Raw genomic sequence first — 57,671 nt, forward strand, 5'->3', positions numbered from 1 at the left:
GGTCGTGTAGCTCGATGGGCTCTGGCCATTGTTCTCGGGGGAAAAACTTATACGTTTCGACGGGAGGTGGCGGGGCTGCCGCTTGTGTTGTGCGCTGAGCCTTCTCATCAGGCGTGTTGAGGTGTTGAGCATGGACAAAGCGCAATAAGCGCTCGGGGTCAGGTTGTAATACGGGTTGGGTGAGTCGATATACCGGGATGCGCTTGACCGCATCGCTTATTGCAACCTGGCCGTTGCGCGCCACGGCCTGCGCCTGGTTTGACAGGTCGTTCCGTTCTTGCAGCAGTGCCTGTATGCCTTGTTCGGGGGTTTTATGGCCGAGCTCGACATCATCGACAATGCGCTTTGCGTAATAGGCCACTTCCCGATTGAAGTGCACACGCGGGATGCCGTGGCTAAGGTGGCGAGCGCTGAGGCTATGGGCTTGCGCCAGCACTTGGCCCGCAGCTTGATGGACCTCCCAGAGGTCATAACGGTTGGGGTTCATCCCTCTTCACCTCAAAAGCTATAACCGCTGGTCCCGGCCAAGTGGTGCCTCCAGGTGATTTCACGGTAGCGAATAGCGACGTGTTCTTGAGGTTCTGCGTCCGATTGTAAAATGACATGCGGCATATCAAGCGTCAGGTCAGCGATAATCCCGCCACTGATCGACACTGAATAGAATTTTTCCTGGGTGCCAGCGGGAGATACGCGGTAGAAACTGATCGTACCGTTTATTTCTTCTCTGTTTGAGAGCGCTTGAGCGAGTAACGGTGACGATTTATCAACGTTTTTGGTGATGATGATTGGGTGGTGGGTTGGCCTGTCGATATTTCCAATATTGGCCATGGTGTGGTTGTAAGACAGCACCATTATTTCGTCGGTATGGTCTGGCTGATATTTGTTGCCCATGGAATCCTGAGTTGAGCAGCTCGCTGAAATCAGTCCTTGAGTCTTACCTGTCAGGGGCATGTAACCGTGATTAGCCATACGTGCCAGTCCTTTTTTTCGTCGACTGGACAGTCTATTGCCAAGGGGGATAGGCCGGCTGTAGGACGCTTCCGAATATAGCGAAGGGGGCTGCGGAAACGCCCCTTGACCACACGCGTCGGGGCTTAGCCCTTTCCCGGAATCCCGTACTTGCGCAACCGATGGGCGATGGCGGTGTGGGAGGTTTGCAGGCGGGCGGCGAGTTGGCGGGTGGAGGGGTAGCTGATGTAGAGCTTTTCCAGCAAGGTTTTCTCGAAGTCCTCGACCGCCTGTTCGAGGCTGTCGATTTCGCCGTCGCTTTGTCGGGCGACGGACGTGCCGGCAATGTCCAGATCGCCGATATCCACCAGCGTGCTTTCGCAAATAGCTGCTGCGCGGAAGATCACGTTCTGCAACTGGCGCACGTTACCCGGCCAGCGGTTACCCAGCAGTGCGGGGTAAGTGCCCGGCGTCAGGCGGCAAATCGGTCGTTGGATCTGAGCGCAGGCCTGCTCCATGAAATAGCGCGCCAGCAGCAGGATATCCTGCCCGCGATCGCGCAGCGGCGGCACTTCCAGGTTGAGTACGTTCAGGCGATAGAACAGGTCTTCGCGGAAGGTGCCTTCGTTGACCATTTTTTCCAGGTCGCGATGGGTCGCGCTGAGAATCCGCACGTTGACCTTCACTTCACGATCCCCTCCGACGCGGCGGAAACTGCCGTCATTCAGGAAGCGCAGCAGCTTGGCCTGCAGGTACGGTGACATTTCGCCGATTTCGTCGAGAAACACCGTGCCGTGGTTGGCCAGTTCCATCAGCCCTGGTTTGCCGCCACGTTGTGCACCGGTGAAGGCACCTGGGGCGTAACCGAAGAGTTCGCTTTCGGCGAGGTTTTCCGGCAGCGCCGCGCAGTTGAGCGCAAGGAAAGGGGCGCTATTGCGGGTACTGATGGCATGGCAGGCACGCGCGACCAACTCCTTGCCGGTTCCTGTTTCGCCTTGAATCAGCAGCGGCGCATCGAGGGCTGCCACGCGCAGGGCGCGGGCCTTGAGGGTACGAATCGGTGGTGACTCGCCCAGTAATGCATCGAAACCTTCGGCATGGTCATGGTGCAGCGCCGCCAAGCGTTCGCCAATCCGGCTCGGTTGGTACAGCGTCAACAGCGCGCCTGCGTCGGTGATCGGGGTGGCGTCGAGCAGTAAAACTTCGCCGTTGAGCGTGACTTCGCGCAACGGTAAACGAAAGCCGTTTTCCAGTAATGCGGTTTGCAGGCCGGGGTCGGCGAACAGCTCGGCGACGGATTCACCTTCAGGTTCGCGTCCGCACAGCGCAATCAGCGCCGGATTGGCCAGCAGCACATGACCAGCGCTGTCCAGGGCCAGGACCGGGTCGGTCATGGCGGCGAGCAAGGCATCAAGTTGCAGGTGGCGACGCTGGCCGGGAAGGATGTCCACCACGGTGATCGCTTCGACACCGCGCACCCGGAACAACGCATCCTTCAGCTCTTCGAGCACTTGCGGGCTGAGTGTCGGGGCATCGATGTAAACGTTCGGCGGCACCATCTCCACGGCGTCCAGGTTCAGATTTCGCCCGCCCAGAATAGCCAGCACTTCCTGGGTGATACCAACGCGGTCGATAAAACAGACGTGAATACGCATGGGCTACTAAAGGTTCTGGACCGCGGGGGCCGCAATTATGCCAGCAAATGGGTCAGCGGCGTGTCAGGTCGTCCGTGTCACTGGCATTGCCAGGCATATTCGCGAGAGGCGTTCCTGGCCATGGAGGTCATTCCAGATGTTCTGGCGTCACCGGATCACCAGGCTTGGCGTCGAGCAGTTGCCGAATGTGTTCGAACATGGCGTCGTATTGTCCATGCATCGAGCGCAGGTCCGCAGCCTTGGGCATGCCGTGTTTGACCGCGATATGAAAGGCTTCGCTGGCAAAGTTGTAGGCCATGTCCTTTGGCAGTTCGAATTCGTCCTTGAACGCAGCGCCATTGATCTCGCCCTCCATGAAGAAATGCATGGCCGTGCCTTGCGTGGGGGCCTGTCGCACTTCGTAGCGGATGTGGATGTCATAGCTGAAATCGGTGGGTTGCAGTGCAACGCGAGTGATGTGCAGATGACCGGGTTCGAACATGTGCATTGCTCCTTCGCTGGACGAAACGATAAGTGTCGGGATAGACCTCGCGGCCTATCCCAAGGTTCATTTATAGATAATGCCAGGTGTGGCACTGCTGATTCGCGTGCCGGCGTTACCGTTGACGATGTCTTCGATATCTTCCAGTGATCCAATCACCGCGACCTTGCCGGTATTGCGGGCGAAGGTGCAGGCTGCCTGCACTTTAGGGCCCATCGAGCCTGCGGCAAAGCCCAGTTTTTCCATCTCGTCAGGGTGGGCCTGGGCGATAGCCTTCTGGGTGGGCTTGCCCCAGTCGATAAACGCGGCGTTCACGTCGGTGGCAATCACCAACAGATCACTCTCCAGTTGTTCCGCGAGCAAGGCCGAGCACAGGTCTTTGTCGATCACGGCTTCGACACCTTGTAGCTGACCGTCCTTGTCATACATCGTCGGGATGCCGCCGCCACCGGCACAGATCACGATGCTGCCTTTTTCCAGCAGCCACTTGATCGGGCGGATCTCGAAGATACGTTTGGGTTTCGGGCTTGCGACCACTCGGCGAAACTTATCGCCATCCGGGGCGATGCTCCAGCCCTTTTCCTTGGCCAGGCGTTCTGCTTCTTCTTTCGAATAGACCGGGCCGATGGGCTTGGTCGGATGCTGGAAGGCGGGGTCGTTGCCGTCTACCTCGACTTGGGTCAGCAGGGTGGCGAAAGGGACCTCGATGGGCAGAAGATTGCCCAACTCCTGTTCGATGATATAGCCGATCATGCCTTCGGTTTCAGCGCCGAGGACGTCCAGCGGATAAGGCGCCACGGCGGTGTAGGCCGATGCCTGCAAGGACAGCAGGCCCACTTGCGGGCCATTGCCGTGGGCCACCACCAGCTCATTGCCGGGGACGATTTTGGCGATCTGTTGGGTGGCGACGCGGATATTCATCCGCTGATTCTCCGCGGTCAACGGTTCGCCACGGCGGAGCAGGGCGTTACCACCCAATGCAACGACGATACGCATGGTGTTTTTCCCCAAAGTCAGATGTCAGCCAGCGCCGATACCAGGATTGCCTTGATGGTGTGCATGCGGTTTTCTGCCTGCTCAAAAGCGATGTTGGCCGGCGACTCGAAGACCTCTTCGGTGACTTCCACGCCATTGGCCAGATTCGGGTAACGGCTGGCGATGTCTTTGCCGACCTTGGTCTCACTGTTGTGAAACGCTGGCAGGCAATGCATGAACTTCACCCGTGGGTTGCCCGACGCTTTCATCATTGTGGCGTTGACCTGATACGGCAGCAGTTGTTCGATGCGCTCGTCCCACGCTTCAACCGGTTCGCCCATGGAGACCCAGATATCGGTATGGATGAAGTCCACGCCCTTGACTGCTTCCAGCGGGTCTTCAGTGATGGTGATGCGGCCACCACTTTCCTCGGCGAACGTTTTGCACTGGGCAATGAAGTCAGCGTGCGGCCACAGGGCCTTGGGTGCGCCGATGCGTACGTCCATGCCCAGTTTGGCGCCGATCATCAGCAGTGAATTACCCATGTTGTAGCGCGCGTCACCCAAGTAGGCGTAGCTGATGTCATGCAGCGGCTTGTCGCTGTGTTCGCGCATGGTCAGGGTGTCGGCAATCATTTGCGTTGGGTGGAACTCGGCGGTCAGGCCGTTGAAGACCGGCACACCGGCGAATTTGGCCAGCTCCTCGACGATTTCCTGTTCAAAGCCACGGTATTCGATGGCGTCGAACATCCGGCCGAGTACGCGGGCGGTGTCCTTCATGCTTTCTTTGTGGCCGATTTGCGACGATACCGGGTCAATGTAGGTGACGTGGGCACCTTGATCGTGGGCTGCAACTTCGAAGGCGCAGCGGGTGCGGGTCGAGGTTTTTTCGAAGATCAACGCGATGTTTTTGCCTTTGAGATGCTGCTGTTCGGTGCCTGTGTACTTGGCGCGCTTGAGGTCGCGGGACAGGTCGAGCAGGAAATGCAACTCGCGATTTGTGTGGTGCATCAAGCTCAGCAGGCTGCGGTTACGCATGTTAAAGGCCATGTTTCAGATCTCCTTGGGTTTCGGTTATCTCCCTGGCTGGCACGGGATAGGGCCAAGCCAGGGCACATGTGGGTGATCGATGTATCAGTAATCGATCGGGTCGCGCAGGATCGGGCAGGTCATGCAGTGACCACCGCCGCGACCCCGGCCGAGTTCGCTGGCGCTGATGGTAATGACTTCGACCCCGGCCTTGCGCAGCAGAGTATTGGTGTACGTATTACGGTCGTAGCCGATGACCACGCCCGGTTCCAGCGCGACCACGTTGTTGCCGTCATCCCATTGCTCGCGTTCGGCGGCGAAGCTGTTACCACCGGTTTCGACCACGCGCAGGGTTTTGAGATTGAGCGCAGCGGCCACGGTATCAAGGAAGTTGGTTTTTTCGCGACGCACGTCAATGCCGCCCGGCTTGCTGTCATCGGGGCGCAGGCTGAACGCGACGATCTGGCTGACCACTTCCGGGAAAATCGTCACCAGATCGCGGTCGCAGAAACTGAACACGGTATCCAGGTGCATCGCAGAGCGGGACTTTGGCAGACCCGCGACAATGACCCGTTCGACCGCATTGTTTTTGAACAAGTTCTGCGCCAGTTGACCAATGGCCTGATGCGAGGTGCGCTCGCCCATGCCGATCAGTACCACACCGTTGCCGATAGGCATGACATCGCCGCCTTCAAGGGTGGCGTTGCCATGATCCAGATCGGGGTCGCCGTACCAGACTTGGAAGTCGGCGTTGGTGAACTCCGGGTGGAATTTATAGATGGCGCTGGCCAGCAGGGTTTCCTGACGACGGGCAGGCCAATACATCGGATTCAGGGTCACACCGCCATAAATCCAGCAGGTGGTGTCGCGGGTGAATATAGCGTTGGGCAGTGGAGGCAGGATGAAGCTGGAGTGACCGAGGAAATCGCGGAACATTTCGATGGTCTTGCCGCCGAAGCTGGTCGGCAGATCATCGGCCGATACCCCGCCAATCAGGAATTCGGCGATCTGGCGTGGCTCCAGGCTGCGCACCCAGGCGTCGACTTCATCGACCAGGGCAACACCCACCAGGTTGGGGGAAATCTTGCGTTCGAGAATCCAGTCCAGTGCGTCTGGAAACGCGACGATGTCGGTCAGCAGGTTGTGCATTTCCAGCACTTCAGTGCCGCGCTCACGCATTTTAGTGACGAAGTCGAAGTGATCGCGCTTGGCCTGACCGACCCACAGCACGTCATCGAACAGCAACTCGTCGCAGTTAGTCGGAGTCAGGCGTTGATGCGCCAAGCCTGGTGAGCACACCATGACTTTTCGAAGTTTGCCAACTTCAGAGTGAACGCCAAGTTTGACTTTATCGGTGGACATATCTGTATTCCTCCAATGATGTACGCATGGGTGTTACAGGGTCAGGAAGCCGTCATAGAGACCATAGGCGGCAACCAGCGCGCCGATGACCACTGCGACAAAGATCAGCTTCTCAACGTTGGTGAAAACGGGTTGGCCTGCTTCATGTTTCGCCTTGGCAAACAGGATCACCCCCGGGGCATAAAGCAGCGCCGACAGCAGCAGGTACTTCATGCCGCCGGCGTAGATCAACCAGATCGCGTAGGTCAGCGCGACGGCGCTGATAGCGAGGTCCTTCTTGCGTTCGGTCAAGGCTTGCTCATAGGTCTCGCCGCGCACCGCCAGCAACAGGGCATACGCCGCCGACCACAGGTATGGAATCAAAATCATCGAGGTGGCGAGGTAGATCAGTGACAGGTAGGTGCTGGCCGAGAACAGGGTGATGATCAGGAAAACCTGAACCAGACCGTTGGTCAGCCACAAGGCATTGGCCGGCACGTGGTTGGCATTTTCCTTTTTGAGGAACGCTGGCATGGTGCTGTCTTTGGCTGCGGCGAACATGATCTCTGCGCACAGCAGCACCCACGACAACAGCGCACCGAGCAGGGAAATAACCAGACCAACGCTGATCAGCACTGCACCCCAATGCCCTACGACGTGTTCAAGCACGGCGGCCATGGAAGGGTTTTGCAGTTTGGCCAACTCGGGCTGGGTCATGATGCCCAGCGACAATACGTTCACCAGTACCAGAAACAGCAGCACGGTGATGAAACCGATGATGGTGGCCTTGCCCACGTCCGAACGTTTCTCGGCGCGGGCGGAGAAGATGCTTGCGCCTTCGATGCCGATGAACACCCAAACGGTGACCAACATCATGTTGCGGACCTGATTCAGCACACTGCCCAGATCCGGGTTTTTAAAGCCCCAAATGTCAGCAGTGAAGATGTCCAGCTTGAACGCGAAGAGGGCGATCAACACGAACAGCAGCAACGGTACGACTTTGGCGACGGTGGTCACCAGATTGATGAACGCCGCCTCCTTGATCCCGCGCAACACCAGAAAGTGCACCGCCCACAGCAGCACTGAAGCGCCGATGATCGACGCTAGCGTGTTGCCCTGGCCAAAAATCGGGAAGAAGTAACCGAGGGTGCTGAACAGCAGAACGAAGTAGCCAATGTTGCCCAACCACGCACTGATCCAGTAACCCCACGCGGACGAGAACCCCATGTAGTCGCCGAAACCTGCCTTGGCGTAGGCGTAGACCCCACCATCAAGATCGGGCTTGCGGTTGGCCAGGGTCTGGAACACGAAACCCAAGGTCAACATACCCACCGCTGAAATGGCCCAACCGATTAAAATCGCGCCTACGTCGGCACTGACTGCCATGTTCTGCGGGAGCGAAAAGATGCCTCCCCCGATCATTGATCCTACGACAAGCGCGACAAGTGCGCCGAGCCTAAGTTTGCCGGTAGCTTGAGACATTGCGCAGCTCCATCCAGGAGAAGTAGTGCCTCAGGGTAGGTGCCATGACTGCCGCTAAATATGACGTAGGTCAACAGAGCCTCTTATGCAACGTGATTGCTAATGATGCCGTAGGCATTCCGATTGAAAATGTCGCATTGCAGCAACAGCCCATGGCAGGCGTTTAGGAGGGTTATGCATTCACGGGCTCGGGTCGCGACCAGATCCACAGGTTTCCCAGGCTCATGCCCGCGATGGCGAGGTACACCGGCCAGTGGTGTTCAAGCAGGATTAGCATGATGCTGGCACACAGCACCATGCTCAGGGTGGCGCTGATTTTCGCGCGACGGGTGATCAAACGCCCGTTGCGCCAGTTATTCAGGATGGGTCCAAACAGGCGATGGTTTTCCAGCCACGCGCTCAGGCGTGGCGAACTTTTGGTCGCAGCCCACGCGGCCAGCAGGACAAATTCGGTGGTGGGCAAGCCGGGCACGACGATGCCGATCAGCCCGATCCCTACACTGACGTAAGCAAGGATGGCAAACAAACGGCGTGAAAGGATTGACCGGTGCGGTGTTCCGGTCTTGGTCTCGAGGGGCATGAGGCGTCTGTCCATTTGACAACCCGGCCAGCTTAACAGGGCTGGCCGTGCTTGAAGCCCTCATGCAAGATGGTTTTACTGGGCGTTATGTAGCGCCAGGCAGTTGTCCAGCATGCGGTTGGAGAATGCCCATTCGTTGTCATACCAGGCCAGCACTTTCATCAGCTTGCCGTTAGCCTTGGTGTGGTTGGCATCGAAGATCGACGACAGCGGGTTGTGGTTGAAGTCGTGGGACACCAGCGGCAGGGTATTGTAGCCGAGGATTTTCGAGTGCTGACTGGCTTCTTTGAAGATCGCGTTGACTTCTTCAGCCGTGGCTTCGCGCTTGAGCTGCACGGTCAGGTCCACTAGCGATACGTTGATCACCGGGACGCGAACCGCCATGCCGTTGAGTTTGCCTGCCAGTTCCGGTAGCACCAGGCCGACGGCTTCTGCTGCACCCGTCTTGGTCGGGATCATCGACTGGGTGGCCGAACGCGCACGGTACAGGTCGGTGTGGTACACGTCGGTCAGATTCTGGTCATTGGTGTAGGCGTGGATGGTGGTCATCAAACCGCTTTCAATCCCCCATTCACGGTGCAGAATCTGTGCGATGGGCGCCAGGCAGTTGGTGGTGCAGGATGCGTTGGAAATAATCTGATGCGATTGACGCAGGATGTCGTGGTTGACGCCGTAAACCACGGTGGCGTCCGCGCCTTTGGACGGGGCCGAGACGATTACTTTGCGCGCGCCGGCAGTAATATGCGCAGCGGCTTTGTTGCGGTCGGTGAACAGGCCGGTGCATTCGAACACCACATCAATGTTTTCTGCCTTCCACGGCAGCTCTGCCGGATTGCGGATGGCGCTGACCGCGATTCGGTCACCGTTGACGGTCAGGCTTTCATGGTCGAATTTTACTGTGCCGCCAAAATGGCCATGGGTGGTGTCGAATTGCAGCAGGTGCGCGTTGATCGCGCTGTCACCCAGGTCGTTAATGGCGACGACCTGCAGGTCCTCTCGATAGCCTTGGGTATAGAGTGCGCGTAGGACATTGCGGCCAATGCGGCCAAAGCCATTGATAGCGATACGAAGCGTCATGCAGCCGTCCTCTTTTAAATTTGTTGTTGGAATTACAAGATTATTCGCATAAAAATAGAAAACAAGCCTTTTTAATGGCAATATTTTGTTTTATCTACAACGAGTAGCCCGTAAGTCCGGTTCAGATGTTCGACATCAAGCCTTTGCTCAGCCTAGGCCGCACAGTCGATAATTGGAATCACCTGAACGGGTCACCTATCCGTAAGCCTGGAGTTCATCACATGCATCCCCGCGTTCTTGAGGTAACTGAGCGGCTAATCGCCCGTAGTCGTGCGACGCGCGAGCGCTATCTGCAAATGATCCACGGCGCCGCCAGTGACGGCCCTATGCGCGGCAAGCTGCAATGCGCCAACTTTGCTCATGGTGTCGCGGGCTGCGGCACCGAAGACAAGCAAAGCCTGAAAATGATGAACGCCGCCAACGTGGCCATTGTTTCGTCTTATAACGACATGCTGTCAGCGCATCAGCCATACGAGCATTTCCCGGACCAGCTCAAACAGGCCTTGCGCGATATCGGCTCGGTCGGCCAGTTCGCCGGTGGTGTGCCGGCAATGTGTGACGGCGTGACCCAAGGCGAGCCGGGCATGGAGCTGGGCATCGCCAGCCGTGAAGTGATCGCCATGGCCACCGCCATCGCGCTGTCGCACAACATGTTCGACGCTACGTTGTGCTTGGGTATCTGCGACAAGATCGTGCCGGGCCTGCTGATGGGTGCATTGCGTTTTGGTCACTTGCCAACGCTGTTCGTGCCGGGCGGGCCGATGCCATCGGGTATCTCGAACAAGGAAAAAGCCGACGTCCGTCAACGCTACGCCGAAGGCAAGGCCAGCCGGGAAGAGCTGCTGGAATCGGAGATGAAGTCCTACCACAGCCCCGGCACCTGTACGTTCTATGGCACTGCCAACACCAATCAGTTACTGATGGAAGTCATGGGTCTGCACTTGCCGGGTGCCTCGTTCGTCAACCCGTACACGCCGTTGCGCGATGCCCTGACCCGCGAAGCGGCGCACCAGGTCACGCGTCTGACCAAGCAAAGTGGCGACTTCATGCCACTGGGCGAGATCGTCGACGAGCGTTCGCTGGTCAACTCCATCGTTGCCCTGCACGCCACTGGCGGCTCGACCAACCACACGTTGCACATGCCAGCGATTGCCATGGCTGCCGGTATCAAGCTGACCTGGCAGGACATGGCGGATCTGTCGGAAGTGGTGCCGACCCTGACCCACGTTTATCCAAACGGCAAGGCCGACATCAACCACTTCCAGGCGGCGGGCGGCATGTCGTTCCTGATCCGTGAACTGCTGGAAGCCGGGCTGCTGCACGAAAACGTCAACACCGTCGCCGGTTTCGGCCTGAGCCGTTACACCCGCGAACCGTTCCTCGAAGACGGCAAGCTGGTCTGGCGCGAAGGGCCTATCGAAAGCCTGGATGAAGACATCCTGCGCCCTGTTGCGCGGCCATTTTCGCCTGAAGGCGGTTTGCGCGTGATGGAAGGCAACCTCGGTCGCGGGGTGATGAAAGTCTCCGCTGTGGCGCCTGAACATCAAGTGATACAAGCCCCGGCGCTGGTGTTCCAGGATCAGCAGGACCTGGCCGACGCATTCAAGGCTGGCAAACTGGAGCGCGACTTCGTTGCGGTGATGCGCTTCCAGGGGCCGCGTTCCAATGGCATGCCCGAGCTGCACAAGATGACGCCGTTCCTTGGCGTGCTGCAGGACCGTGGTTTTAAAGTCGCGCTAGTCACCGATGGGCGCATGTCCGGTGCGTCCGGGAAGATTCCGGCAGCGATCCATGTCTGCCCTGAAGCCTTCGACGGCGGACCTTTAGCGCTGGTTCGTGACGGAGATATCATTCGCGTCGACGGCGTTAAAGGTACATTGCAGGTTCTGGTCGAGCCCGCAGAATTGGCCGCCAGAGAGCCAGCGATTGGTCTGCTCGACAACGGTGTCGGTTGTGGACGCGAGCTGTTTGGCTTCATGCGCATGGCCTTCAGCTCGGCAGAGCAGGGCGCGAGTGCCTTTACTTCGGGTCTGGAGACGCTTAAGTGAAATTGGCTTTGGTCGGTGATATTGGCGGCACCAATGCGCGTTTTGCCATCTGGGAAGACGGTCAGTTGCATTCGATCCGGGTCTTCCCGACCATCGATTACGCCAGCCCGGAAAAAGCCCTTGAGGTCTATCTCGAAGACCTGGACCTGCATCCGGGCGAAGTCGGCTCCATCTGTCTGGCGGTTGCCGGGCCGGTGGGCGGCGACGAATTTCACTTCACCAACAGCCACTGGCGCATTAGCCGCGCGGCGTTCTGTGCGCGCCTGAAGCTGGATAACCTGCTGCTGATCAATGACTTCTCTGCGATGGCGCTGGGCATGACGCGTCTGCGTGATGATGAGTACCTGACGGTCTGCCACGGCATCCCCGAGGAAGCTCGTCCACGGGTGGTGATCGGTCCGGGGACCGGGCTTGGCGTGGGCACCTTGTTGCCTCTCGCCGACAACCACTGGATGGCGTTGCCGGGGGAGGGCGGGCATGTGGATCTGCCGCTCGGCACTCCACGTGAAGCGCAGATATGGGCGCGCCTGATGACCGAGCACGAGCATGTCAGTGCCGAAACCGTGCTCAGCGGCAGTGGGTTGTTGCTCTTGTACAAGGTTAGCTGTTCGCTGGATAACATTGAGCCCACGCTTAAATCACCGGCCGCCATCACCTCGGCGGCGCTGGCAGGCGATCCGGTGGCTGCGGCGGTGCTGGAGCAGTTCTGTTGCTGGCTGGGACGGGTGGCGGGTAATAACGTGCTGACCGTCGGCGGTCGTGGCGGTGTCTATATCGTGGGCGGGGTCGTGCCGCGCTTCACCGACTTTTTCATCGCCAGCGGTTTTGCCCGGTCCTTTGCCGAAAAAGGCTTGATGAAAGATTATTTCAAGGGCATTCCAGTATGGCTGGTGACCGCCGAATACCCCGGTTTGATGGGGGCGGGTGTGGCGTTGCAGCAGGCATTTGGCTGAGGGCTGTATTGAACCTGTTGCGCTCGGCGCAGTCTGGGACCGTGTAACCTGTGCCAGGCCTCGTTCATGAGGCGCATGTTTTATTCAGAACAAGGACGATGGATGTGAGTTCAGTCAGTAAGTCGATTTTGCTGGTCGATGATGATCAGGAAATTCGTGAATTGCTGCAAACCTACCTGAGTCGTTGTGGCTTCGTCGTGCGCACGGTGGGCGATGGTGCCGGTTTTCGCCAGGCGCTCAACGAAGAACCCAGCGATCTGGTGATCCTCGATGTCATGCTGCCCGACGAAGATGGTTTCAGTCTGTGCCGCTGGGTGCGTCAGCATCCGCGTCAGTCCCAGGTCCCGATCATCATGCTCACGGCCAGTTCCGACGAAGCCGATCGGGTGATTGGCCTGGAATTGGGCGCTGATGATTATCTGGGCAAGCCTTTCAGTCCCCGCGAACTGCAGGCTCGAATCAAGGCCCTGTTGCGACGTGCGCAATTCGGCCATGAGCGTGGCGCCGGTGAGGTACTGATGTTCGATGAATGGCGGCTGGACATGGTCAGTCACCGACTCTTTCACAATGATGGCGAGGAAGTGATCCTCTCCGGTGCCGATTTTGCCTTGCTCAAATTGTTTCTGGATCGCCCGCAGCAAATCCTCGATCGCGACACTATTGGCAATGCCACTCGGGGTCGTGAACTGATGCCTCTGGAGCGCATTGTCGACATGGCTGTCAGTCGTCTGCGTCAACGATTGCGAGATACCGGCAAGGCGCCGCGGCTGATTCGTACCGTGCGTGGCAGTGGCTACCTGTTGGCTGCGAATGTCACGTCGTTGGTCAACCATGGCTACTGAAAAAGGTTGGCGTCTGCTGGTGCCGCACTCGTTGCTGGGTCGCATGCTGTTGCTGACGTTGTTGGTCGTGCTGCTGGCGCAGGGATTGTCCAGCGCGATCTGGTTGTCGCAATTGCGCGCCACGAAAATGGAAGGCTTGGTCACCAGCGCCCGCAGCCTCGCGCACTCCATGGCCGCCAGTGTCAGTTACTTCCGATCACTGCCGGTGGCTTATCGTCCGCTGGTGCTCGATCAATTGCGCAGCATGGGCGGTACACGCTTCGTCGTGACCCTGAATGACAAACCGTTGGAAATGGAAGTGCTGGGGCCGACTCCGCGCAAGACCGCAGTGCTGAACGCGGTCGATGAAGTGCTGCGTCAGCGTCTCGGCAGTGAGCCGAATATTTCGGTGAGTTTCGTGCGACCCGAAGACCTGCGGATTTTTAACGGTGGCATCAAGCTGGATGAGCTGCCGCGCTCCTGGGCGCATTACGCCTTGAGTCTGGAACCGATCAATCCGCCCGTTCTGGTCACCCAGATCGAACTGGCGGCCGGCGAATGGTTGTACATCGCTTCGTTGCTGCCCGAACCCTACACCACGCTCGAAGAGCAGGATCTGCCGGCGCAGCAGGTCTGGTTCATCGTGCTGACCAGCAGCTTTCTGTTGTTGTTTATCGGCCTGTTGGTGCATTGGCAAAGTCGCCCGCTCAAGCGTCTGGCCCGCGCGGCGCGGGAAATGTCGCTGGGTACGGTGGTCGAACCGGTCGTCGAAGGTGGGGGCAGCGAGGTGGTGGAAGTCAGCCGGGCGTTCAACGCCATGCGCGAGCGTATCAGTCGCTACCTCTCGGAACGCAGCCAGCTGTTCAGCGCGATTTCCCACGATTTGCGTACGCCCATCACGCGTCTGCGGCTGAGGGTCGAGCTGTTGGACGATGAGGCGGTGCAAGCAAAATTCAGTCGCGACCTCGACGAGTTGGAGTTATTGGTCAAAGGCGCGCTGCAATGCGTGAAAGATACGGATATCCACGAAAACATTGAACCGGTGGACCTCAATCAGGTGCTGCATTGTCTGGTCGAACCCTACCTTTCGCCAACCGGCAATGGCCGTGTCACTCAGCAGGGGAAGGCCGCCGCGTTTTATCCGGGCAAGCCACTGGCGCTCAAACGCTGCATCGGCAACCTGATCGACAACGCGCTCAAATACGGGCAGAAGGCCCACCTGCATGTCGATGACGACGCCGAAGCGTTCGTCCTGCACGTCGATGACGAGGGTCCCGGTGTGCCCGAGCAGCGCCAGGAACAAGTATTCGAGCCGCATTTTCGCCTGGCAGGCAAGCAACAACAGGGTTACGGCCTGGGCTTGGGTATTGCGCGCAATATTGCCCACAGCCATGGCGGAGAAGTGAGCCTGCAAAACCTCCGCGAAGGCGGATTGCGTGTGACCTTGCGCCTGCCGCGAACCCACGACTGACAGGCCTTTCTACGACTGTTTCCTTTATGTAACCAGGCTGTGACCTTTGCGCGTCCCTTCGTTACCATGGCGCCGAAACCCTTGGTTAAAATCTATGCAGCGCAAGCACCAGACTTGCTCATGCATAACAACAAGAAAAGGTAATCAGATGAATTCGATCTCCCGCCTCGCTGCTGTCATTTCCCTCGCCTCGTTGTTCCCTCTGAGCGTTCTTGCTGCGGATGCGCCTGCCGGTTCAAAAGGCACCGTGGAAGTGGTCCACTGGTGGACGTCGGGCGGCGAAGCAAAGGCTGTCGATGTCCTGAAAAAGCTAGTCGAAAAAGACGGCTATAGCTGGCAGGACAGCGCCGTCGCCGGTGGCGGTGGTGCAGCGGCCATGACCGTACTGAAGACCCGTGCGGTGTCTGGCAATCCACCTTCTGCTGCACAGATCAAAGGTCCGGACCTGCAAGAGTGGGGCGCCTTGGGCCTGCTGACCAACCTCGACGACGTTTCGAAAGCCAATAACTGGGACAAGCTGCTGTCCAAAACCGTCTCCGACACCATGAAGTACGAAGGTCACTACGTGGCGGTGCCGGTGAACATTCACCGGGTGAACTGGTTGTGGATCAACCCGGAAGTGTTCAAGAAAGCCGGTATCGACAAAGCGCCTGTCACCCTTGATGAGTTCTTCGCGGCAGGTGACAAGCTCAAGGCAGCCGGCTTCATCCCCTTGGCCCATGGTGGCCAACCTTGGCAGGACAGCACGGTATTCGAAGACCTGGTGCTGAGCATCATGGGGCCGGATGGCTACAAAAAAGCCTTCCTTGATCTCGACGAGAAAACCCTGACGGGCGACAAGATGGTCGAGGTGTTCGCCACGCTGAAAAAACTCATTGGCTACATGGACAACAACCGTGCCGGGCGTGACTGGAACCTTGCAGCGGCTGACGTCATTCAGGGCAAGGCCGGTATGCAGATGATGGGCGACTGGGCCAAGAGCGAGTGGAGTGCCGCCGGTAAGGTTGCCGGTAAAGACTACCAATGCGTTCCTTTCCCTGGCACCCAAGGCAGCTACACCTACAACATCGATTCGCTGGCGATGTTCAAGTTGTCTGCCAAAAACAATACTCCTGGCAACCTCGCGGCTCAGAACGATGTGGCAAAAATCGCCCTCGAGCCTGAGTTCCAATACGTGTTCAACCAGAACAAAGGCTCGATCCCGGTTCGTAACGATCTGGACATGAGCAAGTTCGACAGTTGTGGTCAGGCCTCGGCAAAGGACTTCAAGGACGCCGACAAGAACGGCAAACTTGAGCCAAGCATGGCGCACAACATGGCCACCTCGCTCGCTGTGCAGGGCGCGATCTTCGACACGGTCACTAATTTCATGAGCGACCCGAAAGCCGACCCGCAAGCCGTCGTCAAAAAGCTGTACTCGGGCATCCAGTCAGCCAAGTAATCGACTATTGAATCACCGCTGGTTCGCCAGCGGTACACCCCAGCCGTAGCGCATGCTGCTGAAACCTTAACGGGTTTCACGCTGGCGTTCGGCCTGGATTCCTTGTTCTCGAACTGGATTTTTCAGATGAGCTCTGTCGCTGTGTTCAGCAAGGCCTCACCGTTCGATGTGCTGCAACGCTGGCTGCCCAAGTTGGTGTTGGCGCCAAGCATGCTGATCGTGCTGGTCGGTTTCTATGGTTATATCCTGTGGACGTTTGTACTTTCGTTCACCAATTCAACGTTTATGCCCAGCTACAAGTGGGCGGGTTTGCAGCAATACACACGTCTGCTCGACAACGATCGTTGGTGGGTGGCGAGCAAGAACCTGGCGGTATTCGGCGGCATGTTCATAGGCATCAGTCTGGTGCTAGGTGTCGTGCTCGCGGTCCTGCTGGACCAGCGCATCCGTCGTGAAGGTTTTATCCGCACGGTCTATTTGTACCCGATGGCGCTGTCGATGATCGTCACCGGTACGGCCTGGAAATGGCTGCTCAACCCCGGTCTTGGTCTGGACAAAATGCTCCGTGACTGGGGCTGGGAAGGCTTCCGCCTGGATTGGCTGGTCGACCCGAGCCGCGTCGTGTACTGCCTGGTGATCGCAGCGGTCTGGCAGTCTTCCGGGTTCGTTATGGCGCTGTTTCTCGCCGGGTTGCGCGGGGTCGATCAGTCGATCATTCGTGCCGCGCAGATCGACGGCGCTAGCCTGCCAACCATCTATCTGCGCGTCGTGCTGCCAAGCCTGCGCCCGGTGTTTTTCAGCGCGGTGATGATTCTGGCGCACATCGCCATCAAGAGCTTCGACTTGGTGGCGTCGATGACCGCAGGTGGCCCCGGCTACTCCTCGGACTTGCCCGCGATGTTCATGTACTCGTTCACCTTCAGCCGTGGCCAGATGGGCATGGGCTCGGCGAGTGCAATCCTGATGCTCGGCGCGATTCTCGCCATCCTCGTGCCATATCTGTACTCCGAGCTGAGGACCAAACGCCATGAATAGTCAGGTGGGTAAACCTTCCATCAGCATCAGCCGGGTCGCGATCTATGCGGTCTTGCTGTTGGCGGTCGTGGTGTATCTGGTGCCGCTGATCGTGATGCTGCTGACCAGCTTCAAATCTCCGGAAGACATCAGCACTGGTAACTTGTTGAGCTGGCCGACAGTGGTCACCGGCATGGGGTGGGTCAAGGCCTGGGCCACGGTCGATGGCTACTTCTGGAACTCGGTGAAAATCACCGTGCCAGCGGTTCTGATCTCCACAGCCATCGGCGCCATCAACGGTTACGTGCTGGCGATGTGGCGCTTTCGGGGTTCGCAATTGTTTTTCGGTCTGTTGTTGTTCGGCTGTTTCCTGCCGTTCCAGACCGTGCTGCTGCCGGCGTCGTTCACGGTCGGCAAGATGGGGCTGGCAGCCTCCACCACCGGCCTGGTGTTCGTGCATGTGGTCTACGGCCTGGCATTCACCACGCTGTTCTTCCGCAACTACTACGTGAGCATTCCGGATGCGTTGGTCAAGGCTGCGCGGCTGGACGGTGCCGGATTTTTCACCATCTTCGGCCGGATCATTCTGCCGATGTCGACGCCGATCATCATGGTCTGCCTGATCTGGCAGTTTACCCAGATCTGGAACGACTTCCTGTTCGGTGTGGTCTTCTCCAGTGGCGACTCGCAGCCCATCACCGTGGCACTGAACAACCTGGTCAACACCAGCACCGGTGCCAAGGAATACAACGTTGATATGGCAGCGGCGATGATCGCCGGGCTGCCGACGCTGCTGGTCTATGTGCTGGCTGGTAAGTATTTCCTGCGTGGGCTGACGGCCGGCGCGGTCAAGGGGTAATCATGGCAACTCTCGAATTGCGCAACGTCAACAAGACCTACGGCAGCGGTTTGCCGGACACCTTGAAAAACATCGAACTGAAGATCGATGACGGCGAGTTTCTGATTCTGGTCGGTCCTTCGGGCTGCGGTAAATCGACGTTGATGAACTGCATTGCCGGGCTGGAAAACATCAGCGGCGGCTCGATCCTGATCGATGACGCGGACATCAGTGGCATGAGCCCCAAGGATCGTGACATCGCCATGGTGTTCCAGTCTTACGCGTTGTACCCAACCATGAGCGTGCGCGAAAACATCTCGTTTGGTTTGAAAATCCGCAAGATGGCGCCCGCAGCCATCGAAGAGGAGGTCGCGCGGGTCGCCAAGCTGTTGCAGATCGAACACCTGCTCAATCGGAAGCCCGGCCAGCTTTCCGGTGGGCAGCAACAGCGTGTGGCCATGGGTCGTGCGTTGGCGCGGCGGCCGAAAATCTACCTGTTCGATGAGCCGCTTTCCAACCTCGACGCCAAGCTGCGGGTCGAGATGCGGACTGAAATGAAACTGATGCACCAGCGCCTGAAAACCACCACGGTTTACGTGACCCACGACCAGATCGAAGCCATGACTCTGGGCGACAAAGTGGCGGTGATGAAGGACGGGATCATTCAGCAGTTCGGCACGCCGAAGCAGATTTACAACGATCCGGCCAACCTGTTCGTCGCCAGCTTCATCGGTTCGCCGCCGATGAACTTCATCCCCTTGCGCCTGCAACGTAAGGACGGGCGGCTGCTGGCCCTGCTCGACAGTGGTCAGGCGCGTTGCGAGCTGCCGCTGGGCATGCTTGATGCGGGCCTGGAAGACCGTGAAGTGATTCTCGGCATGCGTCCTGAACAGATCGTTCTGGCACCCGTCGAACCCAACGGCTTGCCGACTATTCGCGCCGAAGTTCAAGTCACCGAGCCGACCGGGCCGGACACCTTGGTGTTCGTCACGCTTAACCAGAGCAAGGTCTGCTGCCGCCTGGCGCCGGACGTTGCGCCGCAGGTAGGGGAATCACTGAACCTGCAGTTCGATCCTTCAAAAGTGTTGCTGTTCGACGCCAAGAGCGGTGAGCGGCTCGGGGTTTTGGGAAAGTCCCAGCCCGCTGAACGTGTGGGCAATGTCACGCAAATTAGTCGCAACCAATGACGGGGTGCGCCGAGCATCGCGGGTTTGATCGATCAGGCCTTAACAGTCGGTCAGCCAGCGACACGATGTTAGTCAATGCAAGTCACCTACTAGCGCTAATAACAATAAGAGGATTTAAGGGATGAATCATAAAGAAGCCAAATCGCTTACCCAATTCAAGCTGATTAGCACGCTGTCTGTTTTGGGTGCATTAAGCTTGGCTGGAAGCGTGCACGCGGCTGATGCTTTTGATCCGAACTCGCAGTGGATGTCGGGTGACTGGGGCGGCACGCGTACCGAACTGCTGAACAAGGGATATGACTTTTCACTTGAGTACGTAGGGGAAGTCGGCAGCAACTTGCACGGCGGCTACAACAACGACAAGACTGCGCGCTATGCGGATCAGTTCGCTCTGGGCGTGGACCTGGATCTGCAAAAAATCCTCGGCTGGCATGACGCTGAATTCAAACTGGCGATCACTGAGCGCAGTGGCCGCAACATCTCCAATGACCGCATAGGCGATCCGCGTGCTGGCACCTTTAGTTCGTCACAGGAAGTCTGGGGCCGTGGTCAGACCTGGCGCCTGACGCAAATGTGGGCCAAGCAGAAATATTTTGACGGCGCACTGGATGTTAAAGCTGGTCGTTTTGGGCCAGGCGAAGACTTCAACAGCTTCCCGTGCGACTTCCAGAACCTTGCGTTCTGCGGCTCGCAAGTGGGTAACTGGGTCGGCAGCATCTGGTACAACTGGCCGGTCAGCCAGTGGGCGTTACGTGTTAAATACAACATCACCCCCGAGTTCTATGCACAGGTCGGCGCGTTCGAGCAGAACCCATCCAACCTGGAAACCGGTAACGGCTTCAAGCTCAGTGGCAGCGGTACCAAAGGCATGATCATCCCCACCGAGTTGGTCTGGTCGCCGAAGGTCAACGACCTGCCGGGCGAATACCGTCTCGGTTACTACTACAGCACCGCCAAAGCCGACGACGTTTACAAAGGCGCCGACGGTCAGGCGCAGCCACTCACCCCGGGCGGGGAATACCAGTCGCACAGCAGCAAGCATGGCTGGTGGGTCGTGGCACAGCAGCAACTCACCACCCACAACGGCGATGCTGCCCGTGGCTTGAGTGCGTTCGCCAACGCAACCGTGCATGACAAGGCTACCAACTACATCGATAACTACCAGCAGATCGGCCTGACCTACAAAGGTCCGTTCAATGCGCGTCCAAAAGATGACATGGGCGTGGGTATCGCTCGGATTCACGTCAATGATGATGCGCAAGACCGTGCACGTCTGGTCAACCAAATCAGCGGGATCGACGATTACGACAACCCTAACTATCTGCCGGTGCAGAGTACTGAATACAACGCCGAGATTTACTACGGTTTCCACGTCACCAATTGGCTGACCGTGCGTCCCAACCTGCAATTCATCAAACACCCAGGTGGCGTCGATCAGGTTGACGATGCGCTGGTTGCAGGTTTGAAGATTCAGTCGAAGTTCTAAGCGGGTTTTAGCGCTAAGCAAGGTTTGAAGACGCGCTGTCAGTGATCAAGGTATGTGTGTGCTTTGCGGGCAGCCTGGCTGCCCGTTTTTTTTGAGTCGTTTGGCGCAGAAGCGCTGGCTCGATGCGGTGTGCCCGATGGTGACCGGGCCTTAAATCAACTCATCGTCAATCGGATAACGGCTGGCGTTGAGGCTTTCCTTGATTTTGCGCAAATGCGGCTGGAAATCCACGCCCCGGCGCAGGGTCATGCCGGTGGCCAATACGTCGAGCACGGTGAGCTGGATGATCCGTGAGGTCATCGGCATATAGATGTCGGTGTCTTCTGGGAGCGGGATATTCAAGCTCAGGGTGCTGGCCTTGGCCAGTGGCGACCCCTCGGCGGTCAGGCCCAGAACCGAGGCGCCGTTTTCGCGGGCAATGCGGGCCACTTCCACCAGTTCGCGGGTGCGGCCGGTGTAGGAAATGATCACAAATAACTCGCCGGTATGTGCGACGGAAGCGATCATGCGCTGCATCAGCACATCAACGTGCGCGGTCACCGCGAGGTTGAAACGAAAGAATTTATGCTGCGCATCCATCGCCACCGGGGCCGAAGCGCCGAGGCCAAAAAAATGGATCTGCCGCGCCTGAATCAATAGATCCACGGCTTTGCTGATCAGGTTCGAATCGAGTTGCTGAAGGGCGCTGTCCAGCGAGGCAATGGCGCTGCCGAAAATTTTCCGGGTGTAGTCCTCGGGGTTGTCGTCGGCCTCCACTGCGCGGCTTACATACGCCGCGCCACTGGCCAGACTTTGCGCCAGCTGCAACTTGAGCTCGGGATAACCGCTGACACCGAACGAGCGGCAAAAGCGGTTGACCGTGGGCTCGCTGACCTTGGCGGCCTGAGCGAGCGCGGCGATACTCAAGCGCGTCGCTTGCTGTGGGTTGAGCAGGATCACCTCGGCGACCTTGCGCTCAGCCTTGTTCAATTCATCGAGACGGCCCTGGATATGCTCCAGGAGGTTGCGCATGCGGTCCATTTTATATCCTTGTCGAGCAGGCAACAGACTGATTTGTACACACCCTGGCAATGCCTGTCATCGAGAGTCTTACAGACGCTGGTAAAGGTGGCCTATCGTACTGATGGCCCTCGTCGATCACCATCGGAATCTGGTTTTAGACGAAATGTTGTGGTTATTACTACATTTGATCTTGAATACTGCCTTTAAAAAAGGTATTTGTAGCCTAACTTGATAAAAGAACAAACATTATGCCCCTGATAACGGTTGAATCGTGCACCTTTGCCTTGTTTGGCGCGTTAGGCGACCTGGCAGTGCGCAAGCTGTTTCCGGCCTTGTACCAGCTTGACCGCGCTGGGTTGTTGCATGCCGATACCCGTATTTTTGCCTTGGCGCGTGAGTCCGGCAGTGAACAGCAGCATTTGGCTTACATAGACAGCAGTTTGCGCCGATTCGTACCCGAGGCCGAGCTTGAAGATGAACATGTGCAGCGTTTTCAGGCGCGCCTGAGTTACCTGCATGTGGACTTTCTCAAGGCCGAGGATTATGTCGCACTGGCTGATCGGGTGGGCGACGCCGAGCGTTTGATCGCCTATTTTGCTACCCCGGCTTCGGTGTATGGCGCGATCTGCGAGAACCTCGCGTCGGTCAATCTGACCGAGCGCACCCGTGCCGTACTGGAAAAACCAATCGGCCACGACCTGGCCTCCTCGCGTCGGGTCAACGATGCGGTCGCGCAGTTCTTTCCGGAAAACCGCGTCTATCGAATCGACCACTATCTGGGCAAGGAAACCGTACAGAACTTGATCGCCCTGCGGTTTGCCAACAGCCTGTTCGAGACCCAGTGGAATCAGAACCACATTTCCCACGTTGAAATCACGGTCGCCGAACAGGTCGGCATCGAAGGCCGTTGGGGTTACTTCGATCAGGCCGGGCAACTGCGCGACATGATCCAGAATCACTTGCTGCAACTGCTTTGCCTGATCGCCATGGACCCGCCGAGCGACCTGTCCGCCGACAGCATTCGCGACGAGAAGGTCAAGGTGCTTAAAGCCCTGGCGCCGTTCACCCCTGAACGCCTTGCCACTCAGGTGGTGCGGGGCCAGTACATTGCCGGTTACAGCGAAGGCAAACCGGTGCCGGGCTATCTGGAGGAAGAAAACTCCAATACTCAGAGCGATACCGAAACCTTTGTTGCGTTGCGTGCTGACATTCGCAACTGGCGCTGGTCGGGCGTGCCGTTCTACCTGCGTACCGGCAAGCGCATGCCGCAAAAACTGTCGCAGATCGTGATCCATTTCAAAGAGCCGCCGCACTACATTTTCGCCCCCGAGCAGCGCTTGCAGATCAGCAACCGGTTGATCATTCGCCTGCAGCCCGATGAAGGCATTTCCTTGCAGGTGATGACCAAGGATCAAGGCCTGGATAAAGGCATGCAGCTGCGCAGCGGCCCTTTGCAGTTGAATTTTTCAGACACCTATCAAAGCGCGCGGATCCCCGATGCCTACGAGCGGTTGTTGCTGGAAGTCATGCGTGGCAATCAGAACCTGTTTGTCCGTAAAGATGAAATTGAGTACGCATGGCAATGGTGCGACCAACTGATCGCGGGCTGGAAGAAGGCCGGCGATGCACCCAAGCCTTACGCGGCTGGGTCGTGGGGGCCGATGAGCTCCATTGCACTGATTACTCGTGACGGGAGGTCCTGGTATGGGGATATCTAAAGTTGAACTGCCTGCGGGCATAGTCGCTCACACGTTTGCCAATCCGGCGCTGTTGGCCAGTGAGCTGGCGACGGCGGTGGCTGAGCAACTGCGCAGCGCAATCAGTGCGCATGGCGTGGCGACTCTGGTGGTGTCCGGCGGGCGCAGTCCGGTGGCATTTTTCCAAAGCCTGGCGCAGCAGTCGCTGGACTGGTCCAGGGTGGTGGTCAGCCTGGCGGACGAACGCTGGGTGCCGGTGGAACATGCCGACAGCAATGCCGGCCTGTTGAAGCGCTACTTGCTTCAGGGACCAGCGGCTAAAGCCCGTTTCATTGGGCTGTACCGCGCAACGCCAACCCTGGATGAGGCGGCACAAGAGGCCGATCAAGCCTTGGCTGAATTGCCACCAATCGATGTATTGGTGCTGGGCATGGGGGATGACGGCCACACTGCGTCGCTGTTTCCCAAGAGTCCGAACCTCAGCGAAGCATTGCGCCTCGATGGACCGCGTCGTTGCTTGCCTATGCTGGCGCCGACGGTGCCACGCCAGCGCTTGACCCTGACGCGTCAGTTGCTCGCGTCTGCACGTCTGCAGATCCTGTCCATTTCCGGGCAGGCCAAACTCGATACATTACGCACGGCAGTGGCGGGTGATGATCTCGCCCAAATGCCCATCCGTGCCTTTCTGAACTCCTCCTTAGAGATTTACTGGTGCCCATGAGCAAAGGATCAGCCGCCATGAAAACAATCGAAAAAAACCTGCCGCTGAACAGCATGGCGAACAAGATTGTCCAAATCGACGAACTCTGCGCCAAGGCGAAGATTTTGCCGGTGATAACCATTGCCCGCGAACAAGACATTCTGCCACTGGCCGATGCGCTGGCCGCTGGCGGATTGACCACGCTGGAAGTGACCCTGCGCTCGGCATTCGGCCTGACCGCGATTCGGGTCTTGCGTGAGCAACGCCCCGAACTGTGCGTCGGTGCCGGCACCATCCTTGACCGACAGATGCTGGCGGACGCTGAAGCGGCTGGGGCGCAATTCATCGTTACCCCCGGTTGCACGCCCGAGCTGCTTCAAGCTGGCGTCGACAGTCCGCTGCCGATGCTGCCGGGGATCAGTAGCGCCTCGGAGATCATGATGGGCTACGCCTTGGGTTACCGTCGTTTCAAATTGTTCCCGGCTGAGATCAGCGGCGGCGTTGCGGCAATCAAAGCCCTTGGCGGCCCGTTCGGCGAAGTTCGTTTCTGTCCTACCGGTGGCGTTAATCCAGACAACCTGAAGAGCTACATGGCGCAGCCGAACGTGATGTGTGTGGGCGGCTCGTGGATGCTCGACAACGCCTGGATCAAGAATGGCGAGTGGGCACGGATTGAAGCTGCCAGCGTTGAAGCGCTGGCGTTGTTTGACTAACGGATAGGTTGTTGGTTGTTGTTGCTTGGCTTTTCACGGTGCGCCTTGGTCGGGTGCACCGTGTTTTTTAGGGCGGTTACCGGCTCAGTTCACGCAGTGCTCGTACCAGTGTTTCGATCTCCGCCACCGACGTGGTAAAGCCCGGAGTGATACGGATGCACGGCCCGCACGCAGCGCCGTCGCGCGCCACCGTGAACAGGTTGTACTCCTCCAGTAAACGCTCGACCATCCGCTGCTGATCCACTTGGCGGGTAAAGCGCAATGCCGTGATCCCGCAATACAGGCGCGCGTCGTCCGGGGTCAAAATCTCAATTCCCGACAATTCCCTTGCAGGCTTGACCCACAGGTCGCGCAGGTAGTTCAGGCGTGCGCCCTTCACGGCGGCACCGCCCATCGCCAGATGCTCTTCGAACACTCGCGGCAGGGTCATCAGGGCCGGGATATTGGGCGTGCCATAGGGCGCGCGCGACCGGATATCGTCGATTGCAAATCGACTGTCGCCCATGTCCGGGTCGATGTCTGTCAGGCGCTCCTGGGCAATGTAGATAAAGCCCAGGCTCAGCGGCGCTCCGATCCATTTCTGCAGATTGAATCCGGCAAACGCCACGCCCAACTCGTCCAGTTTGAAGTCGAGTTGGCCAAGGGCGTGCGCGCCGTCGAGGATCACGTCAATGCGATGGGTCTTGGCCCACGCGGCAATCGCTTGCACCGGCATCACCAGACCGGTGCGGTGGGTGACGTGGGTCAACGCCATCAACTTCAAACGGGGGTGGCTCTCGAAGGCTGAGCGGTAACTGTCCAGCAGGCTCTCATAGGTGGCAGGGTGCGGGTGCTGGATTTCGATCACCTCCACATCACGGCTCTTTGCCAGCCAGCGCATGGCGCTTTGCACGCTGATGTAATCCAGATCGCTGATCAACACCTGATCGCCGGGTTGCAGGGCGTTGTAGTTGCGAATCAATGATTGCAGGGATTCGGAGGCACAGCGCGTGATGGCGATCTCGTGGGCTGGCACTTGGACCATTGCCGCCAGTTGATCGCGAATCAGCACGCTGTCGACCTGATCGAACTGATGGCGCACATACACTGAGTTGCTGCGGTTGATGGCGGCGATCTGGTGTTGATAGTCCTCGACCACCGTCCGGGTCATGCGGCCAAAATAACCGTTTTCCAGGTTGATCGGGCCTGGCTCGACCTCATAGCGTGAAGCGATGCGCTGCCAGAAGGCTTCGTCTCGGGCGCAGTCCAGGGCGGTGGCGGCATGTTGATCAATCGGCATCACGAACTCGCTTGGCGTATGAATCGTTAGGGGCGGAACGGGCGTTGGCGCTTGCGTAGCGGGTCAAGCAGTTCGGACAAACCGTTATGGTCGATCTCGTGCATTAACGCCAACAGGCTGCCCAACTCACCCGAGGGGAAACCTTCCCGAGCGAACCAGTTCAGGTACTGCCCCGGTAAATCGGCGATGAGCCGGCCCTTGTATTTGCCATACGGCATTTCGCGGGTGACCAGCAGTTCAAGTTTTTCGGGATTCATGTCCAGGCCATTCAATAGGGTGCGCACGTCGGATGTGCACGAAACTACAGCCCTCAAGATACGTGCATTCTGCATGCAGGCCAAACGACAGTTCTTGCAGAAAGAACGATTGATCTGTCTCTTGTGTAAATCAACTTATTGAAATGTAAGGTATTTAAAGAAAATAGAACGTGGCATGAAGGCTGCTTTTTCAACTGTCATCCACTAACCGATAAGGAGTTTGAAAATGACAGATATCAATAAAGAAGCCATTTCATTGCTCAATGATTTGATTGAAACCAGTAAGGATGGCGAAAAAGGCTTTCATACCAGCGCTGAAGACATCAAAAATCCGACGGTAAAGAGCTTTTTTATCAGCCGGTCGCAAGAGTGCGCCACAGCCGTTCGGGAGCTCCAGGCTGAAGTTCGTGTTCTGGGCGGGGATCCTGAAACGTCTTCAAGCATCGTTGGTTCGCTGCACCGTGCCTGGATCGATCTGAAGTCGGTGGTTACTGGTAAAAGCGATGAGGCGATTCTGAGTGAGGTAGAGCGAGGTGAAGACACTGCACTCAAGGCCTACAGAAAAGCACTTGAAAAAGCCCGTGAAGAGAATCTGCCAACGAACGTTATCGCATTGATTCAGAAGCAGCTTGACGGAGCGCAACGTAACCATGATCAGGTCAAAGCCATGCGTGATACCGCTCACGTACAAAAAAACTGATTGAACGCTTTAGAGAAAACGCCAGCTCGTCTGGCGTTTTCTCTGCATGCGCAACCTGCAACTCAAGTGACAAGAGGGTCGCGGTGGGAGGTCCATGATCCGCACTCCACACGATTGCGACCTTTGCGTTTGGCTTGATACAGCGCCTGATCGGCAATGCGGGTCAAGGTGCTCAGCGTGTCGCCGGGGCGCATCACATGAGAGACGACCCCGATGCTGACGGTGATGGCGTGTTCGTCATTGGCAAAGCGCGGCAGGGCCTCGATTGCAGCCCTGATGGCTTCGGCGATGACCTGAGCGCCTTCGAGCGGTGTGTCGGCCAGCACCACGGAAAACTCTTCGCCGCCATAACGCGCCGCAAGGTCTCCAGGGCGGCGAATACGGCTAAGAATAGTCGCCGCCACAGTGCGCAGGGCCTCGTCTCCACCATGATGACCATGGCGGTCGTTGAACGTCTTGAAGTTGTCGACATCAATCATCAGCAGCGACAGTGGCTGCCCTGAACGTAACCCTCGCGCCCATTCGGTTTTCAGTACCTGATCGAGCCTGCGACGATTGGCCAGGCCGGTCAAGCCGTCGGTCGCAGCCAGGTGGGCCAAGCCATTTTCGGCACGCTGGCGCAGACGCAGTTCGCGGCGCAACAGAAACGTCAGCCACAAAATGCCGAAACATAAGATGCTGGTAGCGCTGCCCACCAATAAGGTAGTGCGCCTCCAGACGGCATACACCTCTTCCACTGATTGGCCAACGACCACGATCAGCGGCAAATCGCCGACTCGCGAAAAGGTGTAAAGACGCTCTTTGTTGTCCAGCGAGGACACACTGGTGAAGTGACCACTGCCTTCTTTCAGGAAGCGTTGGAAGTTAGCTTTCTGGCTGAAGTCCGCGCCCGTCATATCGTTGCCATCCAGCACTGGCTGTCGAGCGAGCAGAATGCCGTGGGTATTGATCAGGTTCACGTTGCTGTCCTTGCCGATACTCAGGTCTTTGAACAGCTCATTGAAATACAGCAGCCGCATCGCCCCCGAGGCGATGCCAAGAAATTCGCCTTCAGGTGAAGACACGCGGCGACTGAAGCTGATGCACCAGTCCGGGTCACCCAGGCGCATCTTGAACGGATCGCTGACCAGCAGGCCCAGCGATGGGTTATCCCGGTGCGCCGTGAAATGAGTGCGGTCAGCAAAGTTGCCGGCTCTGGGGACGAGCGAAGTAGAGTCAGCAAGAATGCTTCCATTCTTGTCCAATAGCAGCAAATCACCTTTATAGGGCGCAGCGGTGGAACGGTCGAACAGCATCAAATGACGCATCTGTGACGGGATGGCCATGATCCCCGGAAGCTGCCATGCGGCAATCATGCCCTGGATAGATGTGTCGTACAGCTCGGCATTGCGCTGCACGTCGGCATCGATCAACTGCACGATGTTGGACGCCGTGCGGGCGGCAAATTCTGTCGCGCTGTCGCGCTCGCGAAACAGCAGTGACGTGACGATCACAAGAATAGCGACCACCGCAAAGCTGCTGCCGAAAATCAGGATGACTTCGGGTCTGGACCACTTTCCTGGCGTTGCGTGCAATGTAAAGGTTGGGTTCATGACCGGAATTCTATGGAAATAAAATACGGAGAATAATTTAACGTACTGATTTAAAAGACAATAACTAGTTAGGTAAGGATTTTTTAACACCTGAGTAGAACGTATTTAACACCTTATATCTTAGCGGCGGTATCAGCGTGCTCTCTAATAATTGTTACACGTCTGACATGTCTTGATAGCGGGTACGATCAGACTTCAAGCTGAACGCACATCTTGTGCAGGGGGCGGGTCGGGATTCAGGTGGGTTAGCGAACGGGGGAAAAGCAATCGGTGGGCCCTAAGGTGCCCGACGTACAGCCGCTACGGCGCAAAATTGTACGCAAAAAAAAAGCCACTGAGTAGCAGTGGCTTTTAAAGAACGGTCGATCAAATGGGGCATTTGATCGACTGTCGAGGGAAACGTTATTACAGTCGATTAGCCCTTTTGAGCGTTATCGGAAGTACCGCTATCTACCGACTTTTCCAGAGATTGCTCGTTGTTCGGTGTCTTTGCGGTCATTTCTGCTCGGGTTTGGGCTTGTTCGACAGACGCCTGACGTGCGGCTTTCTGTGCAACAAAGGACTGCGATTCTTCTGCAGACGCCTGACCGGATAACAGGAACGAAGACAATACGAAAACGCTGGCAATACCCATACTGGTGGACATTTTTGAGACCTTCTTGCTAGGCAAGTGCTAATTAAGTGCGACAAAAATATAGGTCGGACCAAGTTCGAAAAAGAGGCATGTACTCAAAGGACTTTTGTCATTCTGGTAACAAAGTGCGGCACGAATTTTAACGTCTCAGCGGGGATAGCACGTTTGCGGGGGCAGGCACGCCTGCAATGAAGAGGGGAATGGTTCAGCGCGGAAGGTTGATGCCGAAAGTGTTGACGCCTTGCTGGCTGTGGACGAAAACGGTCCCGCCATGCATCAGGGCGATGGCTTTGACGATGGCCAGACCCAGCCCGTGGTTGGCGCCGCTGTTGCTGCGTGAGGCGTCGACGCGATAGAAGCGCTCAAAGAGCATGGGCAAGTGTTCGCTGGCTATTTCGGCGCCGGGATTGGCCACTCCGATGCTGACATGCTCGTCTTGGGCCCGGATCTCGACCCGGATCACTTGCCCTGGCTCGGTATGCTGCACAGCGTTGTGCAACAGGTTAATCAGCGCCCGTCGCAGGTGGGCTTTTTCGATACGAACGCTGGCGTCACCCTGAACCTCGACCCGCACGTGAGCGTCTTCGAGGATGAAGTCCAGGTAATCCAGGGCTGTGGCGACTTCTTTGGCCAGCGAGGTGGACGTCAATTCGGTGGCCTTGCTGCCTTGGTCGGCGCTGGCCAGAAACAGCATGTCGTTGATGATCGACCTCAATCGCTCAAGCTCTTCCAGGTTGGATTGCAACACTTCGAAGTAATGCTCGGCTGAGCGTCCACGGGTCAGCGCCACTTGAGTTTGACCGATCAGGTTGGTCAGCGGCGAGCGCAGTTCATGGGCGACATCGGCGTTGAATGATTCGAGCCTTGAGTAGGCTTGCTCGACTCGCTCCAGCGTCGAGTTGAATGAGCTGACGAATTGGTCCAGTTCAGGCGGTAGGGAGGACAGTTGCAGGCGGCCAGACAAACGTGGGGGCGCCAGTTTCCGGGCTTCCAGCGATAGGCTGACCAAGGGTTTCAAACCGATGCGTGCGACCCAGTAACCCAGCACTGACGCGAGCACGATGCCGGCGGCCGCGAGACCGATCAAGGCGATCAGCAGCGAGTGCTGGGTCTGCCAGAAGGTTTCGGTATCGATTGCAATCAAAAACCGTAGCGGTGGGCGTTGATCCTGTGCCGGGAACTGGCTGACCAGTACTTTGAACGGGAACTCATGGCCGGCCAGTGCCATGTCGCGCATGCCCGGCGGGCCCTTGGCGAACTGGCGTATCGCCGCATCCGGGCTACCAAACTCGTAGGCCGGGTTGTCGCTGACGACCCAGAATCGGATGCGCTTGTCTTCTTCGCTGAGTAGTTTGAGTTTGGCGCTGATCTTCGCCCAATGCTCGGGTGTGCCAAATCGGGTAACGGCGGATTCGAGCACGCTGTAGCGCGCTTCCACCTCGGCGGCGGGCAACTGGCCGAGGCCTTTTTCGACTTGCAGGTAAAGGGCCCAGCCGATCAGTAGAAACACCAGCATCGCGACCAGCGCAAACAGGCTGCTCAGGCGCAGGGCGATGGAATTAGTTGCCACTGCGGTTCTCCAGCACATAACCCATGCCGCGAATGGTATGCAGCAGCTTCTGCTCGAACGGCCCATCCAGTTTGGCGCGCAGGCGTTTGATCGCGACTTCGACGACGTTCGTATCGCTGTCGAAATTGATATCCCAGACCATCTCGGCAATCGAGGTTTTCGAGAGGATCTGACCCTGGCGGCGAGCCAGTACGCTGAGCAGGGAAAACTCCTTGGCGGTCAGGTCCAGGCGCATCCCTGCGCGTGTGGCCTTGCGGCTGATGAGGTCGATCCAGAGGTCGGCGATGCTGATCTGCACCGGCTCATGGCCGCTACTGCGTCGGGTCAAGGCTTGCAGGCGCGCGACCAGTTCGAGAAAAGAGAAGGGTTTGCCCAGGTAATCGTCCGCGCCTTCGCGTAAGCCGCGAATGCGGTCGTCGACGTTTTCGCGAGCGGTGAGCATGATCACCGGTGTCTGCTTTCTGGCACGCAGGGCGCGTAATACCCCGAAGCCGTCCAGGCCCGGCAGCATGACGTCGAGAATGATTACCGCGTAGTCACTTTCCAGCCCCAGGTGCAGGCCTTCGATACCATCGCGGGCCAGGTCCACGGTGTAGCCCTGTTCGGTCAAGCCCCGGTGCAGGTAGTCGGCGGTTTTCTCTTCATCTTCGATAATCAGCACGCGCATGGGGCGACACTCACTTGTCTATGACCAGAACTGCTGCGGGGTCAGGCGCAGAGTGTGGCGGGCGCCGATGGAACAGCCGTTCTAGCTGCATGTAGATCACCGGCGTGGTGAACAGGGTCAACGCTTGGCTGACGACTAACCCACCGACCACCGCAATCCCCAAAGGCTGGCGCAACTCCGCGCCGACCCCGTAACCGAGCATCAGCGGCAAAGCGCCGAGCAGGGCCGCGATCGTGGTCATGATAATCGGTCGGAAGCGCGTCAGGCAGGCTTCATAAATAGCATCTTGTGGGCTGAGCCCTCGATTGCGCTGGGCATCCAGGGCGAAATCGACCAACAGGATACCGTTTTTCTTGACGATACCGATCAGCAGCACGATGCCGATCAGCGCCATGATCGAGAAGTCCTGGCCCAGCAGCCAGAGCAGCAGCAGTGCGCCGATCCCCGCAGATGGCAGGGTCGAGATGATGGTCAGGGGATGGACGAAGCTTTCATACAGCACACCAAGGATGATGTACACCGCCACCAGCGCTGCCAGGACTAGCCACGGCTGGTTGGCCAACGAACTCTGGAACGCCTGCGCCGCCCCCTGGAACGAGCCGACGATTGCTGCCGGCATGGCGATGTCGCTCTTGGCCTTGTCGAGCATCAGCACTGCATCGCCCAACGCCACGCCGGGCGCGAGGTTGAAGGACAGGTTGGCGGCCGGGAACATGCCGTCATGGCTGATAGACAGGGGGCCAACGCTCGGTGGATCGACTTTGGCCAGGGCCGACAGCGGGACCATTTCGCCACTGAGCGGTGAGCGCAGATAGAAATAATTCAGGCTCTCGGCCTTGCCGCGTTGCTCGGTGTCGAGTTCCAGGATGACCTTGTACTGGTTGATGTCGGTCTGGTATTCGCTGATCTGCCGTTGGCCGAATGCATCGTAAAGTGCCTGATCGACGTCACTGGTGGTCAGGCCAAAGCGCGCCGCAGCGCTGCGGTCGATGCTGATGTGGGTGATGCTGCCACCCAGTTGCAGGTCGTTGGACAGGTCGCGGAAGGCTGGGTTTTCCCGGAGCTTTTCGGTCAGGCGCTGGGTCCAGGTATTGAGGAGTTGGCCGTCATTGCTCTTGAGCACGTACTGGTATTGGCTTCGACTCGGGCCGGAGCTGAGGTTGATGTCTTGCCCGGCGCGCAGGTACAAGACGATGCCCGGCACTGTTGCCAGTTTTGGTCGTATGCGGTCGATGAATTCGCTGACCGATACATCGCGATCACTGCGGTCTTTGAGGGCAATCCAGAAACGTCCGTTGGCGATGGTCTGGTTGCTGCCGGTCACCCCCACTGAATGGGAAAACGCCTGGACCGCCGGGTCTTCACTGACGATTTTGGCCATCGCTAAGTGTTTCTCGACCATGTCAGGGTAGGAAATGTCGGCGGCGGCTTCGCTGGTACCCAGCACGAAAGCGGTGTCCTGCACCGGGAAAAAGCCTTTGGGGATGACGATATAACCGGCGACTGCCAGAACCAGGGTCATGCCGAAAATCCCCATCATCACGCGCTGGTGAGCCAGTGCCTTGCGCAGGCCTCGTTCGTACAACGCCAATAAGCGCTCGCCGAAGCCCGGCTTGGCGTCGGGATCATGCTTGGGTGCGCGCATGAACAGGGCGGCGAGGGTGGGTGCCAGGGTCAGGGAGACCACTACCGAAATCAGAATGGTCGCGGTGGCGGTGAGGGCGAACTCCTTGAACAGCCGCCCGACCACGCCGCCCATGAACAGCAGCGGGATGAACGCGGCCACCAGCGAGAAACTGATCGAAACCACGGTGAAGCCGATTTCCCCGGCACCCTTGATCGCGGCTTCGCGCATGCCGTCGCCTGCTTCGAGGTGGCGGTGAATATTCTCGACCACCACAATCGCATCGTCGACCACGAACCCCACGGCCACGACAATCGCCACCAGTGTCAGGTTGTTCAGGCTGAAACCGAACAGGTACATCATCGCGAAACTGGCGACCAACGACACGCCCAGCACACTGCTGACGATCAGGGTTGCCGATAACTGGCGCAGGAACAGGGCCATGACCGCGACGACCAACAGCACGGCGATCAGTAGAGTCATTTCCACTTCATGTAATGACGCACGAATGGTTTTGGTCCGGTCGTTGAGCACTGACACTTCCACCGACGCCGGCAGCATTTCCTGTAGGCGAGGTAACTCGCGCTGGATGCGATCCACGGTCTCGACGATGTTCGCCCCCGGCTGACGGAAGACCACCAGGTTGACCCCTTGTTGATCGCCGGACCAGGCTTTGACGTAAGCGTTCTCCGCACCGTTGATCACCGTTGCGACATCTTTGAGATGAACCGGCGCGCCGTCTTTGTAGGACACAATGAGCTGCGCGTAATCCTCGGGTTGGAACAGTTGATCGTTAGCGGAGAGTGTCGAGACATTGTCCTTGCCATACAGCGCGCCTTTGGCCAGGTTCAAGCTGGTTTGTTGCAGTGCCACGCGCACGTCGGCCAGGGTCAGCCTCAAGGCCGCGAGTTTCTCCGGTGCGGCCTGAACCCGGATTGCAGGGCGTTGTTGCCCGGTGATGTTGACCAGACCGACACCGTCGATCTGGCTGAGCTGGCGCGCGAGCAGGGATTCGGTGATGTCACTGAGTTCGGTGCCGGGCATCAGGTTTGAGCTGACGCTGAGGATCAGCACCGGGCTGTCAGCCGGGTTGACCTTGCGCCAGGTCGGCAAGTTGGGCATGTCAGCGGGCAGCCTGCCCGCAGCGGTGTTGATGGCCGCCTGGACTTCCTGGGCGGCGGTGTCGATGCTTTTGCTGAGAGTGAATTGCAGCGTCAGATTGGTCGAACCCAATGCGCTGCTGGAGGTCATTTGTGTCATGCCGGGGATTGCGCTGAACTGCACCTCCAGCGGGGTCGCGACCGAGGAGGCCATGGTTTCCGGGCTGGCGCCTGGCAGGGAGGCGGTGACTTGGATAGTCGGGAACTCAGCCTCTGGCAACGGCGCGACAGGCAGGCGTGGGAAGGCGATCAGGCCCAGCAACACCGCTGCAAACGTCAGCAGCAAGGTGGCGACCGGATGATCAATGCACCACGCCGATACCGACCCCCGGCCTTTCATCGTGCGGTCTCCATCGCAGTGTCCTGTCCGACGATGGACGGTGCGGTGATTACGTCGACGTGCGCCCCGGGTTTAAGCCGGGACTGGCCGTCGCTGACCAGTACATCACCGACGTCAGGGCCTTTGATCAGGGTCAGATCGCTGTCTTGATACACCACTTGCACCGGCACCACTTCCACCTTATTGCCCTTGACGCGGTAGGCGAAGTGCTGATCGACGCCGCGTTGGACCACTTGTGGCGGCACTTTCAAGGCATCCCGGTCAATGGCCGTCTGGATTTTTATGGTCACCAGCTGGCCGGGCCAGAGTTTCTCCGTGGGGTTGCTGAATTCGGCTTTGGCGCGAATGGTGCCGGTGTTGGCGGCCACCTGATTATCGATCAGGGTCAATTTACCCTCGCCCAACAACGTGCCGTTATCGGTATTGCCGATGTAGGCTTGAACGGCTGCTGGCGTGCTCCCGTGGACCAGCGCCTGCAAGGTTGAGAGCATCTGTTGCGGCAAAGAAAACTCGACGGCAATCGGGTCGATCTGGGTCACGGAGAACAGACCTTGAGCGTCGCTGACGCGCAGGAAGTTGCCTTCATCGACGTTGCGGATACCGACGCGGCCGGTCACCGGTGAGCGTATCTGCGTGTAGGACAACTGCACTTGGGCGGCCTCGATAGACGCCTGATTGCCCAACGCAGTGGCCTGAAGCTGATGGACCAGTGCTTGTTGCTGGTCGAACGTCTGCTTGGAAATACCGTTGTCCGTCGTCAGCAAGCGATAGCGTTTCAGATCGATTTGGGCGACGTCCAGTTGCGCCTGGCTTTGTCCCAGCTGAGCCTGGGCCTGAGCCAGCATCGCACGAATCGAACGGTCATCGATGGTCGCCAGCAGGTCGCCGGCTTTGACTTGCTGGCCTTCCTTGACCAGCAGCCTGGTCAGGATGCCATCGACTTGGGGACGAACGATGACACTGTGCAGCGAAAGCACGGAACCGATGCCGGTGACATAGCGCGGTACATCCTCCTTGATCACGCTGATGACCCGGACTGGAATCGCAGTCGGCGCCGACACTTTTGCGGGGGCAGGACGGGTCAGGCTCCAACTGGTGAGCGCGATGAGCACAACGATGGCGCTGGCGGCGATTGCGGTTCGGGTCTGTTTACGCATGCAGGGAAGGCGCCGGGCAAGTCAAAGGGAAGGACAGGGATGAGAGGAGGTACCTCGTGAGGGCTTTCGTCATCTTCAGTGTCAGCCCCTTCTTTATAGCCTGCCAACCCGGTCAGCAAAATGACGGCTAACTGACAGAATGGACAGCTAGCGCCGTAGGCCGGCTTAGCCTCTCAGTTCGGCGCGTGCGGGCGGTCTATTAAAGAAAAAACGAAGGTTGACGATAATAAAGAAAAGGCATCAGGTGCATGTTTGATATGATCGGCTGAAAGGTTGGTGAAAGATAGCCAGGGAAAGTTCTTACTTGTCGTTTTGAATTTTCGGGTGAACCCCTTTTTTCAGCGTTGTTTGTTGAGGTGAGACGCCGCACGGAGTACTGCAATGAACGGCAACTCGGTCAGTGGTGTATTGTTTTCGATCGTGGTGTTCACCTTCAGCGTCGTGGCATCAGCCAACGGTGGCGTTATTCATTTCAACGGGCAGGTGGTCAATACGGGATGTGCCGTTCAGACACGGTCTGACAGCTCCTATTTTAAAGCCTCGCAGCAGATTCAGGTCTCATCGGAAATCACCCTTGCCGTGGACACGTATCGGAATGCCTGCAGCGCTGATGTCATTCCTTTCAGTGCCGTGTTTACGGTACTTTCTTCCTCGGAAGCGGCGAGTGGTACAGGGGGGGCTCCGGACAAGAAGTCCAGGGCGGGGGTGGTTACGTTGACCTATCAGTAGTGTCAATACAGTCACTGTATCGATACTGTGTAAACCCTAACTGTGCTGACACTTTGCTTTTGCTGTTTTCGATGAAAGCCCCTGTTTCCGGGTGCCGATCACTAATAAGGAATATTCCCGCAGAAAGTACCTACTTGTCCTGTTGCCAAATCCATATGCGTAATATGTTTATCCTGACATTCAACAATGCTTCGTATCGTTATAGTTCTTTTCGTCCAATGATGGGCATATACGAACGAACGCAAGGAATGTCGTTAGCATGAAAAAAATCTCTCTCACATTGGCTGTACTGGGTGCAATGGGTTTAGGTGCGGTCGGTACCGCCAATGCTGCAAATAACGGGAAGTTGGTGTTCAACGGCACGCTGACCAACATTTCTTGTAACGTCGGGCCGGGCGCCGGGGTCGGTGCCGGCCCTAATGGAGATATCAACGTCGATTTGGGCAACGTTTCATTCTCTGATATAGGCTCATCGAGCGCGAGCAAGCTGGAAACCGCTACACCTGTCCAGCTGCTGGTCAATTGCAGCGCTGGCGTCGATCAATACAACACCGTGAAAATGCGCTTCGTCGCACGCTCCGGCAGCGGCCTGGATAACAATGACCCCAAGCTGTTGCGTACTACGGGTGCCGCAGACGGTGTCGGTATCGGCCTGCTCAACGCCCAATCCCAGATCATGGACTTGAGTGGCACCGAGACGATCGACAAACCGCTGATCAAGGATGGCGCGGGTGGCGCGACAGCCGAGTTGAATTTTGGCGCGGTCTACGTGCTTAACGGCACGCCGACCAACCCGGGCAACGCCGATGGATTCATGCCTTTCGTGCTGGACTACGAGTAAAACCGCTGACGGGGTGAGCTGCAGTCGCCCCGTCGCACCTCAGCTCAAGGTGAATGCCATCATGTTTTCTCCCTCCATTCGTTATGCCTGCCTTTCGCTGGTAATGATCCTGAGCGCAGGTGCCCAGGCAGGCATCGTGCTCAATACCACTCGTGTTATTTATCCGGCAAAAGACAAAGAGGTCAGTTTCGGCGTACACAACAGCGGCGGCGGAGAAATTCTCCTGCAGTCCTGGCTTGAGTCTGACGCCGGGGGCACTGTCGATTTGCCGTTTGTGATTATCCCGGCCCTGGCTCGCATGCCGGGCGACGGCAAGCAACTGCTGCGCATCATGTATGCCGGCGTGGACATGCCGATGGACCGCGAGTCGGTGTTTTGGCTCAACGTGCAGGAAATTCCTCAGGCCGCGGCAAAGAACGCTTTGCAGATCGCGATCCGCCAGCGCATCAAGGTGTTTTTTCGGCCTCAGGGGTTGGAGGTGGAGCCAGCCCAGGCGCCGGAAAAACTTCAATGGCGTCTGCTGGAGGATGACGTGTTGCAGGTGAGCAATCCTGGACCCTATTACGTGTCCATGGTCAGGATTGAGGTTCGGGACGGTACAACTCACGTGATGAAAAAGGACAGCCAGATGCTGGCGCCGAATCAATCCTTGAACGTGCCGCTTGTCAGGCGGGCAAGCGGTCGTCCCTTGAGCCTGAGTTTTATCAGCATCAATGACTTCGGTGGGCAGGTGCCCTATAGGGCCACGCTGACCGCGCGCGAGTCGATCAACGCGGTCAAGGTCGCCAAGACCGATACCGGCGTCAGGTAACGACTCCTCCAGAATTTTTTATTCATCGAGCAATCCGAGTGACGGCCTCTGCGTTGACTCGGCAGTTTTGCGCCTGCGCGAAAGGATTCTCCGGTGCGACTGTACTCCAAGGATTGAGTGATAACAGCAAATGGAACGGCTCAACCGAAGTACCCAGGGATTTTTTTCAGGTGATCTCCTGCGCACCAATAAAAGCCTCCCGAGGTTTTATGTGCGCGCATCGTTCAGGCTCAGTACGCTCGCCATGGGTGTTGGTATGGCGTTGTCGATGCAGGCCATGGCGGCGCCAGATCAATCCGGCGACGCCGCAAAGGGTTCCCCAGTGGAATTCAATACGGCCTTTATCCAGGGCACCGATGAACCCGCCGACCTCAAGGAATTTTTGCGGGGCAACAGTGTTTTGCCAGGCGTCTACCGGGTGGATGTGTACGTCAACCGGGTCCTGAGTGGACGCAATGATGTCAGGTTTACCCAAAATACGGCCTCAGGCTTGATCGAACCCTGCCTGACGTTGGAGATGCTCCGGGCATTTGGACTGGACATGGAGCGCTTGCACAACGACGCAAGCCTGGCGGTTGATTTGCAACCGAGTGCTTGTTTTGACCTGGCGGCACAGGTCGAATTTGCTCGGGTCGACTACCAGCCCAATAGCCTGCGCCTGAATGTCAGCGTGCCGCAGACCGCCATGGCCCGTAGTGCTCGAGGTTACGTGTCACCCGAACTCTGGACTGAAGGCGAGACCGCCGCCTTCATCAATTACAGCTTCAACGGCGCCCGTCGGCACAATCAGCAAGAACGCACGGATCAGTATTACCTGGGCCTGCGAAATGGCCTGAACCTGGGCGCCTGGCGCCTGCGCAACGAGTCGTCGCTGACCTACGGCGGCAATCAGCCTTATCGCTTCAGCAGCAACCGCACGTTCGCCCAACGTGACCTGACGCGGCTCAAGGGGCAACTGACACTCGGTGAGATCTACTCAAACTCGCTGATTTTTGACAGTGTGCGGTTCAGCGGCGCCGAAATCGCCTCCGATGACGGCATGCTGCCTGACAGCGAGCGGGTCTACGCTCCGACGATTCGCGGTATTGCCGAGACCAATGCCACGGTTGAAGTTCGCCAGAACGGCTTTCTGCTGTACAGCAGCAACGTTTCTCCGGGGCCGTTCGAGATTACCGATATCTACCCCAGTGGCTCCAATGGAGATCTGTTGGTCACGGTGGTGGAGGCGGATGGGCGCACGCGCACCTTTACGCAGGCATTTACCTCGTTGCCGATCATGGTGCCCAACGGTGCGTTCCGCTACAGCCTCGCCGCCGGTCGATACGACAGCAATGCCGATCAACAGTCCTCGCCGACATTCACCAGTGGCACCCTGGTTTATGGTCTATCCGAACGGTTGACCGGGTTCGGTGGACTGCAATGGGCCGAGGATTATCAGGCGGCGAATGTCGGGGCGGGGGTCAACACCGGCTTGGGGGCTTTTTCGGCCGACGTGACGCAGTCGATCAGCCAGGCGCGTGTGAGCAAGACTAGCCAGGGCCAAAGCGTGCGGTTGCGCTATGCCAACACCCTCGATGTGACGAACACCACCTTAGCCGTCGCGGGTTATCGCTATTCCACCGAGCAATACCGCACGCTGCAGGAGCACGTAGAGGAACTCGATGGGCGCATCGCTCGAACGGTCACCGGCCGGGCAAAGGATCGGGTAGAGCTCAATGTCACGCAGTCGCTGCCGGAGCAATCCGGTTCGTTGAGCCTGACCGCCAGCGATCAGCGTTACTGGAACCTGCCGGGTAAAACTCGTCAGTTGTACCTGTCCTACAACAGCGCATGGAAAACTGTCAGTTACAGTCTGTCGATCGAGCGTAACCAGCAATTGGACGGTGACGGGCAGGCCAACACCGATCATCGGCTTTCCCTGAGCCTGACAGTACCGTTGGGCTCAAGCTCAAGCGCGTCCCGGACATCGTTCAATCTGGTGCGCGACAGCCAAGGAGACTACAACGCCCAGGCCGGTCTCAGCGGCCAGGTGCTGGACAATCGAAATGCTTTTTATTCGCTACAGAGCGGGCGCGACAGCGGCTCCGGCACTTTCGGATCCGGCAAACTTAACACCACCACGCCCTACGGTCGCTTTGAGGCCGGGTACAGCCAGGGTCGCGATTACGATGCTTTTAGCGTGGGTGCATCAGGGTCGCTGGTTGCTCACGGCGGCGGGGTGAACTTCGGACAGCCTTTGGGTGAAACCTTCGCCCTGGTCGAGGTGCCAAACGTCAGCGGTGCAAAACTGACCAACTACAGCAACGTCGAGACTTCGGACAACGGTTACGCGGTGTTGCCTTACGCCCAGCCTTACCGAACCAATTGGGTCAGTCTGGACACTCGCCAGTTGGGGGCGGACGTCGAGGTGGATAACGCAATCGTCCAGGTGGTGCCACGTCGCGGCGCCGTGAGTGTCGTGCACTTTGCCGCGTCGATCGGTCGCCGTGTGCAATTCGAACTGGTGCGCACTGATGGCAGTAAGGTGCCGTTGGGCGCTAGCGTAGAGGACGAGCACGGCAAGTCTTTGGCGGTGGTCGACCCCACCAGTCGCGCGTTGGTGTTGACCGGTCAAGATCAAGGCGTACTGCGAGTGAAGTGGTCCGATCAAGGCTGCCGGGTGCCCTATAGCCTGCCGCCAAAGGACCCGTTACGTGCCTATGAACGACTGAAGGTGACCTGCCAATGAGTCTGTCGAAACGACTCGGTCAGAGGCTGATCAGCCTTATGTTGCTACTGATGGGGGTCGCCAGTGCCAGCGTGCAGGCTGCGGTGTCCCTTACCGGAACGCGGTTGATCTTTGACGGGGCTTTTCGCGAAGTCAGTATCGAAGTGATCAACCGGAGCCCTCGCGAGGTGCTGCTCCAGGCGTGGTTGAGCAGCGCCGCGAATGAGGGCGATGGCGTGCCTGATGATCTGCCGTTTGCCCTGACGCCTCACCTGTCACAACTGCCTGTTAACGGCAAACAGGCGCTACGCATCTTGTATGAAGGCGTCGGTATGCCGCAGGGGCGGGAGTCGCTGTTGCACCTGTACGTGATGGAAATCCCTCGGCGCGCAGAAGGTGAGAACCCACTGAGCATTGCCATTCGCCAGCGCATCAACGTGTTTTATCGCCCGCCAGGTTTGCCCGGTGATCCGGCTGATAGCGCCCAGGAATTGCTCTGGCAGCTGACCCGCGATGCGAACGGCAGGATGTCGTTGCAGGTCAGCAATCGGTCTGCTTTCCACGCCTCACTGCAGGACCTGCAGCTCGAGGGCCGCGCTGGAAAACATGACGTCAGCGACTACCTGTTGCTGCTGCCGGGGACCACCCGAATCTTACCCCTGAGCGCCGCCGAGCCCGCTGACAGCCAATGGCAATACATGTCCTTCAAGGCCCTTACTGATTATGGCGGCCAGCGCAGTTACCGCGCCGAAATTGACGGACGTTTACCGTTCAAGGCCAGGTTGCTGCCAGGCATTACCCACTTAAAAGGCTTACAACCATGATCGATATTCGCTGGATTCGATGTCTACTGCTGGTACTGCTACTGGCCCCGGCGACGTGTTTTGCCTTGGTCTGCAAGGAGCAGGGTGCAGGCGCTGCGGTGATCAATGGCGATCTGGGCAGCACTGTTGCCATTCCTGCCGCGTCGCCCGAGGGAACAATCGTCTGGCGCTCGGATCGGTTCAATGCTCAGGTCGAATGCTTCAAGGACGGTCTGCAAGAGCAGCAGGAGGAAGTGTTCATTTATCTGAACCCGGATAACGTGCCGATTGGCCAAGGTATTCGCGCGGGTTTGACCGTCGACGGTATCGATTATCTGCAGAACAGCGGCCGGATAGGCACAGGCCAGAGTCTGCCTGTTTGTCATGAAAGTGACGCGAATATGGCTGCATGTCCGCGCATCACCTTCAATCTGGTGTTCTCGGTGTTCGTGCAAAAGTTCGGTCCGACGCCACCGTCGGGGGTGGCCAGTCATCTGCTGGACTATCGGATGTTCCAACTCGACAGTGCGGCAGGCTTGAACCCGTTGCCCGGCTACAGCCTGAGCTACGTCATCAATAACCTGACCGGCCTGCGTTTCATTGCCTGCGATGCCGAGCTGCAGGTCACCCCGGAGACCGTCGAGTTTGGCTCGATAGGGATTAAGGAGGTAGCGGTGGGGCGGGTCATTGATCGACGTCCGTTTTCACTGGTGACCAGCCGCACCTGTGACACTCCGTTCAGCCTCGATGCGCGATTCAAGCCGGTGTCAGGTGTGCTGTCTGGCGATTTACTGATTCCCACGGCCAACGACGGCGTCGGTATCCGCATCATCAATGGCCGCGATGGCGCGACGTTGCCTTACAACCAGTCCTTCCATCTGGCGGATCTGCTCGGGACGAGTCAGTCGGCGAAGGCCGATTTCGAGGCCGAACTGGTCTGGCAAAGCCAAACACCCAAAGCAGGCGCCTTCGAGGCCGAAGTCATCATTGATCTGTTTTACAAATAGCAGGCGATAGGAGGTGAGTGGTGATGGCGGCAGGCCGCCTGTGATTCAGGTATGCTGCCGGGCCTTGGGCGACTGCCCATTTTCGCCAGATGACTGACTCGATACTTTTGGAGCTTCCATGACTACCCCCGAACACACGCCAGCTCCTGAAGCCGTCGTCACCGAAGAGGTGACAGTCGTCGAGCCGGGTGCTGAAACCACCGATAAAAAAGCCGCCATTCCTGCGTTCAGCTTTCCATTCAAACCGGGCGAGTTGTTGCAGGCCAAGACCCAAGACTCGCTGTATTACAAGAAGTCGGGCAAAGCCAGTCATAACAAAGTCCCCGGTGTCGCGCCTCACGGCACACGCAAGACCATGGGCAAACGCTGATTTTCAGGCCTGCCCAGCCTCGCCGGGCGTTATGCAAAAGAAATGAAGGCATAGTCCAGCGGATCGGCGCTCACCACCTGAGCGCCGGCCTGTTGCAGCGTATTGGCAATCTCCGCGCCCGATACGTGAAAACCCCAACCCGGTTCGACGGACAGCGCAGGTAACGTGCCGCTGTCGGCGATCTGTTGCGTGGCGGCCGCAAAGGCCTGCATGTCCGGCAGGTACGCGGTAAAACCGTCACCTTTGAGGGCGGTGGTGCGGATCCCCAGCAGTTTACAGATAGCATCTTTGGCGGCGACCTCATCGCGATCCGCCTGGCGCGATTGTTCGATCAGTGCCGTCAGTTGGGTATCGACCAGGTTGCCACCGACGATCAAGTCCGGCCCGTGCTCCCATGCATTCGGCGGACAACCTTTTGCTTCAGGTCGCAGGGGGATGTGCGGGTTGATCTCCATCGGGTAAATCCGACAGACCAAGGGACGTCGTTCATAGATACGGCACAGGTTTTCTGCGTCAAGATTCCGACAAGGCCCGACGTTATAAGCCGCGAAGGTAATGGCGACATACACCTGCGCTGTGCCGCTGGGCACCCGGCATGAACGACGTTGGGCATGCGTGCGTTGCAACTCAGGCACGCCATAACCGTCTTCGAGGAAACCCTCTACGAGGATGATCACCGCGCCGCCGTCAGCCGCCCATTGGCTCGCCTCGGACAGCGTCAGGGGAACGTGATGATCGGTGCAACACTTGCCACAACCTACGCATGAAAACGGTGTGTTCATTGACGTAAAAGACCAGAAAAGACGCGCGTTGACGGTGACAATTTGCAGGCGCGGTCACCGCCGGGGACAAGTGTCGAAGCAAATTGTGCGCCACTGCCAAGCGTCTATTTTTTCGGCAACGTGGTCATTTCATCCCACTCGGTCACGGTGGCTTTTTGGGTTTGACGTTGGTACAGGCACAGCTCGGTGCCGGTTTTGTTCTTCATGTGCGCCTGCGGGTAGCGGCCTTTGAGCAGGAGTGCGCTGTACCCGACGCGGTCATCGAACAAGGCTGCGGTGCCGGCCGGTTTTACCTCTTTAAGCTGACTGGCGTTTATGCAACTGGCGATGACGGCTTTGTCCAGGTCGCTCCAGGCCTGGCTGCTGGACGCATTGGCATGGGTTGCAGCAACCGCAAGGGCAATGCACAGCGCAGTGGATGCTTTCATATCAGGCTTCTTCCGAGTGGTGCTTCCAAAGGTCGGATTATGGCAGACGCCGTTGCGAGGCGGCCTTAGTCGACAGTAAAGCGCTGGACGTAACGCATACCTGATGTTTCATACAGGCGCCGAGCGTCATGGTTATTGTCCATCACCTTGAGGTCGACGCACGCTTCACCCCGCACGCGGAAAGCCTCGAATGCATGGTTCAGCAGGGCACGTGCGAAGCCTTGGCGGCGGGCGCGTGGATCCACCACCAGATCTTTGATAAAGGCACTGGTCCAGCACTGTACAACGCCTACTACACCGTATTCATCAGCAGCGATAAAACACAGTGACGGGTCGAACTCGGGGTCGGTGGCGAACGCTTTGTGCCAGTCCTCATAGTCCGGCACGCTGCCTTCGCCTTGCTGGTAACCGAGTACCAATAATGCGTGCACTTGTGGCGCGAGTTCAGGGCTGAACTCGAGAAGGCTAAGTGCGGCAGGCCATGCTGTGGGGGCGATGGTCTGAAGCAGATCGCGGCGCATCAGCCAGCACCAAGCCGTCGAATCCTCTGGCTGGGGGGTCTGTATTAAATGCCCTGGGCCTCGACCGTACGGGCTGCCTGAATCAAACATTTGGTCAACTCGGGTGAAGAGAATTTAGTCAGCACGGCATTTGCTCCTGCAGCCTTGGCTTTTTCGCTGTTCATCTTGCTGTCCAGAGAGGTGTGCAGCAGGACGTACAGGTCCTTGAAGTCAGGTGTTTCACGCAGGGTACGGGTAAAGGCATAGCCGTCCATTTCCGACATTTCAATGTCGGATACCACTACGTTGATCTGCTCCTCCGTGCCTTGCAGTTCGAGCAGGCGGTCGATGGCTTCTTTGGCGCTACGGGCGGTGTGGCAATGAATGCCAAGATTGCGCAGGGTGATCAGCGATTGCTGCAAGGCGACCTGGCTGTCATCGACCACGAGGATCTTGGCTTTGGCCAGTACCTGGGCGTCTTCTTCGCTCAGGTGCGCAGGCTCGTCGGCGATGATCCTCGCCGGGGCGATGCCGTGGATGACTTTTTCGATATCCAGCACCTGTACCAGCACGCCGTCGACCTGAGTCACACCCGTGATAAATGACCTGTTACCAGAGGCGAAGGGTGGAGGTCGGATGTCCGTGGTCAGGCAATGCACGATCTTACTCACTGCCTGCACGTGCAGGCCCTGTTTGGAACGGCTGACATCCGTGACGATCAAGCAGCCACCCGAAGGGTCGAGCAGCGGTTGTTCACCAATGGCCCGACTCAGGTCGATCACCGACAACGATGCGCCGCGCAGGACGGCGATACCTTTGACGTGAGGATGGGATTCGGGCAAGCGGGTCAGGGCAGGGCAGGGGATGATCTCGCTGACCTTGAGCAAGTTGATGGCCATCAGCTTGCCGCTGCGCAACGTAAACAGCAGGAGTGACAGGGAGTCAGCGCGGGCATTATTTGAGGACATATCAACCTTCTGAAAATTAAAGGCGTCGCTACAAGAGTGGCAAACAGCTTTCGATGCCGGGTTATCGACTTGCAAAGGTTTCGCTTTAGGGTATTTGTGCCTCAGGGCAGTAAACAGTCAAGCCGATCAATGATGCTGTCGGCAAAATCAGCGCAAGGCAGCGTTGTGTTTTGGTAGTCATAAGGACGCAAAGGAGTCTTATTGACTATTATTTATCATGTGTCATTTTGACTTAATATTTTCAAGCTATTGATTTTTATTATAAAAATAGCTGGCACGAATCCTGATGTGTAAGCGGCAATTAGCTAGAAGCCTTGCGGCTCAGGAGTCCAATCGTGTTGAACGCTCAAGATCGTGCCATCGTCAAATCCACCGTGCCCCTGCTTGAAAGCGGTGGAGAAGCGCTGACCACTCATTTCTACAAAATGATGCTCGAGGAATACCCAGAGGTGCGCCCGCTGTTTAACCAGGCGCATCAGGCCAGCGGTGATCAGCCCCGCGCGCTGGCCAACGGTGTACTGATGTACGCACGGCACATCGACGAACTGGAGCAGTTGGGCGATCTGGTGGCGAAAATCATCAACAAGCACGTCGCTCTGCAAATCCTGCCTGAGCATTACCCTATCGTCGGCTCCTGCCTGATCCGCGCCATCGCCGAAGTGCTGGGACGCGACATTGCCACTGACGAAGTATTGCAAGCCTGGACCCATGCGTATCAGCAACTGGCCGATATTCTGATCGGTGCCGAGGGCGCGATCTACGACGAAAAAGCCGAAGCCGTTGGCGGCTGGCGCGGTGCGCGTGAGTTCAAGCTGGTAAACCGGGTGGATGAAAGTGCCGAGATCACTTCTTTCTATCTGCAACCTGCGGATGATGGGCCGATTCTCGGGTTTACCGCGGGTCAATACATTGGTTTGCAGTTGTTCATCGGTGGCGAAGAAATGCGCCGCAACTATTCGCTCTCGGCAGTGGCCGGCGGCAACCAATACCGCATCAGCGTCAAGCGCGAACCCAATGGCGTGGTGTCCAACTACCTGCATGACCAACTGCAGATTGGCGATAGCCTCCAGTTGTTCACACCGTCGGGCGAGTTCACCCTGACTGAGAGCCAAAAGCCGCTGGTGCTGATCAGCGGCGGCGTTGGCATCACGCCGACATTGGCGATGCTTGAGACCGCGCTGGAAACCTCGCGTCCCGTGCACTTTATCCATTGCGCGCGTAATGGCGCGGTGCATGCGTTTCGCGATTGGGTCGATGGTCTGGCCGGTCGTCACCCGCAGCTCAAGCACTTCTATTGCTACGCCGAAGACGATGGCGTGAGCCCTGCGGCGGATGCGGTTGGCCTGCTTGATCAGCAGCAGCTGGAACAGTGGTTGCCCGAAGATCGGGATCTGGATGCCTACTTCCTGGGTCCAAAAGGGTTTATGGCAGTGGTCAAACGCCAGCTGAAAGCAGCCGGCGTACCCGAGAAGCAAAGTCGCTACGAGTTCTTTGGCCCGGCTTCCGTGCTCGAATAAACCCGGCGCGATAAAAAATGCCGTCAGCCTCTGTCAGGGGCTGGCGGCATTTTTTTGTCCGCGCTTCGCAGGGTCTATTCGGTCCGCATGACATGCAGCATTCGAGAATAAATTCCCTGCCCAAGGTCCCATATTCATATTTGCGGAGGTATTCACACGACCTTCACAGGCCTTTTGCAGATCCCTGTCGGAATTTATTCGCGAATGTTTCGATAGGGCATGCCTGACACCCCGGAAATTTAAGGCTTATGTGGCCGCGATATGCTTTCGCGGGGCTGCATTTTCAGCAGACGGCCGAGCGTGCGTTGGAACTCAAAGTTCAGGCGAACACTATAAACTCCACACAATGGATGATGGGATTACAGATCCAAGGTGAGCCAAGGGCCCATACACCTTGAAACACAGGGGAGCATTTTATTGTTCATCGCCCTGTCTTCGGTGCTTAGTACTTCGTCGCGGTGGTGTGGCACTCCATCCAGTACCGTTATGACGCATGCTCCGCAGACTCCAGCCTCACAGGATGTTTCAATCTCGATAGCGTTCTCAAATAGAATATCCGTAATCGACTTGTTGGAGGGGACTATCAACGTAATACCTGTACGAGCGAGAACGACTTCGAATGACTCGTTGTTAAGCAAGGGTTCGTCGAAGCAGGCGAAAAATATTCATAATGGATGTGGGATGGAGGTAGGCACTGACTAGCTAATAACTTCACGGACGCCATAAAGGGCGCAGGGCCGCAAAAGTACACGTGTGGAGTATCAGAGGTGGCGAGAAGTATATCCTGCAGCGCTAAAAGCGTCGCGGAAGGATTAAGTCCAAAATAGAAGTGGACTTGTGACGAAAAATTGCAATTTTTCAGCCTGGCCGCATACGCGGCGGCCCCCGGTGATCGAGCAAAATAGTGGAGTTCGAATATCTTGCTCGATTGATGCAGGCTATGACACATTGCGAGCAGTGGCGTTACTCCGATCCCGGCCGCGATTAATACAACGCGCTCTGCAGTTTCATCAATAGAGAAATGGTTGAGCGGCTGGCTTATCTTGATTGAATTTCCGACATGCAGGTTCGCATGCAATCGAGCCGAGCCGCCGCGGGATACCGGATCTCGCTTAACGGCGATTTCATAAACGCCTTCTTCACCAGGGTCATTGCACAATGAGTATTTGCGGATGAGTCCATCGCAAATATACACGTCGACATGTGCGCCTGCTTCGAAACGAGGCAGGGATAATGAAGTTTCCTCTGCCACAAGGCGCCAGGACACCACGTCGCTCGCTTCATCTTGGCGGGATATTACACGCACCGACATAGTAGACTGAGTCATATTTATTACCTTGAGATTAAAGAAACCCTATTAATTTCCACCAAAGTGCGTTGGCAGGGATAACAAACACGAGTCCAAAGAATCCCGTCAAGAGACAGTATCTAAGAGCGTCCGCGCGGTGTATCCGTGATATATCGATACCAAAAGCCACGGGGGGCGACTGGTAGGGAAGAAGTGTTGTGGAATAGCCCATCACCTGAGAGAGCATTCCCATTTTCAAAATGGCACTGTCATGTAGAATGGAACTTGCCATTGGAACAAATAAGGCAGGTGCGGCATTTGATGTTACCAGTGAGCTAAGTAGTACCGACAATCCCGTCATAAATGTATAGGCCAGCATTGGGTCTTTCAGAGACACGTTCGTAATGATTTCTGGAGGCGAGCTATCGAGATGTCCAACCAATGCTGCCAAGCCAATAACAGCCGCAATGAACCATAGCAAATCTATTTTTAATGTCGTTATGAATTTATCTAGTTTTTCAGAAGTAGATGTCAAAAAGTAAACAATGACAAACCCAAGTCCAATCCAGCCCGGAGCGATATGATGCATCGCGTCGGTAAACCACAAAAAAAGCATCAAAGAAATCAAGCCCAGAGTGCATTTCTCTTCTCCGGACCAGGGACTCAGCGGGGCGAACCGGTCGATTACCTCTATTCTGTCATGGAAGAAAAAATATGAGACTGCAATTAGTACGCCTCCACGGATCAATACGCCAGCCGGAAAGAAATAGAATAGATACTCGGAATAACCAAGCGTTATATCTTCTGTCTCTTCCAGCGTACCTGCCATAATCAAGTTTGGTAAGTTTGCGGGCAAAACAGCTGCAGCGAGCGCATATGAACCTACGACGACTAGCAATAAAATGCCACTTCGCCCTTTACGGCTCTTATCAAGACCGGCTGCGTCACAATAACCTAGGGCGAGAGGAACTAAGATTGCGATTCGACCGAACGTCGACGGCATCACCAAGGACAAAATGAATGCCACAGTAGCAAAAACAAACAGAGCCCGCAGGTAAGAACCGCCAATTGTTTGCGCCAACAGTATCCCTATTCGTTGACTCAATCCGCTTTCTTTTAATGCGAATCCTATTACCATACCGCTGAATACTAGCCAGAAGGCACTTGAAGCAAAGCCGGAGAAGATTTCTGACGTCGGCACCTCAGTCATCGTGACGGCCATGAGGAAAAACAAAAGTGACACCAAGAAACCGGGAATAATAGATGTCGCCCATAATAGAATGCTCACAAATACGATGCCTATAATGCGCGCATTCATTGCATTCATTTGCCCAGACAAGACCAACGATAATAAGACCGCGACGCCTCCACTTAATCCCAGCATTGTCGTAAAGCCTTTCTTCGTCATACCCACCCCTTTTACTCAATCAAATGCGCCTAACGATTCGTCGGCACCGTGGCATTACGATCGTGCAACGGGAGAGCTTGCTGGGATTTCGTACTCCTCATGAGCGTGATCGAAAATATCCTCGAACGCCTTTTTCTGCACAAAACTTGGATCGGGTTGGCAACTCATCGGCAGATAGCCTCCCATCCATTGGCGAAGATCGGTGACTTTCGGACAGTCCCCGTAAATATTGGCTATTGGACGGCCACCCGCCTGAACAATCTCAATTTGTTCTTTAAGCAACTTTCGGAACATGACAACGCCACGATCCGAGGCGCCAAGGAGCTCGTTCGTGCGATCCAGGATAGCCCCCTGAGTTTCAACGACCATGGCATCCTGACTCATGAATGTATCCATGGTGTAGCGGCCTTGATCATCCATCCTGGAAGGCTGGGTAATAATTTTTGGAGGAAGCACAGCCTGATTATCTGCCAAACTCTTTGAGGGTAAAAAAGAAACCCAGAAGATGCGCGTTGTCGTATCGTCAACGGGCACGCGCCAGTGCATTTCGGTCATGATCCGCAGCATGTTGGGAAATACCATCAGGTTGCCCCATCCCCGACCAAACCCTTCATACTCCCAGCTTTTCACGATGCCCCAGTCAAACCGTTGAAAGCCAAAACGCTTAAAAGGCTTGTTGAATCCTGAGTTATCCGCTATCCCCAAATGCTCAAAATATTTGGAATGGGTATAAAAAGTATGAGTGACATCTACTGCGTTCTCTTGAACCTGTAGCCAGTTACAGGCGAGATCATCTTGAGTCTCAAAATGGCGAACCCCATCGTTTCGGGTAAGGATGTCCCAGTTTGGAAAGGCAGGCTTATCCACCTCAGGCCCTAAATAGGCGAAGATTAATCCACCGCACTCCTCGGTCGCATAGCTTTGAATCAGCTTTTTACAGGCGCGGTTGGCCTTTTCTGATTCAAAGGGCCGCTCTACGCATTCTCCTGCTCGATTGTATCGCCAGCCGTGATAAGCACAGCGGATTGACTCCCCTTCTACGAAACCATATAGCAACGAAGCTCCACGATGAGGGCAGCGCTCCTGAACCAGCAGCAGCTTGCCTTCTTCAGTTCGTGCCAGGATCAGGTCCTCCCCCAACAACCTAACCTTCTTTGTCTGCCTCGCTTCATTCAATTCAGAAGAGAAACCTAGAGGATGCCAATACCTACGCATAAGGTCACCGCATGGGGTGTTGGGACCTATACGTGTCAGCATTTCATTGGTTGCTTGATCGAGCATCAGATTTTCCTTTTCTCGTGATTTGAACCTGGACGGCCTGGTGCGTAGACGGCCTAAAGGTGATTGATTTTGGGATGTCAATTTGTCTATTTTTTTAGACTATCAGGAGAGAAATATCCATTCAAGCGTTAAAATTCACCAGAATATCGGCGCTTATCAAAAAAACGGCAGATTTCGTATCAAAATTGATATAACCTGCAGCTGTGCAATGCGTTATTTTCTATTTTTAAAGGAGGCATAAAATGCCGGTAGTGGGCGTGATGGGGTCGGGCACAACAGAGTGGATCGAGCTTGCCAATCCGCTTGGTCAGTGGCTTGCAGAGAATGGATATGACTTAGTGACCGGCGGGGGGAGTGGCTCGATGCTTGCTACCTGCCGCGCATTCAGGCAAACATCGCCTCGCCTAGGGCGCTCTATTGGCATAGTTCCGACTCAACCAGACCAATCCTGCGGATTCGTGCCATTGGCTGAATATCCAAATCCCTTTGTTGACATCACTATCGTCACACCATTACCGAGGTATGACTCCAACACGCCAGTCGCGGCGCTTAGCCGCAACTATGTGAACATCTTGACGAGTGATGTGGTGATCGCGCTGCCAGGGGGGCTAGGTACGCTCAATGAACTGGAGCTTGCTGTCCGGTTCTCAAAGCCCGTGATGTGCTTCGGTCCAGTCGATGCTTTTCGTCAAGCACCGGACAATATTGAAAGAACGGAAGATTTCAAGCGAGTTTGCCGTTTTATTGTTGGCGTCACTAAGACTTCGGTTGCATCTATAGTATAGCTCCCTATGGGGACTGGGCTTTTTGGAGCGCTCGGTCAGGACGGCGCCATCATCCATATAGTGGTATGGCAAGTGATTAGAGCTTGGCAAGCAGATCTATTAGCAATTGCCTTGCGCTGTTCCCTGAACTAGCTCGATCAAGGAGGCCTAATGTCATTTTTTTATACATGTCAACAACTTCCGGGGCGGAAGCGACACTTGCAATGCCAGTGTCGATATTCGGTAACTCTCCTAGACGGTAAGGGCTAACGGCTACGTAAGACGCGTGGGGCTGTTCGAAAATCTGGAAAGTGGTACTGGGCAAGCTGTCATCTATAACAAATATTTCAATATTGGATTCAGCACCGATGAGATCAATTAGATGCTCGACCTCCCGTCGAGCAAGCAGGGCACGCTCCATTCTTACGCTTGGCGGCAGATCTAAACGCCCCACCAAGCCGATATGAAGAAAGCGTTCTATTTGCCTGAGGCTGATAATTTGCCTGACCTTGAATTTGTGCTTCAAGAATGTCTCTTTCCGCTCATTCAAAATGCTCAATATCAGTATTTGCTTGAGACCGTCCTCATCGGTGAAATCCTTTGGCCTGGACTCGCCAAGCATGGTGACAAACTGGTCGTTGTATGCTGGTGAGGTCAGTAGGTAGGAAAATGGGTCAAAGTACGAAAGGATGCGAGTTGACTTGGCTTCCAACTGACGCATACGTTCGAAATAGCCCAGCGCATTGTCGAAATACTCAGTATCCGAACCTATAAGGCTAGAAAATGACACATCCAAAAGCACCGCTAGTCTCTCTAGGGTTTCCAGTTTGAAAATTTTTCCAAGCTCTAATCTGTAGACGGCGGCACGCGAAATTTGCAGCTTTTCCGCGATCTGGTCCGCATTCAGTTGCCGACCTATTCGATAAGCCCTGAGACGTTCGCCTATTGCTATGTAATCAATTTGACTCACTTGCGCGGCTTCCTGAAGACACCAATCAGTGTGGTTAATAGACATGATGCTTTGCCCCGCGGCCACATCCAGCGAAATGGTATGCCGGTTTCGACTTACCCACTGTATCAATATTTAGACATCCGGCCTATCAGGTAATTTTAAAGCAAGGTCCGTCTTGAGGCGATCCGCCTTGAGCGTGTACCACGAAGATTCTATAGGCAATGGGTTCGCTAGCTAAGCGAGCATGACTTTCACCCTCTATTGTTCTTCGCTTACGCAACACAGGAGCGACGTCAGCGATGCTCACCAGTGCATGAGGGGGGGGCGGTCCCGCCTGTATCAAAAATTAGACAGAAATAAACGCGCTGCCTCATACGCGCCGACGTCCACGTCATAACTATTCAGATGCCGACAGCTTGTTTGGAGAACAAACCGTGAAAGATCCACAGCTACCCAAAAAAATTCAATCCGCCGAATCCCCCGTTAAAGCTTTGATAGCCAGCGTTAGCGGCTATGCGATGGACGGGTTTGACCTATTGATCCTTGGATTCATGCTGCCCGCAATCAGTCTCTCCCTGCAGTTGAACATCTCTCAGGCAGGCTCGCTTGTGACTTGGACTTTACTGGGGGCTGTGGCTGGGGGGCTATTCTTCGGTCAGTTGAGCGACCGTTTTGGTCGAATCAGGGTTCTGAGTTTGTGCATCCTGACGTTTTCTATATTCACTGGGTTGTGTGCCGTTGCTCAGGGATATTGGGACCTTCTGATCTACCGCACCCTTGCGGGCTTCGGCCTGGGGGGCGAGTTTGGCATCGGAATGGCGCTTATTGCTGAAACCTGGCCTGCCAGTAAACGCAATCGCGCCTCTTCATATGTAGCGTTGGGCTGGCAGGCCGGTGTTTTGGCGGCTGCTCTGATAACGCCCGTTCTTCTTCCTCATATAGGCTGGCGAGGAATGTTCCTGGTGGGTTTGGCGCCGGCGCTGGTATCGCTTGTAATTCGTCATGCCATGGGGGAACCGGAAGAGTTCATACGTTCTGCAAAGGAGCCATTATCTTTCGCTCGTCGATTTGGAGAGTTAATCAAAGACCGCCACACCCTGAAGGCAAGCATTGGAGTAACAGTACTGACTTCAGTGCAGAATTTCGGTTACTACGGGCTCATGATCTGGATGCCAAGTTACCTCTCCGAACGGTTCGGCTTCTCTTTGATGCAGTCCGGGACCTGGACGGCAGTGACCGTTGCAGGCATGGCAATTGGCATTTGGATCTTTGGTCAACTAGCCGACAAATATGGCCGGTGGCGAATCTTTCTTGTGTACCAAGCCGGCGCGGCAGTCATGGTTCTCTTTTATGCCCGCCTAGAGGATCCCTTGAGCATGCTGCTCACCGGAGCAGTCATGGGTGTGTTTGTGAATGGAATGATCGGTGGTTACGGAGCTTTGATTTCTGAACTCTATCCTCCCCAAGCAAGAGCGACCGCTCAGAATGTACTCTTCAATATAGGACGCGGTGTGGGAGGCTTCGGTCCTTTGATAGTCGGCGCGATTGCCTACAGCTATTCCTTTTCCGCCGCGATTGCACTGTTGGCATCTATTTACGTTCTGGCCATGCTGGCAACGATTCTATTGTTACCACAGGACAAAGGGCGGAACAATGAACTGGAAACCGTTTTGAAACCTACCGACTAACAATACAAACATCCCCGCGTTCATTCCGCAAAAAAAACGGCTGTATCTATTGATAACGAGGTTTTTCGGTCATGAAGGTGCTCACAAATTAAAATCTGTAACATTATATTAAAGCCGCGGGTCTCATAAAACTTCTTGACCTGAAAACCTGAATGCTTAATTATTACGACATCGCCCGTGAAGCGTCCTACATTACCACACTTAACAACGCATATTTCAGTCGTCACATTCATCGATAGTTTCCATTCAGGCTTCAATTGAAGGCGGTCAGCGTTGAGGCGTTAACAATCAAGTGTTCAAAGCATTTTTTGGAGGAAGCATGTACCCATTGAAACTATTTGGTGAACGCGTTAGCCTAGGAAAAAAACTCTGAATATGACTTCAAGTTCTGGTGAGATATCCAAGTTCCACGGACTAAGTAGTTGAGTTCCAGAAAGAGATACCCGATGCGGAGTACGCAAGTAAGCGTAAATAAACCCGCAGCGATGCATCCTGATGGAAATGGATCAGAACATGCGGTGAAAGGTACGGGGGGCACGATGGCATGTGATGGTGCCTATAGAAAAGGCTCGCCTACAATGTGGAGAACAACCTCTAAAAAGCCGAGAAACTGACCAGTTATTCAATGAGGGCTAACTCTAAAATGTTGATAACAGAGTGCTTAATGTTTAGTGATACACAAACAGCTGAAAGAAGTGGCTATTTTCGATGCTCCTCAAATAATGATTAGAATCAGAGTGTTCAATGTGAACATGGTCTGCCCCTGCTAAGATACTCTTCAGAACAATCGTCAAGGATGCGAGATATTAATATGAATTTCAATGAAGTTTTTCAGCTATTCTCTAATTCCCACTCAGGAACTGATTCATTCAAGCTTGCGATGAACCAATGTGAGGAAATTATTTATCTGCGGCCTGATCAAGCTTCAGTTTGCTTTTTCATAAAAGAGTACTGCAGTACCTATGTTTTGCGGTTTGAGGATCAAGAAGTCCAGCCTGGGTTCGCCAAGAATAAGCACATGGAATTGGTCGGGTACATGAAGGTCCTGGATGCCGCACTCGAGACCCAAAATAGTCGGACTATTCTCGATGCCTTGGATTCAGTTATTATCCTTTATACAGAACGAAAGATCACCGAATAGACAACTGACTTATCGGGATGATTTTGTTTGAAAACCCAAAAAACACATGCATTGAGCTTGTCGCTTGATTACTCAATGCTTGGGTAAGAATGAAGCATCTGAGTGATCATGAGGTCGGCAGCTGTTTTTGTAAGCAATGTGACAAGACAGGATAGGTAGTCAGCGTTCGCGAAGGGTTTGACGCGGTGTGTCAGATCCATCGCCATCGGGCGCCTGAATTGTTCCGTACAGCGGTTTTTCACTTGAGTTGGTAACCTCTGCCCACGATTATCGCGGGCGATCAGACCGTTGTGCATTTACACTCCGGGTCACACCATTTCAAAAGGTAAGGGAATGAGCGACAGCACGATGTACCTAAGACGCGAAAAGCGCTTTCTGGTCTTGCTCGGGGTGATCTGCCTCACGTTGATCGGAGGCGCGCTTTACATGCAAGTGGTATTGGACGAGGCGCCATGCCCGCTGTGCATTCTTCAGCGTTATGCCTTGCTGTTTATCGCCATCTTCGCCTTCATTGGTGCCGCGATGCCGGGCAGACGCAGTACTACGGTGTTCGAGGGGCTGACCGTGCTCAGTGCGATTGGCGGCATCGTCGCTGCCGGCCGTCATGTCTACATCCTGGCGAATCCGAACGAGAGCTGCGGTCTGGATGTATTGCAGCCTATCGTCGACGGTCTGCCGCTGGCGTCCTGGTTCCCGTTGGGCTTCCAGGTCGATGGCTTCTGCACCACGCCGTACCCACCTATCCTCGGTTTGTCGCTGGCGCAGTGGGCTTTGGCTGCCTTCGTTCTGACAGTGATATTGGTACCGCTGGGGATCATGCGTAATCGTCGCACCGCCCGCTGAATTCAGTTGGACACCGCAAAAGCCCTGTTTTCCTACGGAAAGTAGGGCTTTTTTTCAGCCCCGATAATGTCCTTGCTGGCTGATCATTGCTGAATATGAGAATAACTGTTGCAGAATAAGTCATAGTCAACAAATGGTTACATATCTACAATCGCTAACACTTATCAGTCAGCACCGCTTTGCAATTGACAAGAAACGAGGTCGAAAGCGTCTCTACGCACTCTATGTAGATCACGCCGATACGATTTCAGGGACTGACACCCTTTCAAAAAATCCGCACCAAATGGAATTGGTCTGCTAACCAGGCCGTTGCCACACCAGTTCAATAAGAAACCACAGACAATTCTGGATTTGCCGCCCAGCTCTCGAGCTTTTCTGGCAGGCCCTTATTCAATCAAAAAAACATGCCAACACCTGGCAGGGTGAAGTGTTGGCGGTCGAAACCTATGTGCATTGCGTGCGCAGCTTTAGAGGTCGTGAGATGAGTAGAAAAAGGTACCCCAGATTGTTTGGCTCGTTGGCCCTTTTGAGCATGCTTGCGCTGGGTGGTTGCAACATGGCCCTGCTCGATCCAAAAGGGCAGATAGGCATCGACGAGAAAAATCTGATCATCACCGCGACGCTGCTGATGCTGCTGGTGGTTGTTCCGGTGATCATCATGACGTTCGCCTTCGCCTGGAAATACCGCGCTTCGAACACCAAGGCGACCTACGCGCCGAACTGGGCTCACTCCGGCAAGATTGAAGCCGTGGTGTGGGGCGTTCCAACCTTGATCGTGATCGCGCTGGGTATCCTGATCTGGAAATCGAGTCACGAACTTGACCCCTACAAACCGTTGGACTCCAACGTCAAACCGGTGGTCATTGAAGTCGTCGCAATGGACTGGAAGTGGTTGTTCATCTACCCGGAACTGGGTATCGCCACG

Annotated in this window: 52 protein-coding genes and 2 pseudogenes (1 of these 54 running past the window's edge); 25 read left to right on the forward strand and 29 right to left on the reverse strand. The window is 56.3% G+C overall.

What is annotated here, in order from left to right; translation table 11 throughout:
* The 10 genes and pseudogenes from QN399_RS04795 to gap all read right to left on the reverse strand — a co-directional run.
* Positions 1 to 487: pseudogene (locus QN399_RS04795) on the reverse strand (hypothetical protein); the annotation flags it as partial.
* Positions 488 to 498: 11 nt separating this feature from the next.
* On the reverse strand, positions 499 to 969 hold the full coding sequence (locus tag QN399_RS04800; RefSeq protein WP_330200626.1) for an Hcp family type VI secretion system effector: 471 nt from the start codon (positions 967 to 969) through the stop codon (positions 499 to 501).
* 125 nt (positions 970 to 1,094) lie between these two features.
* Positions 1,095 to 2,603 carry a sigma-54-dependent transcriptional regulator gene (locus QN399_RS04805; protein WP_322178050.1) on the reverse strand — a complete coding sequence of 503 codons (1,509 nt, stop codon included), beginning with the start codon at positions 2,601 to 2,603 and terminating at the stop codon, positions 1,095 to 1,097.
* A 127-nt stretch (positions 2,604 to 2,730) separates the two neighbouring features.
* Entirely contained in the window at positions 2,731 to 3,084 is a 354-nt protein-coding gene (locus QN399_RS04810) for a DUF5064 family protein (RefSeq protein ID WP_330200627.1), read from the reverse strand.
* Between the two features lie 66 nt (positions 3,085 to 3,150).
* On the reverse strand, positions 3,151 to 4,080 hold the full coding sequence (gene arcC, locus QN399_RS04815; RefSeq protein ID WP_322178052.1) for a carbamate kinase: 930 nt from the start codon (positions 4,078 to 4,080) through the stop codon (positions 3,151 to 3,153).
* 17 nt (positions 4,081 to 4,097) lie between these two features.
* Positions 4,098 to 5,108 carry an ornithine carbamoyltransferase gene (locus QN399_RS04820; RefSeq protein ID WP_322178053.1) on the reverse strand — a complete coding sequence of 337 codons (1,011 nt, stop codon included), beginning with the start codon at positions 5,106 to 5,108 and terminating at the stop codon, positions 4,098 to 4,100.
* 84 nt (positions 5,109 to 5,192) lie between these two features.
* On the reverse strand, positions 5,193 to 6,449 hold the full coding sequence (gene arcA, locus QN399_RS04825; RefSeq protein WP_322178054.1) for an arginine deiminase: 1,257 nt from the start codon (positions 6,447 to 6,449) through the stop codon (positions 5,193 to 5,195).
* Positions 6,450 to 6,482: 33 nt separating this feature from the next.
* Positions 6,483 to 7,910, reverse strand: coding sequence for an arginine-ornithine antiporter (gene arcD / locus QN399_RS04830; protein WP_322178055.1), 1,428 nt, complete (start codon positions 7,908 to 7,910; stop codon positions 6,483 to 6,485).
* 172 nt (positions 7,911 to 8,082) lie between these two features.
* On the reverse strand, positions 8,083 to 8,490 hold the full coding sequence (locus QN399_RS04835) for a YbaN family protein (RefSeq protein ID WP_322178056.1): 408 nt from the start codon (positions 8,488 to 8,490) through the stop codon (positions 8,083 to 8,085).
* 75 nt (positions 8,491 to 8,565) lie between these two features.
* Positions 8,566 to 9,567: a type I glyceraldehyde-3-phosphate dehydrogenase gene (gap, locus tag QN399_RS04840; RefSeq protein WP_322178057.1), complete on the reverse strand. Its 1,002-nt coding sequence runs from the start codon at positions 9,565 to 9,567 to the stop codon at positions 8,566 to 8,568.
* Between the two features lie 221 nt (positions 9,568 to 9,788).
* Between gap and edd the strand changes: the two genes are divergently transcribed.
* The 9 genes from edd (at position 9,789) to QN399_RS04885 (ending at position 20,826) form a co-directional block, all read left to right on the forward strand.
* Positions 9,789 to 11,615, forward strand: a complete 1,827-nt coding sequence (gene edd / locus QN399_RS04845) for a phosphogluconate dehydratase (protein WP_322178058.1) — start codon at positions 9,789 to 9,791, stop codon at positions 11,613 to 11,615.
* Positions 11,612 to 12,568 carry a glucokinase gene (locus tag QN399_RS04850; protein ID WP_322215158.1) on the forward strand — a complete coding sequence of 319 codons (957 nt, stop codon included), beginning with the start codon at positions 11,612 to 11,614 and terminating at the stop codon, positions 12,566 to 12,568. The genes edd and QN399_RS04850 overlap by 4 nt, the downstream gene beginning before the upstream one ends.
* Positions 12,569 to 12,672: 104 nt before the next feature.
* Positions 12,673 to 13,410, forward strand: coding sequence for a response regulator transcription factor (locus QN399_RS04855; RefSeq protein WP_322178060.1), 738 nt, complete (start codon positions 12,673 to 12,675; stop codon positions 13,408 to 13,410).
* Positions 13,400 to 14,860, forward strand: a complete 1,461-nt coding sequence (locus tag QN399_RS04860) for an ATP-binding protein (RefSeq protein WP_322178061.1) — start codon at positions 13,400 to 13,402, stop codon at positions 14,858 to 14,860. Before QN399_RS04855 ends, QN399_RS04860 begins: the two co-directional genes overlap by 11 nt.
* A gap of 148 nt (positions 14,861 to 15,008) precedes the next feature.
* On the forward strand, positions 15,009 to 16,301 hold the full coding sequence (locus QN399_RS04865; RefSeq protein WP_322178062.1) for an ABC transporter substrate-binding protein: 1,293 nt from the start codon (positions 15,009 to 15,011) through the stop codon (positions 16,299 to 16,301).
* A gap of 126 nt (positions 16,302 to 16,427) precedes the next feature.
* Entirely contained in the window at positions 16,428 to 17,336 is a 909-nt protein-coding gene (locus tag QN399_RS04870) for a sugar ABC transporter permease (protein ID WP_322178063.1), read from the forward strand.
* A complete protein-coding gene (locus QN399_RS04875) occupies positions 17,329 to 18,174 on the forward strand; it encodes a carbohydrate ABC transporter permease (protein ID WP_322215157.1) in 846 nt (281 codons plus the stop codon). Before QN399_RS04870 ends, QN399_RS04875 begins: the two co-directional genes overlap by 8 nt.
* 2 nt (positions 18,175 to 18,176) lie before the next feature.
* Positions 18,177 to 19,340, forward strand: coding sequence for an ABC transporter ATP-binding protein (locus QN399_RS04880; RefSeq protein ID WP_322178064.1), 1,164 nt, complete (start codon positions 18,177 to 18,179; stop codon positions 19,338 to 19,340).
* Between the two features lie 121 nt (positions 19,341 to 19,461).
* Positions 19,462 to 20,826: a carbohydrate porin gene (locus tag QN399_RS04885; protein WP_323566275.1), complete on the forward strand. Its 1,365-nt coding sequence runs from the start codon at positions 19,462 to 19,464 to the stop codon at positions 20,824 to 20,826.
* 150 nt (positions 20,827 to 20,976) lie between these two features.
* On the opposite strand, the gene QN399_RS04890 is transcribed toward QN399_RS04885, so the two are convergent.
* Positions 20,977 to 21,837, reverse strand: coding sequence for a MurR/RpiR family transcriptional regulator (locus tag QN399_RS04890; RefSeq protein ID WP_322183037.1), 861 nt, complete (start codon positions 21,835 to 21,837; stop codon positions 20,977 to 20,979).
* A 239-nt stretch (positions 21,838 to 22,076) separates the two neighbouring features.
* Here QN399_RS04890 and zwf point away from each other — a divergent pair, with 239 nt between their 5' ends.
* From zwf to QN399_RS04905, 3 genes are read left to right on the forward strand one after another with little or no spacing between them, the layout of a single operon-like run.
* Complete coding sequence (zwf, locus tag QN399_RS04895) at positions 22,077 to 23,546, forward strand: glucose-6-phosphate dehydrogenase (protein WP_219060966.1); 1,470 nt, start codon at positions 22,077 to 22,079, stop codon at positions 23,544 to 23,546.
* Positions 23,533 to 24,246, forward strand: a complete 714-nt coding sequence (pgl, locus tag QN399_RS04900; protein WP_322215155.1) for a 6-phosphogluconolactonase — start codon at positions 23,533 to 23,535, stop codon at positions 24,244 to 24,246. The genes zwf and pgl overlap by 14 nt, the downstream gene beginning before the upstream one ends.
* Positions 24,247 to 24,263: 17 nt before the next feature.
* Positions 24,264 to 24,938: a bifunctional 4-hydroxy-2-oxoglutarate aldolase/2-dehydro-3-deoxy-phosphogluconate aldolase gene (locus tag QN399_RS04905; protein WP_322178067.1), complete on the forward strand. Its 675-nt coding sequence runs from the start codon at positions 24,264 to 24,266 to the stop codon at positions 24,936 to 24,938.
* Between the two features lie 76 nt (positions 24,939 to 25,014).
* Here the strand turns inward: QN399_RS04905 and QN399_RS04910 are convergent, their stop codons facing one another.
* Together QN399_RS04910 and QN399_RS04915 are read right to left on the reverse strand one after the other, a co-directional pair.
* Positions 25,015 to 26,217 carry an aminotransferase class V-fold PLP-dependent enzyme gene (locus QN399_RS04910; protein ID WP_322178068.1) on the reverse strand — a complete coding sequence of 401 codons (1,203 nt, stop codon included), beginning with the start codon at positions 26,215 to 26,217 and terminating at the stop codon, positions 25,015 to 25,017.
* Between the two features lie 26 nt (positions 26,218 to 26,243).
* Positions 26,244 to 26,474: a DUF3820 family protein gene (locus tag QN399_RS04915; RefSeq protein WP_219060970.1), complete on the reverse strand. Its 231-nt coding sequence runs from the start codon at positions 26,472 to 26,474 to the stop codon at positions 26,244 to 26,246.
* Positions 26,475 to 26,700: 226 nt separating this feature from the next.
* On the opposite strand from QN399_RS04915, the gene QN399_RS04920 reads away from it, so the two are divergent.
* Complete coding sequence (locus QN399_RS04920) at positions 26,701 to 27,174, forward strand: PA2169 family four-helix-bundle protein (protein WP_322178069.1); 474 nt, start codon at positions 26,701 to 26,703, stop codon at positions 27,172 to 27,174.
* A 62-nt stretch (positions 27,175 to 27,236) separates the two neighbouring features.
* Here QN399_RS04920 and QN399_RS04925 read toward each other — a convergent pair whose 3' ends face one another.
* From QN399_RS04925 to QN399_RS04950, 6 genes are all read right to left on the reverse strand, one after another.
* Positions 27,237 to 28,766: a sensor domain-containing diguanylate cyclase gene (locus QN399_RS04925; RefSeq protein WP_323566278.1), complete on the reverse strand. Its 1,530-nt coding sequence runs from the start codon at positions 28,764 to 28,766 to the stop codon at positions 27,237 to 27,239.
* 415 nt (positions 28,767 to 29,181) lie between these two features.
* A complete protein-coding gene (locus tag QN399_RS04930) occupies positions 29,182 to 29,412 on the reverse strand; it encodes a hypothetical protein (protein WP_322178071.1) in 231 nt (76 codons plus the stop codon).
* Between the two features lie 193 nt (positions 29,413 to 29,605).
* On the reverse strand, positions 29,606 to 30,970 hold the full coding sequence (locus QN399_RS04935) for a heavy metal sensor histidine kinase (RefSeq protein WP_322178072.1): 1,365 nt from the start codon (positions 30,968 to 30,970) through the stop codon (positions 29,606 to 29,608).
* Positions 30,960 to 31,637 (reverse strand): heavy metal response regulator transcription factor, encoded by a 678-nt coding sequence (locus tag QN399_RS04940; protein WP_322178073.1) that lies wholly within the window; start codon positions 31,635 to 31,637, stop codon positions 30,960 to 30,962. Before QN399_RS04940 ends, QN399_RS04935 begins: the two co-directional genes overlap by 11 nt.
* 10 nt (positions 31,638 to 31,647) lie before the next feature.
* Positions 31,648 to 34,761 (reverse strand): multidrug efflux RND transporter permease subunit, encoded by a 3,114-nt coding sequence (locus QN399_RS04945; RefSeq protein ID WP_330200628.1) that lies wholly within the window; start codon positions 34,759 to 34,761, stop codon positions 31,648 to 31,650.
* A complete protein-coding gene (locus tag QN399_RS04950; protein ID WP_330200629.1) occupies positions 34,758 to 35,918 on the reverse strand; it encodes an efflux RND transporter periplasmic adaptor subunit in 1,161 nt (386 codons plus the stop codon). The genes QN399_RS04945 and QN399_RS04950 overlap by 4 nt, the downstream gene beginning before the upstream one ends.
* Positions 35,919 to 36,299: 381 nt before the next feature.
* Between QN399_RS04950 and QN399_RS04955 the strand changes: the two genes are divergently transcribed.
* The 7 genes from QN399_RS04955 (at position 36,300) to QN399_RS04985 (ending at position 43,186) form a co-directional block, all read left to right on the forward strand.
* Positions 36,300 to 36,647 (forward strand): hypothetical protein, encoded by a 348-nt coding sequence (locus QN399_RS04955; RefSeq protein WP_322215151.1) that lies wholly within the window; start codon positions 36,300 to 36,302, stop codon positions 36,645 to 36,647.
* A 259-nt stretch (positions 36,648 to 36,906) separates the two neighbouring features.
* The gene (locus QN399_RS04960) at positions 36,907 to 37,488 is read left to right on the forward strand and encodes a fimbrial protein (RefSeq protein ID WP_322178077.1); all 582 of its coding nucleotides are present in this window, start codon (positions 36,907 to 36,909) and stop codon (positions 37,486 to 37,488) included.
* Between the two features lie 103 nt (positions 37,489 to 37,591).
* A complete protein-coding gene (locus QN399_RS04965; RefSeq protein ID WP_322183039.1) occupies positions 37,592 to 38,299 on the forward strand; it encodes a molecular chaperone in 708 nt (235 codons plus the stop codon).
* A 268-nt stretch (positions 38,300 to 38,567) separates the two neighbouring features.
* Complete coding sequence (locus QN399_RS04970) at positions 38,568 to 41,027, forward strand: fimbria/pilus outer membrane usher protein (protein WP_330200683.1); 2,460 nt, start codon at positions 38,568 to 38,570, stop codon at positions 41,025 to 41,027.
* Entirely contained in the window at positions 41,024 to 41,830 is an 807-nt protein-coding gene (locus QN399_RS04975; protein WP_330200630.1) for a molecular chaperone, read from the forward strand. The genes QN399_RS04970 and QN399_RS04975 overlap by 4 nt, the downstream gene beginning before the upstream one ends.
* On the forward strand, positions 41,827 to 42,816 hold the full coding sequence (locus QN399_RS04980; RefSeq protein ID WP_330200631.1) for a fimbrial protein: 990 nt from the start codon (positions 41,827 to 41,829) through the stop codon (positions 42,814 to 42,816). The genes QN399_RS04975 and QN399_RS04980 overlap by 4 nt, the downstream gene beginning before the upstream one ends.
* Before the next feature lie 118 nt (positions 42,817 to 42,934).
* The gene (locus tag QN399_RS04985; protein WP_322178080.1) at positions 42,935 to 43,186 is read left to right on the forward strand and encodes a hypothetical protein; all 252 of its coding nucleotides are present in this window, start codon (positions 42,935 to 42,937) and stop codon (positions 43,184 to 43,186) included.
* A 29-nt stretch (positions 43,187 to 43,215) separates the two neighbouring features.
* Here the strand turns inward: QN399_RS04985 and QN399_RS04990 are convergent, their stop codons facing one another.
* From QN399_RS04990 to QN399_RS05005, 4 genes are all read right to left on the reverse strand, one after another.
* The gene (locus QN399_RS04990; RefSeq protein WP_322178081.1) at positions 43,216 to 43,968 is read right to left on the reverse strand and encodes a YkgJ family cysteine cluster protein; all 753 of its coding nucleotides are present in this window, start codon (positions 43,966 to 43,968) and stop codon (positions 43,216 to 43,218) included.
* Positions 43,969 to 44,072: 104 nt separating this feature from the next.
* Complete coding sequence (locus tag QN399_RS04995) at positions 44,073 to 44,396, reverse strand: hypothetical protein (RefSeq protein ID WP_330200632.1); 324 nt, start codon at positions 44,394 to 44,396, stop codon at positions 44,073 to 44,075.
* A gap of 65 nt (positions 44,397 to 44,461) precedes the next feature.
* Positions 44,462 to 44,917, reverse strand: coding sequence for a GNAT family N-acetyltransferase (locus QN399_RS05000; RefSeq protein ID WP_330200633.1), 456 nt, complete (start codon positions 44,915 to 44,917; stop codon positions 44,462 to 44,464).
* 44 nt (positions 44,918 to 44,961) lie between these two features.
* Entirely contained in the window at positions 44,962 to 45,864 is a 903-nt protein-coding gene (locus tag QN399_RS05005; protein ID WP_322178084.1) for a chemotaxis protein, read from the reverse strand.
* A gap of 335 nt (positions 45,865 to 46,199) precedes the next feature.
* On the opposite strand from QN399_RS05005, the gene hmpA reads away from it, so the two are divergent.
* On the forward strand, positions 46,200 to 47,381 hold the full coding sequence (gene hmpA, locus QN399_RS05010; protein ID WP_322178085.1) for an NO-inducible flavohemoprotein: 1,182 nt from the start codon (positions 46,200 to 46,202) through the stop codon (positions 47,379 to 47,381).
* 239 nt (positions 47,382 to 47,620) lie between these two features.
* On the opposite strand, the pseudogene QN399_RS05015 reads toward hmpA, so the two are convergent.
* The 5 genes and pseudogenes from QN399_RS05015 to QN399_RS05030 all read right to left on the reverse strand — a co-directional run.
* Positions 47,621 to 47,719 (reverse strand): annotated as a pseudogene (locus QN399_RS05015) (hypothetical protein); the annotation flags it as partial.
* A gap of 21 nt (positions 47,720 to 47,740) precedes the next feature.
* On the reverse strand, positions 47,741 to 48,019 hold the full coding sequence (locus tag QN399_RS26780; RefSeq protein WP_369125129.1) for a 2Fe-2S iron-sulfur cluster-binding protein: 279 nt from the start codon (positions 48,017 to 48,019) through the stop codon (positions 47,741 to 47,743).
* Positions 47,965 to 48,708: a ferredoxin reductase gene (locus QN399_RS05020; RefSeq protein ID WP_330200634.1), complete on the reverse strand. Its 744-nt coding sequence runs from the start codon at positions 48,706 to 48,708 to the stop codon at positions 47,965 to 47,967. Before QN399_RS05020 ends, QN399_RS26780 begins: the two co-directional genes overlap by 55 nt.
* 16 nt (positions 48,709 to 48,724) lie before the next feature.
* The gene (locus QN399_RS05025) at positions 48,725 to 50,077 is read right to left on the reverse strand and encodes an SLC13 family permease (protein ID WP_322178087.1); all 1,353 of its coding nucleotides are present in this window, start codon (positions 50,075 to 50,077) and stop codon (positions 48,725 to 48,727) included.
* Between the two features lie 54 nt (positions 50,078 to 50,131).
* Positions 50,132 to 51,358, reverse strand: coding sequence for an aromatic ring-hydroxylating dioxygenase subunit alpha (locus QN399_RS05030; protein WP_322178088.1), 1,227 nt, complete (start codon positions 51,356 to 51,358; stop codon positions 50,132 to 50,134).
* Between the two features lie 242 nt (positions 51,359 to 51,600).
* On the opposite strand from QN399_RS05030, the gene QN399_RS05035 reads away from it, so the two are divergent.
* Positions 51,601 to 52,143 carry a hypothetical protein gene (locus QN399_RS05035; RefSeq protein ID WP_322178089.1) on the forward strand — a complete coding sequence of 181 codons (543 nt, stop codon included), beginning with the start codon at positions 51,601 to 51,603 and terminating at the stop codon, positions 52,141 to 52,143.
* A gap of 76 nt (positions 52,144 to 52,219) precedes the next feature.
* Here the strand turns inward: QN399_RS05035 and QN399_RS05040 are convergent, their stop codons facing one another.
* Positions 52,220 to 53,137 (reverse strand): helix-turn-helix transcriptional regulator, encoded by a 918-nt coding sequence (locus QN399_RS05040; protein WP_322178090.1) that lies wholly within the window; start codon positions 53,135 to 53,137, stop codon positions 52,220 to 52,222.
* Between the two features lie 371 nt (positions 53,138 to 53,508).
* Here QN399_RS05040 and QN399_RS05045 point away from each other — a divergent pair, with 371 nt between their 5' ends.
* From QN399_RS05045 to cyoA, 3 genes are all read left to right on the forward strand, one after another.
* The gene (locus QN399_RS05045) at positions 53,509 to 54,762 is read left to right on the forward strand and encodes an MFS transporter (RefSeq protein ID WP_323565747.1); all 1,254 of its coding nucleotides are present in this window, start codon (positions 53,509 to 53,511) and stop codon (positions 54,760 to 54,762) included.
* A 1,474-nt stretch (positions 54,763 to 56,236) separates the two neighbouring features.
* Positions 56,237 to 56,746: a disulfide bond formation protein B gene (locus tag QN399_RS05050; RefSeq protein ID WP_322178092.1), complete on the forward strand. Its 510-nt coding sequence runs from the start codon at positions 56,237 to 56,239 to the stop codon at positions 56,744 to 56,746.
* 481 nt (positions 56,747 to 57,227) lie between these two features.
* Positions 57,228 to 57,671, forward strand: the beginning of a protein-coding gene (gene cyoA, locus QN399_RS05055) for a ubiquinol oxidase subunit II (protein ID WP_323565746.1). It continues 495 nt past the right edge of the window; 444 of the gene's 939 nt are visible here — the first part of the coding sequence; it begins with the start codon at positions 57,228 to 57,230; the stop codon falls past the right edge of the window.

The sequence above is a fragment of the Pseudomonas sp. 10C3 genome, assembly GCF_036346185.1.
In the GTDB taxonomy this organism is placed as follows: Bacteria; Pseudomonadota; Gammaproteobacteria; order Pseudomonadales; family Pseudomonadaceae; genus Aquipseudomonas.

Coding starts and splice junctions, on each gene's coding strand:
- QN399_RS04800 (WP_330200626.1), bottom strand. CDS start 969: ATGGCTAATCACGGTTACATGCCCCTGACAGGTAAGACTCAAGGACTG.
- QN399_RS04805 (WP_322178050.1), bottom strand. CDS start 2,603: ATGCGTATTCACGTCTGTTTTATCGACCGCGTTGGTATCACCCAGGAA.
- QN399_RS04810 (WP_330200627.1), bottom strand. CDS start 3,084: ATGTTCGAACCCGGTCATCTGCACATCACTCGCGTTGCACTGCAACCC.
- arcC (WP_322178052.1), bottom strand. CDS start 4,080: ATGCGTATCGTCGTTGCATTGGGTGGTAACGCCCTGCTCCGCCGTGGC.
- QN399_RS04820 (WP_322178053.1), bottom strand. CDS start 5,108: ATGGCCTTTAACATGCGTAACCGCAGCCTGCTGAGCTTGATGCACCAC.
- arcA (WP_322178054.1), bottom strand. CDS start 6,449: ATGTCCACCGATAAAGTCAAACTTGGCGTTCACTCTGAAGTTGGCAAA.
- arcD (WP_322178055.1), bottom strand. CDS start 7,910: ATGTCTCAAGCTACCGGCAAACTTAGGCTCGGCGCACTTGTCGCGCTT.
- QN399_RS04835 (WP_322178056.1), bottom strand. CDS start 8,490: ATGCCCCTCGAGACCAAGACCGGAACACCGCACCGGTCAATCCTTTCA.
- gap (WP_322178057.1), bottom strand. CDS start 9,567: ATGACGCTTCGTATCGCTATCAATGGCTTTGGCCGCATTGGCCGCAAT.
- edd (WP_322178058.1), top strand. CDS start 9,789: ATGCATCCCCGCGTTCTTGAGGTAACTGAGCGGCTAATCGCCCGTAGT.
- QN399_RS04860 (WP_322178061.1), top strand. CDS start 13,400: ATGGCTACTGAAAAAGGTTGGCGTCTGCTGGTGCCGCACTCGTTGCTG.
- QN399_RS04865 (WP_322178062.1), top strand. CDS start 15,009: ATGAATTCGATCTCCCGCCTCGCTGCTGTCATTTCCCTCGCCTCGTTG.
- QN399_RS04870 (WP_322178063.1), top strand. CDS start 16,428: ATGAGCTCTGTCGCTGTGTTCAGCAAGGCCTCACCGTTCGATGTGCTG.
- QN399_RS04875 (WP_322215157.1), top strand. CDS start 17,329: ATGAATAGTCAGGTGGGTAAACCTTCCATCAGCATCAGCCGGGTCGCG.
- QN399_RS04880 (WP_322178064.1), top strand. CDS start 18,177: ATGGCAACTCTCGAATTGCGCAACGTCAACAAGACCTACGGCAGCGGT.
- QN399_RS04885 (WP_323566275.1), top strand. CDS start 19,462: ATGAATCATAAAGAAGCCAAATCGCTTACCCAATTCAAGCTGATTAGC.
- QN399_RS04890 (WP_322183037.1), bottom strand. CDS start 21,837: ATGCGCAACCTCCTGGAGCATATCCAGGGCCGTCTCGATGAATTGAAC.
- zwf (WP_219060966.1), top strand. CDS start 22,077: ATGCCCCTGATAACGGTTGAATCGTGCACCTTTGCCTTGTTTGGCGCG.
- pgl (WP_322215155.1), top strand. CDS start 23,533: ATGGGGATATCTAAAGTTGAACTGCCTGCGGGCATAGTCGCTCACACG.
- QN399_RS04905 (WP_322178067.1), top strand. CDS start 24,264: ATGAAAACAATCGAAAAAAACCTGCCGCTGAACAGCATGGCGAACAAG.
- QN399_RS04910 (WP_322178068.1), bottom strand. CDS start 26,217: ATGCCGATTGATCAACATGCCGCCACCGCCCTGGACTGCGCCCGAGAC.
- QN399_RS04915 (WP_219060970.1), bottom strand. CDS start 26,474: ATGAATCCCGAAAAACTTGAACTGCTGGTCACCCGCGAAATGCCGTAT.
- QN399_RS04920 (WP_322178069.1), top strand. CDS start 26,701: ATGACAGATATCAATAAAGAAGCCATTTCATTGCTCAATGATTTGATT.
- QN399_RS04925 (WP_323566278.1), bottom strand. CDS start 28,766: ATGAACCCAACCTTTACATTGCACGCAACGCCAGGAAAGTGGTCCAGA.
- QN399_RS04930 (WP_322178071.1), bottom strand. CDS start 29,412: ATGTCCACCAGTATGGGTATTGCCAGCGTTTTCGTATTGTCTTCGTTC.
- QN399_RS04940 (WP_322178073.1), bottom strand. CDS start 31,637: ATGCGCGTGCTGATTATCGAAGATGAAGAGAAAACCGCCGACTACCTG.
- QN399_RS04945 (WP_330200628.1), bottom strand. CDS start 34,761: ATGAAAGGCCGGGGGTCGGTATCGGCGTGGTGCATTGATCATCCGGTC.
- QN399_RS04950 (WP_330200629.1), bottom strand. CDS start 35,918: ATGCGTAAACAGACCCGAACCGCAATCGCCGCCAGCGCCATCGTTGTG.
- QN399_RS04955 (WP_322215151.1), top strand. CDS start 36,300: ATGAACGGCAACTCGGTCAGTGGTGTATTGTTTTCGATCGTGGTGTTC.
- QN399_RS04960 (WP_322178077.1), top strand. CDS start 36,907: ATGAAAAAAATCTCTCTCACATTGGCTGTACTGGGTGCAATGGGTTTA.
- QN399_RS04965 (WP_322183039.1), top strand. CDS start 37,592: ATGATCCTGAGCGCAGGTGCCCAGGCAGGCATCGTGCTCAATACCACT.
- QN399_RS04970 (WP_330200683.1), top strand. CDS start 38,568: ATGCAGGCCATGGCGGCGCCAGATCAATCCGGCGACGCCGCAAAGGGT.
- QN399_RS04975 (WP_330200630.1), top strand. CDS start 41,024: ATGAGTCTGTCGAAACGACTCGGTCAGAGGCTGATCAGCCTTATGTTG.
- QN399_RS04980 (WP_330200631.1), top strand. CDS start 41,827: ATGATCGATATTCGCTGGATTCGATGTCTACTGCTGGTACTGCTACTG.
- QN399_RS04985 (WP_322178080.1), top strand. CDS start 42,935: ATGACTACCCCCGAACACACGCCAGCTCCTGAAGCCGTCGTCACCGAA.
- QN399_RS04990 (WP_322178081.1), bottom strand. CDS start 43,968: ATGAACACACCGTTTTCATGCGTAGGTTGTGGCAAGTGTTGCACCGAT.
- QN399_RS04995 (WP_330200632.1), bottom strand. CDS start 44,396: ATGAAAGCATCCACTGCGCTGTGCATTGCCCTTGCGGTTGCTGCAACC.
- QN399_RS05000 (WP_330200633.1), bottom strand. CDS start 44,917: ATGCGCCGCGATCTGCTTCAGACCATCGCCCCCACAGCATGGCCTGCC.
- QN399_RS05005 (WP_322178084.1), bottom strand. CDS start 45,864: ATGTCCTCAAATAATGCCCGCGCTGACTCCCTGTCACTCCTGCTGTTT.
- QN399_RS05020 (WP_330200634.1), bottom strand. CDS start 48,708: ATGACTCAGTCTACTATGTCGGTGCGTGTAATATCCCGCCAAGATGAA.
- QN399_RS05025 (WP_322178087.1), bottom strand. CDS start 50,077: ATGACGAAGAAAGGCTTTACGACAATGCTGGGATTAAGTGGAGGCGTC.
- QN399_RS05030 (WP_322178088.1), bottom strand. CDS start 51,358: ATGCTCGATCAAGCAACCAATGAAATGCTGACACGTATAGGTCCCAAC.
- QN399_RS05035 (WP_322178089.1), top strand. CDS start 51,601: ATGCCGGTAGTGGGCGTGATGGGGTCGGGCACAACAGAGTGGATCGAG.
- QN399_RS05040 (WP_322178090.1), bottom strand. CDS start 53,137: ATGTCTATTAACCACACTGATTGGTGTCTTCAGGAAGCCGCGCAAGTG.
- QN399_RS05050 (WP_322178092.1), top strand. CDS start 56,237: ATGAGCGACAGCACGATGTACCTAAGACGCGAAAAGCGCTTTCTGGTC.